This window comes from Gloeocapsopsis crepidinum LEGE 06123, from assembly GCF_015207655.1.
Classification (GTDB): Bacteria; Cyanobacteriota; Cyanobacteriia; order Cyanobacteriales; family Chroococcidiopsidaceae; genus Gloeocapsopsis; species Gloeocapsopsis crepidinum.
Genome location: NZ_JADEWN010000058.1, coordinates 1 through 41605 on the forward strand (window position 1 = coordinate 1; position 41605 = coordinate 41605).

Annotated in this window: 34 protein-coding genes and 1 pseudogene; 14 read left to right on the forward strand and 21 right to left on the reverse strand. The window is 41.5% G+C overall.

What is annotated here, in order from left to right; translation table 11 throughout:
• Positions 1 to 121: 121 nt before the first annotated feature.
• The gene (locus IQ230_RS19690; protein WP_193933956.1) at positions 122 to 838 is read left to right on the forward strand and encodes an AraC family transcriptional regulator; all 717 of its coding nucleotides are present in this window, start codon (positions 122 to 124) and stop codon (positions 836 to 838) included.
• 183 nt (positions 839 to 1021) lie between these two features.
• A complete protein-coding gene (locus IQ230_RS19695; protein ID WP_193933957.1) occupies positions 1022 to 1513 on the forward strand; it encodes a hypothetical protein in 492 nt (163 codons plus the stop codon).
• 55 nt (positions 1514 to 1568) lie between these two features.
• Here IQ230_RS19695 and IQ230_RS19700 read toward each other — a convergent pair whose 3' ends face one another.
• From IQ230_RS19700 to IQ230_RS19710, 3 genes are all read right to left on the reverse strand, one after another.
• Positions 1569 to 1862 (reverse strand): TMEM165/GDT1 family protein, encoded by a 294-nt coding sequence (locus IQ230_RS19700; protein WP_193933958.1) that lies wholly within the window; start codon positions 1860 to 1862, stop codon positions 1569 to 1571.
• Entirely contained in the window at positions 1862 to 2173 is a 312-nt protein-coding gene (locus IQ230_RS19705) for a TMEM165/GDT1 family protein (RefSeq protein ID WP_289501507.1), read from the reverse strand. The genes IQ230_RS19700 and IQ230_RS19705 overlap by 1 nt, the downstream gene beginning before the upstream one ends.
• Positions 2174 to 2348: 175 nt before the next feature.
• Positions 2349 to 2699: a YkgJ family cysteine cluster protein gene (locus tag IQ230_RS19710; RefSeq protein ID WP_193933959.1), complete on the reverse strand. Its 351-nt coding sequence runs from the start codon at positions 2697 to 2699 to the stop codon at positions 2349 to 2351.
• Between the two features lie 292 nt (positions 2700 to 2991).
• Between IQ230_RS19710 and psb30 the strand changes: the two genes are divergently transcribed.
• A complete protein-coding gene (gene psb30, locus IQ230_RS19715; protein WP_015189210.1) occupies positions 2992 to 3132 on the forward strand; it encodes a photosystem II reaction center protein Ycf12/Psb30 in 141 nt (46 codons plus the stop codon).
• 224 nt (positions 3133 to 3356) lie between these two features.
• On the opposite strand, the gene IQ230_RS19720 is transcribed toward psb30, so the two are convergent.
• From IQ230_RS19720 to cysH, 6 genes are all read right to left on the reverse strand, one after another.
• Entirely contained in the window at positions 3357 to 3983 is a 627-nt protein-coding gene (locus IQ230_RS19720; protein ID WP_322742493.1) for a sugar O-acetyltransferase, read from the reverse strand.
• On the reverse strand, positions 3980 to 6082 hold the full coding sequence (recJ, locus tag IQ230_RS19725) for a single-stranded-DNA-specific exonuclease RecJ (RefSeq protein ID WP_193933960.1): 2103 nt from the start codon (positions 6080 to 6082) through the stop codon (positions 3980 to 3982). Before recJ ends, IQ230_RS19720 begins: the two co-directional genes overlap by 4 nt.
• A 388-nt stretch (positions 6083 to 6470) precedes the next feature.
• A complete protein-coding gene (locus IQ230_RS19730) occupies positions 6471 to 8720 on the reverse strand; it encodes a two-component system response regulator (RefSeq protein ID WP_193933961.1) in 2250 nt (749 codons plus the stop codon).
• Positions 8717 to 11479, reverse strand: coding sequence for an ATP-binding protein (locus IQ230_RS19735; RefSeq protein WP_193933962.1), 2763 nt, complete (start codon positions 11477 to 11479; stop codon positions 8717 to 8719). The genes IQ230_RS19730 and IQ230_RS19735 overlap by 4 nt, the downstream gene beginning before the upstream one ends.
• A gap of 552 nt (positions 11480 to 12031) precedes the next feature.
• The gene (sbcD, locus tag IQ230_RS19740; protein ID WP_193933963.1) at positions 12032 to 13336 is read right to left on the reverse strand and encodes an exonuclease subunit SbcD; all 1305 of its coding nucleotides are present in this window, start codon (positions 13334 to 13336) and stop codon (positions 12032 to 12034) included.
• Positions 13337 to 13500: 164 nt separating this feature from the next.
• Entirely contained in the window at positions 13501 to 14226 is a 726-nt protein-coding gene (cysH, locus tag IQ230_RS19745) for a phosphoadenosine phosphosulfate reductase (RefSeq protein WP_193933964.1), read from the reverse strand.
• A gap of 113 nt (positions 14227 to 14339) precedes the next feature.
• On the opposite strand from cysH, the gene IQ230_RS19750 reads away from it, so the two are divergent.
• The 3 genes from IQ230_RS19750 (at position 14340) to IQ230_RS19760 (ending at position 17772) form a co-directional block, all read left to right on the forward strand.
• Complete coding sequence (locus IQ230_RS19750) at positions 14340 to 14612, forward strand: glutaredoxin family protein (protein ID WP_193933965.1); 273 nt, start codon at positions 14340 to 14342, stop codon at positions 14610 to 14612.
• A gap of 172 nt (positions 14613 to 14784) precedes the next feature.
• Positions 14785 to 16281: a UDP-N-acetylmuramoyl-L-alanyl-D-glutamate--2,6-diaminopimelate ligase gene (locus IQ230_RS19755; protein ID WP_193933966.1), complete on the forward strand. Its 1497-nt coding sequence runs from the start codon at positions 14785 to 14787 to the stop codon at positions 16279 to 16281.
• An 84-nt stretch (positions 16282 to 16365) separates the two neighbouring features.
• Positions 16366 to 17772, forward strand: coding sequence for a DICT sensory domain-containing protein (locus IQ230_RS19760; protein WP_193933967.1), 1407 nt, complete (start codon positions 16366 to 16368; stop codon positions 17770 to 17772).
• A gap of 134 nt (positions 17773 to 17906) precedes the next feature.
• On the opposite strand, the gene IQ230_RS19765 is transcribed toward IQ230_RS19760, so the two are convergent.
• Positions 17907 to 18458 (reverse strand): DUF2087 domain-containing protein, encoded by a 552-nt coding sequence (locus tag IQ230_RS19765; RefSeq protein ID WP_228055163.1) that lies wholly within the window; start codon positions 18456 to 18458, stop codon positions 17907 to 17909.
• Between the two features lie 60 nt (positions 18459 to 18518).
• Entirely contained in the window at positions 18519 to 19997 is a 1479-nt protein-coding gene (locus tag IQ230_RS19770; protein ID WP_193933969.1) for a sensor histidine kinase, read from the reverse strand.
• Positions 19998 to 20644: 647 nt separating this feature from the next.
• On the opposite strand from IQ230_RS19770, the gene IQ230_RS19775 reads away from it, so the two are divergent.
• Positions 20645 to 21328, forward strand: coding sequence for a general stress protein (locus IQ230_RS19775; RefSeq protein WP_193933970.1), 684 nt, complete (start codon positions 20645 to 20647; stop codon positions 21326 to 21328).
• On the opposite strand, the gene bioF is transcribed toward IQ230_RS19775, so the two are convergent.
• Positions 21303 to 22508, reverse strand: coding sequence for an 8-amino-7-oxononanoate synthase (gene bioF, locus IQ230_RS19780; protein WP_193933971.1), 1206 nt, complete (start codon positions 22506 to 22508; stop codon positions 21303 to 21305). The genes IQ230_RS19775 and bioF overlap by 26 nt on opposite strands.
• A gap of 169 nt (positions 22509 to 22677) precedes the next feature.
• Here bioF and IQ230_RS19785 point away from each other — a divergent pair, with 169 nt between their 5' ends.
• The 3 genes from IQ230_RS19785 to IQ230_RS19795 all read left to right on the forward strand — a co-directional run bounded on the left by IQ230_RS19785 (position 22678) and on the right by IQ230_RS19795 (position 27116).
• On the forward strand, positions 22678 to 23661 hold the full coding sequence (locus IQ230_RS19785; protein WP_193933972.1) for an ABC transporter ATP-binding protein: 984 nt from the start codon (positions 22678 to 22680) through the stop codon (positions 23659 to 23661).
• Positions 23658 to 24446, forward strand: a complete 789-nt coding sequence (locus IQ230_RS19790; protein WP_193933973.1) for an ABC transporter permease — start codon at positions 23658 to 23660, stop codon at positions 24444 to 24446. Before IQ230_RS19785 ends, IQ230_RS19790 begins: the two co-directional genes overlap by 4 nt.
• Before the next feature lie 579 nt (positions 24447 to 25025).
• Positions 25026 to 27116: a PhoX family protein gene (locus IQ230_RS19795; RefSeq protein WP_228055164.1), complete on the forward strand. Its 2091-nt coding sequence runs from the start codon at positions 25026 to 25028 to the stop codon at positions 27114 to 27116.
• A gap of 186 nt (positions 27117 to 27302) precedes the next feature.
• Here the strand turns inward: IQ230_RS19795 and IQ230_RS27505 are convergent, their stop codons facing one another.
• On the reverse strand, positions 27303 to 27425 hold the full coding sequence (locus IQ230_RS27505) for a hypothetical protein (RefSeq protein ID WP_265576242.1): 123 nt from the start codon (positions 27423 to 27425) through the stop codon (positions 27303 to 27305).
• Between IQ230_RS27505 and IQ230_RS19800 the strand changes: the two genes are divergently transcribed.
• A complete protein-coding gene (locus IQ230_RS19800) occupies positions 27424 to 28074 on the forward strand; it encodes a Uma2 family endonuclease (protein ID WP_193933974.1) in 651 nt (216 codons plus the stop codon). The genes IQ230_RS27505 and IQ230_RS19800 overlap by 2 nt on opposite strands.
• Before the next feature lie 329 nt (positions 28075 to 28403).
• Here the strand turns inward: IQ230_RS19800 and blaOXA are convergent, their stop codons facing one another.
• The 4 genes and pseudogenes from blaOXA to IQ230_RS19815 form a co-directional block, all read right to left on the reverse strand.
• Positions 28404 to 29177 carry a class D beta-lactamase gene (blaOXA, locus tag IQ230_RS19805; RefSeq protein WP_228055165.1) on the reverse strand — a complete coding sequence of 258 codons (774 nt, stop codon included), beginning with the start codon at positions 29175 to 29177 and terminating at the stop codon, positions 28404 to 28406.
• Between the two features lie 483 nt (positions 29178 to 29660).
• A pseudogene (locus IQ230_RS27510) lies at positions 29661 to 29807 on the reverse strand (ornithine cyclodeaminase family domain); the annotation flags it as partial.
• 44 nt (positions 29808 to 29851) lie between these two features.
• Complete coding sequence (locus tag IQ230_RS19810) at positions 29852 to 30190, reverse strand: HepT-like ribonuclease domain-containing protein (protein WP_193933976.1); 339 nt, start codon at positions 30188 to 30190, stop codon at positions 29852 to 29854.
• Entirely contained in the window at positions 30162 to 30494 is a 333-nt protein-coding gene (locus IQ230_RS19815; protein ID WP_193933977.1) for a nucleotidyltransferase family protein, read from the reverse strand. Before IQ230_RS19815 ends, IQ230_RS19810 begins: the two co-directional genes overlap by 29 nt.
• 169 nt (positions 30495 to 30663) lie before the next feature.
• On the opposite strand from IQ230_RS19815, the gene IQ230_RS19820 reads away from it, so the two are divergent.
• Together IQ230_RS19820 and IQ230_RS19825 are read left to right on the forward strand one after the other, a co-directional pair.
• Positions 30664 to 30894, forward strand: coding sequence for a DUF433 domain-containing protein (locus IQ230_RS19820; protein WP_193933978.1), 231 nt, complete (start codon positions 30664 to 30666; stop codon positions 30892 to 30894).
• Positions 30891 to 31223: a DUF5615 family PIN-like protein gene (locus IQ230_RS19825; protein WP_193933979.1), complete on the forward strand. Its 333-nt coding sequence runs from the start codon at positions 30891 to 30893 to the stop codon at positions 31221 to 31223. Before IQ230_RS19820 ends, IQ230_RS19825 begins: the two co-directional genes overlap by 4 nt.
• Before the next feature lie 224 nt (positions 31224 to 31447).
• Here IQ230_RS19825 and IQ230_RS19830 read toward each other — a convergent pair whose 3' ends face one another.
• From IQ230_RS19830 to IQ230_RS19840, 3 genes are all read right to left on the reverse strand, one after another.
• Positions 31448 to 32440, reverse strand: coding sequence for an alpha/beta fold hydrolase (locus IQ230_RS19830; RefSeq protein WP_228055166.1), 993 nt, complete (start codon positions 32438 to 32440; stop codon positions 31448 to 31450).
• A 368-nt stretch (positions 32441 to 32808) separates the two neighbouring features.
• Positions 32809 to 34923, reverse strand: a complete 2115-nt coding sequence (gene argZ, locus IQ230_RS19835) for a bifunctional arginine dihydrolase/ornithine cyclodeaminase (protein ID WP_193933980.1) — start codon at positions 34921 to 34923, stop codon at positions 32809 to 32811.
• 273 nt (positions 34924 to 35196) lie between these two features.
• Complete coding sequence (locus IQ230_RS19840) at positions 35197 to 38427, reverse strand: beta strand repeat-containing protein (protein WP_193933981.1); 3231 nt, start codon at positions 38425 to 38427, stop codon at positions 35197 to 35199.
• Positions 38428 to 39126: 699 nt separating this feature from the next.
• On the opposite strand from IQ230_RS19840, the gene IQ230_RS19845 reads away from it, so the two are divergent.
• On the forward strand, positions 39127 to 40944 hold the full coding sequence (locus tag IQ230_RS19845; RefSeq protein WP_193933982.1) for an aspartate kinase: 1818 nt from the start codon (positions 39127 to 39129) through the stop codon (positions 40942 to 40944).
• Between the two features lie 20 nt (positions 40945 to 40964).
• On the opposite strand, the gene IQ230_RS19850 is transcribed toward IQ230_RS19845, so the two are convergent.
• Positions 40965 to 41573 carry a transposase gene (locus tag IQ230_RS19850; protein ID WP_193933983.1) on the reverse strand — a complete coding sequence of 203 codons (609 nt, stop codon included), beginning with the start codon at positions 41571 to 41573 and terminating at the stop codon, positions 40965 to 40967.
• Positions 41574 to 41605 lie beyond the last annotated feature (32 nt).

A 41605-nucleotide genomic window follows, 5' to 3' on the forward strand; every position in this document is an offset into this window, starting at 1 on the left:
AAATCGCACTCCAAACTATATTTCCACAATTGGTGCTGTTACTTCTTTTACTAGACATTGAACGCCTGAGAGATTTGGCATTTAGTCAAGGAATTGACATTCAAATTTCCAGGTGCAAGATATGAGTCATCGCATTTTTCAAACTGTGGGCGATCGCCGTTACGTCGGACTTTACAGCAAAGGCGATATTTCGATTACACCTGCGGGGCTTCCGGCGGCGTACCATACCGAAGGTGAAGATCGCTATTTACAGATTCAGTTAAAACCACAGTTCTTGCAAAAAGTTGCTGCTGAAGCAATTGAAACTGATATCTCGCGCTTAGAACTTGTCACAGAATTTCGCGTACGCGATCCGCAAATTGAGCAAACGCTAATGATGCTACGCGCTGAATTACATAAAGGCGGCGGTTGGGCAGGGCAGCTTTATGTTGAGTCGCTGGCGAATGTCTTAGCAGTGCATTTACTACGCCAATATTCTACGATGCAACCGCGTGTAGCTTTGTATGAAGGTGGGTTAGGCGATCGCCATTTATTTCAAATAACGGAATACATCAATGCACATCTAGAAGAAGATATTAAACTGGCTGATCTTGCAGAATTAGTAGGAATTAGTCAATTCCACTTCAGCCGTTTATTCAAACAATCGATGAAGGTTTCGCCACATCAATATTTACTTCAGCAGCGCGTTGAACGTGCTAAACAGTTACTCAAAACAACAAAATATTCTGTTGTTGAAATTGCTTTACAATGCGGTTTCAATAGCCACAGTCATCTGAGTAAACAATTTCGCCAGCTAACAGGGATGACACCTAAAGCTTATAGGTTATATATCTCCTAATTGCTGCATAATTTTTGATGAAATTAATGATTGCAGACAGTTTTTAATATTTCTTATTTAAATTTTTGTAAATAAGTAACAATAACTTTTTCTTTCATCTCCAAAGTTTTAAAAGATATTTCACATTTGCACCATGATAAATTCGTTAAGCTAAAAATATAAAAGTAAATCAACGCAATTATTATGACTGTTTCTAGTATTCAATTAAAGCGTTCGCCTTGGCAGAACGTTGCAATCTTAACTCTAGGATTCTGGCTGAGTAGCAGCATAATCTTAGACTGGGTAATTATGCCCAGTTTATATATTTCTGGAATGATGACTCAAGCTGGATTTACGACAGCGGGTTACTTGATTTTCTGGAATTATAATCGCATCGAATTACTAGCAGCAGCTTTAGTGGTAACAAGTGTTTTAGTTCTAAACAAAACACAACTTGCTGGAGATAATTGGCGACGAGGGACAACTGTTTTAGCTTTACTCTTACTGGCTGTACCTTTGCTAGCTACTTACGTCTTGACTCCACAAATGTCTGCGACAGGTGTGCAATTGAATTTATTTGAGTCAGCCACCGAAGTTCCTAGCACGATGAATCTGCTACACGCAGGTTACTGGGTATTAGAAGCTGTGAAATTTGTTGCTGGTGGTACTCTGTTGTTTTGGGGCATCCGCAGATAGGTTGAATTAAATTATGATGCGTGCAAAAAAGCTCCTTACCTAAAGTAGGGAGCTTTTAATTTTCTTCATGTTGGGATGCATCAGGATTACACCACAAGCGAATCGCAAGGAACGCGAATCCTATAGCGGCGATCGCTTTAGTTGTTTTTACAGGTAATAGTTCTGCTGCCCATCCACCGGCTAAAGCACCGAGTAAGCTTGTTAAGAGTAATGCTGCGGCTGTCCCTAAAAATACCATACGGGGAAACTGAGAACGTCCGCTAAGGGCGATCGCTGCTAATTGGCTTTTGTCACCGAGTTCGGATAAAAATACCGTGATAAAACTTAGCCCTAGCAAATTCCAATCCATTATTGCACGACATCCCAAAGCAACATCATTGAAATTAGAAGTAAACTAACACTTGCTAGTTTTTCTACTGTTCGGGGAGCAATTCGAGTTGCAATCCAGCACCCTAAAAGAACCCCTAACAAACTTGTTGTTACCATTGCGATCGCCGCACCTCCAAAGACAATCCAGGGAGATTGAGATTCAGCACTCATCAAGAGTGTGGATAGCTGAGTTTTATCGCCAAACTCAGCAAAAAATATTGTAACGAAGGTTGTTGCGAATACTGTCCGTGAAGATTGCCCAAAAGCTGAAGGCTGTTGTGACTCAGTTATTGTATCGGTATTTTCAAAGGCGATTGCAATATGTTCAGATTTAAGTTCAGCTTCAAGTAACTGGGTAGGCAAATCAGTTTTCACAGGTATTCAAAACGTCGCAGCGCTTTCATATTTTTTTCATTTTCTCTGATCTTTGTTACAAAAATCAACCCTTTGGAAGGAATGCGAAAAATTAATCTTTAATAGCTCGCTCAAAACGCAACATTTCAAGGCTGCGATCGCCGTAAACACCACTAATTTGCTGCTGACAGCAATCAATAGCAAAATCGCTTAATTCTTCAGGAAGGATACCGTACATCTTTTGAAAAATCGCGGGTTCTACTCGACAAAAGCGCGGGCGTTCTGGGTAAATGCGGCATTCGCGGGTAACGCGATCGTAGTTGATACACCAGCCGTCCTCACCTACCATACTGAAATAGAGTTCTAGTTCTTCAGGTGATAAATAATCTTCAATATCTGGACGCTCTGCTGGATCGAGATTACAGCAGGCTCCACATTGCTTTACACATCGCCAGGTAGCCATAATTCAAATTTGGGCTATGATTTTTCTTGCACTTCGAGTTTAACGGTTTTAACCGATAGGCAAGTGTAGTAGAGGTCAGAGGTTAGGTGTAGAAGATAGTTGAAGCAATGGTTCCAGGTTCCTTATCTAACATCCTAGCCACATCGATTATTGCTGTAGTATGAGAAAGGAGCAATGATTGTTTATTGTTTTTTATAGATTTATTAAGTTAGTTAAATTGAGTCATTGCCATCCAGGTAAGATCTAGTGCGGAGCTTTATCTGAGTACTCGGTTAGGTAATGGGAGGAAATAATGGACGTTGTATCTGGAATTTTTGAGGGACTCAGCACTTTTCAGTGGGAAACCTTTTTTCAGCTAGTTAGTGTTGCACTGATCATGCTTGCTGGTCCAATTATCATCTTTATTTTGGCAGCACGCGGCGGCAATATGTAGAAAGACGCTGTATGTATAGGGAACAGTGAGGATAGAGAAATGAACAAGGGCGATCGCCCTCTTATATCCTCACTCAGTTATTCAAAATTTGAGATAGTAAGCTCCAATACTGGATACCTAGTCATAACTGCTTGTCTGGTCAATTTCAGTTGCCAAGAAGAGATAGCGGTACTGTAAATAGCGAAAACCACAACTGCTCTACTATGTTGTGATAGTGTCTAACTCTATAAGTTTCTAATGATTCTACAAGGATTTCCTGCCGCAACGACATTAGCAGGAATATCCTTCGTGACAATGCTTCCTGCGCCAATTGTGGTGTTGTTCCCAATTGTTATTCCTGGACAAATAATTGCTCCACCGCCGATCCAAACATCATCGCCAATTGCGATCGGCGCAGCCATCTCTAAACCGGATCTTCTCATTTCAGCATCGAGTGGATGATATGCTGTGTAAATTTGTACTTTAGGAGCAAGCAACACATTGTTGCCAATATAAACTTTATTACAATCTAAAATCATGCAATCGTAATTGATATACAAATTTTCCTTGGCGTAGATATGGCAACCATAATCGCAACGAAAAGGTGGCTTAACCTCAAAAACTTGACCGACTGAACCAAAAAGTTTTTGAACAATCCCGCGCCGGAGTTCGCTCTCATCAGGAAGTGATAGATTGAAAGTATGTAAGAGATTTTGTGCTTTTTTGTACATACTTTCAAGCTCAGGATCGATTGCAATATATGGCTCATTTGCCAGCATTCTCTCCCGCGCTGTCTTATTCATCTTTCGATACTTTTCTTTAATAAATACTGCTGATATATTGTCGTGCAGCATAACAATAGCATAAGTCACTTGGGTAACTGATTTAAAGCAGTATACGCGGCGATGACTAACTGATGAAAATGCGATCGCGTGATATCAACTTGTTGAGCATTTTCTCGTTTAGTGCCTAAAAATCCTGTAGAATCTCCTTGAGCGATCGCCAATATTTGACCCTGATCGTTTTTAATTCGCAGTTCAGCCGTTGAACTATTAGTAAATATGCCACAGATATAACGGCGTTGATTATAATAAAATTCTGCAAAGTTGCGGCGATGCTCAAGCGAGGACACCTCGCCTGAAGCCGCAACTTCTTTTGAAGATTTTGATTCTATTTTAGAGGGTTGTGTCGGCAAGCGCACACCAACTAATTCGAGTTCAATTGTTGTGTTACCATTCCAGGTATTTTCGCGCAAGCAGTAGGCAATATCAATTCGTGGTGGTAGTGGAAAATAATCACGCGCCTTTCTCCAGGCGATCGCATTCACCTGAAATCGCTGTGAGTTTTCGTTTTGTGCTAGTTTCAGCTTGATATGTCCCTTACCGACAATGCGCTGTTCGATCACCTCAACATTTGCTGTCCAAAATAAGGGATTAGGATTATCAATACCGCAAGGATGAAGAGCATCTAGTTGCTTGTAGAGTTGACGATCAATCTGACTGAAGTGTGCTTGTGCATCAATCTTAATTAATGGTTTGAGGTGTTCAATTTGCAAGCATTGATGGGCAAATTCCCGCAAGCGCGCTCGCAGTGCGGCTAAGTTTTCCGCAGGTAAAGAAAAGCCCCCAGCCGCTTTGTGTCCGCCAAATTTACCTAATAAGTCCTGACAAAATTCTAAAGCAGCAAAAACATGAAATTCAGGAATTCCCCGTGCAGAACCGCGAATATGATGTTCATCTTCATACGTGCCAATAAACACAGGAACGCCGTAGCGTTCGACTAAACGCGATGCAACTATCCCAATGACACCATGATGCCAATCGGCTTGCACAACGACTAAAACACGTTCTTGCAGTAAATCGATTTGGTTTTGTTCAATGTAGGCGATCGCTTCTTGTTCAATTTGTTCGCATAGTTGTTGACGATGCTGGTTAATTTGTTCGCACTGCATGGCACGTTCTAGTGCGAGTCCCATATCGTCTGTTGTCAGTAGATCGATGACAATTTGCGGATCGGCAATGCGTCCTACAGCATTAATTCTCGGACCAAGACGAAAACCGATATCATCAGGCTTGAGAGATTTGGCATTAACGCTAGTACCATTGTTGTTACTTTGTACGCCCGCAACTTGAATTAAAGCTTGCACTCCCGCTAGTTGAGATTGAGGAAGCAATCGCAATCCCCGCTTTACCCAACGACGATTCACGCCTGTTAACGGGGCAAGATCTGCAATTGTCCCTAAAGTAAATAGTTCAAGCAAAGGTTTAACTAATCCTGCAATTTGCCCTAACTTTTGTGCTAGCGAAACAGCCAGAATGTAAGCAACTCCTACTCCTGCAAGTCCGCGATAAGGAGAAGATTCTGGGATGAGTTTGGGGTTAAGAATAGCGTTAGCTGGCGGTAGTTGTTGCGGGATGTCGTGATGGTCGGTGATAATGACTGTCAGACCAAGTTCTCTAGCTTTAGCGATCGCATCAAAAGCGGAAATTCCATTATCGACGGTGAGAATTAACTCGATGCCTTCACGCTTGAATTCTTCAACAATGCGCTGATTAATACCGTAGCCCTCGTGCATCCGGCTAGGAATTGCATAATCAACGTTTGCACCCAACCATCTTAGCGATCGCAGTAATAATGCGGTACTCGTCATGCCATCAGCGTCGTAGTCGCCGCAAATTGCAATTTTTTTGTCATGTGCGATCGCAGTGTTTAGCAACTCGACACTTAATGCTAGGTCAGGAAATTCCTCCACTGGTGAAGGAAGAACTTGGGATTCTGGTTCTAAAAATGCTTGTGCTTGTTCTAGCGTCTCAACTCCGCGATTGATTAATAATTGACCTATAATGGGTGATGTTTGAGCAACTTCAGCTAGCTTTTGCGCGAATTCTGCTGCTGCTGAATAAATTTGCCAACGCTGACTTGGAAGGCGTTGTGGACGATGAGATAATTCTGGAGTAGAATGCTCTAACACACTTACCCAATGCGCAACTAGCCAAATATTTTAACTCTTAGTCGCTGTAGTTTGAAATATATTTTTTAACGTAGACGCAAAGCGGTGAGCAGCGCGTTGGGCGGGCAACGCCCGACTTGAAGCGACTGCGAACCCGAAGGGCATGCCGTAGGCTACCACTCCAGATGCAGATAACACGGAGGAAAGAGTTAAAGGGGGATTCTCCTAAATTGTATCAAAACTGGTTAGTGATAACAAAAATGGTCAGTAAAAGTTACTAGTGACTAGTGACTAGTAACTAACCACTAATAACAGCATAACGATACCAATATTCTGGTTATTTAACCGGAAATGATATTATTAAAGAGTGCGTAAAGCAAAGCAATTATAAAGTAATTAAAGCAGCTACTTAGAAGGGCTGATTTAGCTCAGTAAAATCTAACCATTGAGGATTAGTAGTCATTAAGGCTGTAGCAGAAGCACAATTTAAAGGTCTAGAGAAAAGATAACCTTGACCAAATTCACAGCCTAATGTGCGTAATATTGTAAGTTGCTCGGTTGTTTCTGCGCCTTCTGCAACTACATCCATTCCTAAGGTATGAGCTAAGGTAGTAATTGTCCGAATGATTTCGTAGTTTTCGGCATTTGAATGCATACCACTTACAAAAGAGCGATCTATTTTTAAGATATTTATGGGAAAACGATGTAGATAGCTCAAAGATGAGTAACCTTGACCAAAATCATCAATGCTTAACTGAATTCGTTTTGCTCTAATTTCTAATAGTGCATGAATTGTTTCTTGAGCATATTCAATCAGTGTACTTTCAGTCATTTCTAGTTGTAAATAACTGCCGTCTAAGCCAGTTTCTGCTAAAATTTGCTCAATTTGCTCAAGAAAATTTGGTTCTCTAATTTGTTTTCCAGCAATATTTACACTCATTTTAAGTGGCATCAAATGCGGAAATTGTACTTGCCAAGCGCGTAATTGGCGACAAGCGGCTCGTAATACCCATTCACCGATAGGCACAATTAAGCCAATATCTTCCGCAACGGGAATAAATTCTGTAGGAGAAATCAAACCTCGCTGGGGATGTCGCCAGCGGATTAAAGCTTCAAAACCTTTGAGTTTACCTGTTGCCAAGGAAACAATGGGCTGGTAGTGTAGGCAAAATTCCTGGCGTTCGAGTGCTTGGCGCAGATCGCTTTCTAGCTGTAAAAGTTCTAGAGTTTGTTGGTACATTGCCTGGTCAAAAATTGCATACCGTGCCTTGCCTTGTTCTTTTGCTTGATACATGGCAATATCAGCATCTCGTAGCAAATCTTGGGCTTGCGTACAGTTGGGAGAATTGAGGACAATTCCGATACTGGCACTACAAAAGATAGTATGGTTTTCTAGTGTCAATGGTGATACAAGTTGCGTTTGAAGTCGCTCAGCAATTTTAATTGCATCAGTAATATCTTTAATACCGTCGAGTAAAATAGTGAATTCATCACCACCGAAACGCGCAATCGTGTCTGTGGAACGGATACTTTGTTCTAAAAGACATGCGATCGCACAAAGTAATTGATCGCCGATCGCATGACCCAGACTATCATTGACAATTTTAAAACGGTCTAAATCGATAAATAAAACAGCAAATAAATAATCCTTATGACGCTTGGCTCGACTTAAAGCACTTTCAAGACGTTCCATAAATAAAGTACGATTAGGTAAACCTGTCAGAGCATCATGCAGCGCGTCATAGATGAGTTGCTCCTCGGCACGTTTGCGTTGCGTAATGTCGTAGATAATGCCATCGATGCGTACGGCGGTGCGACCTCGATCGTAAATAATATAAGTGCGATCGCTCAACCAGCGGACTTCACCATCAGGACGCAAGATTCTGTATTCAATTTCTACACTGCCATGTTCGATGAGCATTTGGCGTGATTTTTGATATCTAGCGCGATCGTCAGGATGAATCACTTCTTGATATAACTCTGGGCAATCTAAAAATTCTGCAGGTGGGCGACCATAAACCTTTTGTACTGCTGGGTTAAGATAAATTAACTTTCCAGTTTCTGGAGCAAATGACCAAACAACATCTTCAAGGGAATTGAGAATACTTTCTAGGCGTTCTTCACTTGCTTGCAGCGATTTTTGTGCTAGCTTACGTTCTGCAATTTCTCTTCTTAATTGGCGATTAGTTGCTTCTAGTTCTGCAGTACGCTCTTGAATTCGCTCTTCTAATTGAGCATTTAACTGTGAAATTTCTGCTTTGGCGGCTTGGAGTGCCAATTGACTTTTAACGCGAGATAAAACTTCAGCAATTTCAAACGGCTTCATGATGTAATCGACACCACCAACCTCAAAAGCTTTCACTTTACCAACAAGATCGTCTGAAGCACTTAAAAAAATGACTGGAATATCACGTGTTAATTGCGATGCTTTCAGCTGACGACACACTTCGTAACCATCCAAATCAGGCATTTTGACATCAAGTAAAATGAGATCGGGTGGTGCAGTTTTAGCTCCCATCAATGCCATTGCACCGTTTTTTGCACAACGAACTTGATATCCTTCTCCAGACAAGGTTTTGGATAAAACCAAAAGATTTTCTGGGACATCGTCAACGATTAAAATTGTGCGTGAATCGGTACTAAATTGATGGTTATTCATAATGATGACGAGGATTGAGCTAAGTCAATAAGCTGGTCAAAATCAAAGTTTTTTACTTTCTGTTGTAAAGCTTGCGCCAGAAAATTATGTTCGCTGGGAATTTGATCGATCAACTGTAATAATGCTTCAGCGTCGAGTTTAGCTGCTGCATGATGTAATTCGGCAATCCATCTAGGAGACATCACGTTTAAGCTGTCAGTTTTTAATACATTGCGTTGTGTTGCTTCTTTTCGGTTAGCCAGTCGTCGGTTAATTTGGTAGCGATAACGCACGCCGAGATGTTGTGTGAGTTTTTGCCAGATTGCGTGTTCTCGAACAGGCTTACGCAGAATATCGTCGCCACCTGCAGCTAAGATCGTATCTTCTTCTAAAGTGCTAGCAGTTAAAGCAATAATTGTAACTTGATGAGTAGGATGCGATTTGATTTGTTTAATTGCTTCATAGCCTGAAACAATAGGCATTCGGATATCCATCCAGATCAAGTGCGGTTGCCAGCTTTGGCTGAGTGCGATCGCTTCTTGACCATTTTCAGCTTCACGCACCTCGAATCCCACATTAGTCAACATTTGCTTGAGTATGCGGCGATGTGCTAAATGATCGTCAGCAACTAAAATCCGATACGTTGGCTGTCCTGGTGCTAAGCCAATCACCCGCCGAATTGTTGATTGTTGCGATGCAGCATAGTCTGCTAGTTCTAAGCGAATATTAAACTGAAAGCTACTGCCTTTTCCTAATTGACTATTGACTGTAAGTTCTCCTCCCATGAGTTGGACAAAATTTTGAGCGATCGCTAAACCTAGCCCTGTTCCTTGTTCAGATTTGCGTCCGGTTTCGGTTTGAACAAAAGGTTCAAATAAAATTGCTAGTTCATGTGGCGCAATTCCTAGCCCTGTATCTTTAACCTCAAAGTACACTGTTTTAAATGCCGGAGAACCTTTTGATATTTCCTTTAATGCTTGTACGCGTATAGTTACATAACCTTCCTGTGTAAATTTAATTGCATTACTTAAAAGATTAATTAAAATTTGCCGTAGTTTAACTTCATCAGAGTAAACAAATCGAGGAACTGCTGCAGTACGCTCAACTTTTAGCTGCAAACCTTTCGATTGAGCTTTAAACTGAAACATTTCTTCAATGCTATTAAGTAATGTGTAAAGATCGAATTTTTTCTTGTTCAGTACACTGCAACCTGCCTCAATTTTAGACATATCGAGAACATCGTTAATGAGTGTGAGTAAATGCTCTCCACTACGACCAATAATTCTCAAATTTTCTTTCTGTTCAGTGGTGATTGATGCGTCTTGATGCATCAATTTTGTAAAACCAAGAATTGCATTTAGTGGCGTTCGCAATTCATGACTCATTTTAGCTAAAAACTCACCTTTAGCTTGGCTAGCTGCCTCAGCTGCTTGTTTTGCTGTCTTAAGTTCTGCAGTACGTTGTTCAACTCTTATTTCTAGTTGTTCTAAAGATTCTTTAATCTGCAATGCCATGCGATTAAATGACTGTGATAAAACATCAAGTTCTTTGACTCCTTCAATTTTTACACTTTGGTCTAAGTTACCATTTGCGATCGCTTTAGAGGCTGTGCTTAGTTTTTGAATCGGTCGCATAATCCATTGCGAAGTTAGCGTTCCCACAATGATGGCGACGAATAAAGCTAATGAACACAGAACAATTGTCATTTGAGTATTTGTATCGATCTGTGCCATGAAGTCAGATTCGGGGACAACAATAACCACTAACCAATCCAACCCAAGATTGTCATACCAAGGAGATACATGAACAAAATGACGTTGATGGTGACATTGAATGTTCAGCTTTTGACTTTGCTTAATTTTGGCAAAACCACCAAATTCATCGTAGATATACTTAGCAATTACTTGCATCAATGCATCTTGGCTTTGCAAAACATTTATTCTTTGTGCTTTACCTTGGAAAACAGTAAGTGGTTTTTCTTGACTTGAACTTGCAATTAATAAACCATTACGTTCAATAATGAAAATTTTTCCAGAGGGACTAATATCTATACTGGCTAAGAATTTACTAATTTTGGTTAGCAGAAAATCTGCCCCAATGACACCAAGTAATCGATTATTCTTGTCGTAAAGTGGACGACTTGCAGTAATTAAAAGATGTTCTGCAGGGTCTTCCCAGGTATATACCGGAGTCCATATTGGTTTTCCTGCTTTGATTGCGTCGGCGTACCAAGCTTCTGCTAAAGGTTGGTAGTTTTCGTAAACTCTTAAAACTGCCGTGCGGTTTCCTTGACTATCAGTAGCGTAAGTATATGCTTTTCGTTGAGTATTTACTGAAAGTTCGTCGATTGTAATGCCCTCACCATCCAAATATCGCCCAGATGCTACAAGTTCACCTGTTGTTAATGCATAGCCAATGTAGCTAACATCGAATACTTGCATTTGTTTCCAAAAGTATTGTCCTGCATCTTCAAAGCGATATACATCTAATATTCCTAGTTGAATTGCATCGACATTTAGCTGGTTGATTTGATGTGGTGTGGCTAAGTAGCTATCAAGGTGTTGATCTACAAGTTTGTCAACTTTATCCATTAATTGATCTGCAAGTTCGTTGACGGCTTGTTGTCCATTACGTAGCGAAATGTATCCCACTATTGCTACAGCAACAAAAATTTGCAGCACGAATGGCACAATTAGCAGCTTGTGTAGTCCGATACCCTCGCTTTTATAAACATCATTATTGGCGATTTTCAGATATTGACGTAACTCCAACCACCTCATACAATTTAATTTTTAATTTTTTGGAATTAATGAGCCTAAGCAAATTATGATATCTCAATCTAGCAATTAATTTACTATAAGTATTCAGTAATTTTTGTTATAGAATACATTAATTCTTAGATATTTATTTGCATATGATTTCAAAAAAATAAGAATCAATACGAGTTTATACTGAAGTCGAATTTGAACTTATTTGCTACGTCCTTTATAATTTGATATAAATACTTTCTACTACTCTACTTATAAAAGCTGCACACTAGTAAAACATCCGTGATTGTACGGAAAAGCTATAAAGTCTCTTCTTTCAATATCCTTTTTGATTGAATAACTCAACGAGCATAAATCGCAGATGCCCGCCAACTCCCTGCGGGGCTACCCAAGCAAATTGTATCTTTGGACACTGAAATAATTTATCTTTTATCAGTAAGTCCACGGAGGTGGAAAGAGTTTGTTTAGCTGCGAATAAATTTGCAATTCAAATTCATCTAGGAGATTTGTTAATTCAATCGTAGTAATCAACTAGAATTAATACTTGCTACGAGTCAACTATAACTAAAGTAAACGTAGTTGTCCTTCAAGCTGTTCTCCCGAAGCTTGATTTGGCTCAAGTGTATCCAGATCAAAGTCTGACCATTCAGTTTCGGCTGACATTAATTTTTGTGCAGCTTCTAACATTGAAGCTGAGAGATCTTTGAGATCTTCTCTGTTATTTAGATAAGTTTTTAAGGCTTCCATAGGGTCAATACTACTACTTGCACCTAGTTCGGGTATGCGTGGGCGTGCAAGTTGGCTAATAAGTTCGGGTTGAATTGTGTAAGTATGTGCTGTGCTTAAAGTACGATGCAACAATGCTGTATCTATTTGATCTAATTGGTCAGAACGCAGCTTATAAATAAGGCGTACAACAGCATCATCGATATTTTTTTTGGCGATCACCTTCAATATTTTCTCTTGCGGATCAGCCACATTCGACACATCAACTTCAATTGTGCAGAACGTACGCACAGGTAAAGGACAAAATTCCCAGTGCACCTTACCGCGTTCGAGTTCCACCATCACATAGCCTTTGTCTTCTTTTTCCTCACTAAAATCTACCCGTTCAATACTTCCTGGATAAATAATCGGCGGATCATTCGATTTATTCAGATTTTGGTGGCGGTGGACGTGTCCTAAGGCAACATAATCAAAACAGGGACGCGTAAGTAATGACAGCGGAACAGTAAAGCCTTTCCCGACTGCTAAAAAGCGTTCTGCACCGTAAGAAGCATTATCAACCATCAAATGTCCTAATAACACTGTTGGCACTTCTGGATTCAGGTTGCGGATTTCGCCTTCGAGGGCAACTCGCAGACGATCAATGAGTAATTGATTGACTTCAGCTAAAGACAGTCCTTCAGTTTCGGGGCGCGTCAGCAGTGTAGAACGAGTTAGCCAAGGTAGCGAGATAATTTGAATTGGACCGTTATGGGTTTGGATATGGTGTGTCGTTAGGCGATCGCCGACAACAAATCCTGGTACTCCCAAAGTCCGATAAATACACAAACTTGCCCCACCTTGTCCTTGTGAATGCTGATCGTGATTGCCAACTAACAATACTGTAGGAACTTGCGCGTCTACTAAGCGGCGAAACTGACTTGCAAATTTTTCTTGCACAAAAGGTGGCGGCGTTGCATCAGGAAAAGCATCGCCACCAAACACAACAAGGTCAACAGGTTCAGATAAAGCACGGTCAATGCAGCGCGAAAGTGTCTTGACAAAATCCTCCAAACGCGTGTTGGTTCCGGTTTGAGGGTCAATGCGTCCGTGGGAAAAGCTACTTCCCATGTGGATATCGGATAAATGGAGGATTTTGAGCATGAGTTTTGAGTTTTGAATGTAGAGAGAAAGAGTGGTAGATTTGAGTGTTGAATTTTGTTAGCGTAGCGGTGCGTTGGCACGTTTTGAGTTGAATCTTCGTAATTCAGAACTCAATACTAAGAACTCATAACTCCTCTTCTTTAAGTCCCTGACCTCTGTTTAGACTAAATATGAATTCCGCATTCAGTTTTACCTGTACCGCGCCAGCGTCCGGCACGTTCATCTTCGCCTTCAGCGACGGGGGTAGTAATTGGTTCATCACCAATACTGGGATAACCTTGATCGTGGAGTGGGTTGTAGATCACACCATGTTGGAAGACATAATTCCAGGAATCTTTACGAGTCCAACTTGCTAAAGGATTGACTTTAAGACGCTGTTGAGCATCTATTTCAAATACTGGCATATAGGCACGGGTAACGGCTTGATCGCGACGCCGTCCTGTAATCCACGCAACCGCGTTCAGTTCATCTAAACTACGCTGCAGTGGTTCAATTTTTGTGAGGTGGTGAAATTTCTCAATATCTTTATCCCATAAGGCTGCACCATATTTAGCGGCAAAAGCTTCGCGCGTCTCTACGTCAGGAGTTTTGTAGATTCTCAAGTCAAGGTTGTAAATCTCTTTAGCTTTGGCAACTAATTCTAACGATTGAGGAAAATGATGCAATGTGTCGAGGAAAATCACTGGAACTGGTCGTTCAAGGTCGCGGTAGAAAATATCAGTGATTACCATATCATCAACATTAAAAGCACTCGTTTGCACCAGTCCTTCTAAAATATGCTCAACGCACCAAGCTAAAATTTCTCTGGGATGAGCAGTATCAAATCTCTGGTTAAGTTGCTCTAAATCAAAATTATCAATTTGGATGCGAGATTCAATGGAAAAGCTCATGTCGATTATTTTGTTATTTCTCTTACATCCAGAATATCTAAATTTTGTGTCGGTGAAAGCTTTTTAGTTTTTTTGCGCTCAGCTTTGATTTTTTATGAAGTGGTATTTCTAAAATGCGATTAATCTTATACAGTAAGCCAGGTTGCCATTTATGTGAGGGATTGCAAGAAAAATTGGCACAAATTCACTCATTCAGCTTTGATTTAGAAGTTCGGGATATCACAACCCGTGCAGATTGGTTTCAAGCCTATCAGTACGAAATACCAGTCATCTGTAGAGACAATAATGGTAGAGAAGAGCAACTTCCTCGTCCTTCTCCTCGCGCTACAGTGTCACAGTTGGAGCAATTGTTACAGAAATATCTTAAAACTCATGGTTCAGAGTAAGAGATGTGTGTTTACAGTAGAGGTCAAGGGTCAGAGGACGCTGGCGCAGACCTTCGGTTCAGGAGTCAGAGATAGAAACTAAAAGTTAGTTGGAGCAACATCTCTGAGCCTTTGTGAATGTCCTAAGTATACTGACGCTCATTTAGGTTTTTGTTGTGAGGAGTATGATGCCATGAAATTGCGTGAATTGTTAATAAATATTGCAAGTCTTAAAGAAGTTCCCCAGCATCCAGCAATGGATAGGGAAGTTACTGGATTAAAAACGAATTCCCATGCTTGTCAACCTGGAGATTTATTTATTGGGATGCCAGGGACGCGAGTCGATGGAGGTGAATTTTGGGAAAGTGCGATCGCTTCCGGTGCGATCGCGGCTTTAATTTCTGCAGATATAGCAAAACCAGTCACAAGCGATGCTTGCATTGTTGCTGCAACTGATATGATTCAAGCGTGTGCCCAAGCCGCAGCAGCTTTCTATGGCTACCCAGCAAAACAGCTAAAACTTGTGGGTGTCACGGGTACGAATGGCAAAACGACAACAACACATTTAATTGAATATTTTCTTGCACAAGCACAGTTTCTCACCGCCTTAATGGGAACTCTCTACACGCGATGGCAAGGTTATGAGCAAACTGCAACGCACACAACACCATTTGCAGTAGAACTTCAACAGCAATTAGCCGCAGCCCGCGATGCTGGTTGTCAGTGGGGAGTCATGGAAGTGAGTTCTCATGCTTTAGCACAAGGAAGAGTAGAAGGTTGTTTTTTTGAAGTTGGGGTGTTTACAAACTTAACGCAAGACCACCTTGATTTTCACAAGGATATGGAAGATTATTTTGCTGCCAAAGCACTGTTATTTAGCCCCGACTATCTCCAAGGACGCGCAGTCATTAATGCAGACGATCCTTACGGGCAAAGGCTAATGGCGCAAATCCCCGTTCAACAACTATGGCGCTACAGCGTCCACAATGGGGAAGAGGCTGATTTTTGGACAAGCGATCTAAACTATGAACCAACAGGTGTCAGTGGAACGCTGCATACACCCAAAGGAAACATTGCCTTTCATTCGCCCTTAGTAGGCGAGTACAATCTCTCAAATATGTTGGCGGCTGTTGCTGCGGCATTACATCTCGGTGTAGATTTAGGCTTGATTGCGCAAGCTTTACCAAAATTTACCGAAGTTCCAGGACGGATGGAACGAGTGCAGATTGATTCTGAGCAAGATATTAGTGTAATTGTTGATTATGCGCATACACCCGATAGCTTAGAAAATTTACTCAAAGCATCAAGACCGTTTATTCCTGGCAAAATGATTTGCGTATTTGGTTGTGGCGGCGATCGCGATCGCACCAAGCGTCCAAAAATGGGAGCTATTGCAGCGCAACTTGCAGATATTGCCGTTGTGACTTCTGATAACCCGCGTACCGAAGAACCCGAACGCATTTTGCAAGATGTTTTAGCCGGAATTCCTGAAACAGTACATCCTCAAGTTATTTGCGATCGCGCCAGTGCAATTCGCACAGCAATCCTGCAAGCGCAACCTGGAGATGGTGTTTTAATTGCAGGTAAAGGTCACGAAGACTATCAAATTTTAGGAACTGAGAAAATTCACTTTGACGATCGCGAACAAGCAAGGTCTGCCTTAAATGAGAGACGAACAAAAAGAACTTAAGTATGGGTGTAACTCAAAACTCATAACTCATAACTCCCAATTACCCATTACCTATTCTCTACTTCTAACCTTTATCTAATTGCTATGGATTCGCTTTATAAGTCTATCCTTAATTTACAGCAACCTCCACAACTTTTGGCTGTTAGTCCGGCTACTTTACTTTCACTGGTGAGGGCTGTTATTGATGCTTTAATTGAAAATCAAATTTCAGCAACACTGTGGCTTAAGCTACCGCCAGGAGAGATTTGGCAAGCAGAAATTCAGCGTTACTACAACCAAGTACAACTTCCACGGACAACTTACATTATTGTTCCTCAAGATCGCAGTAACTTAGATGCAGAGAAATATAAATTTCCTAGCATTCCGATTCAACTAAAGTTTAATAACCAGTTGCGTCGTGAATATTTTCTTATGGTTACATCTCCAAGTTTTTGTAGCCTGATTTTTGCTTATCGACTAGGACCAAAACAACGGCAAAATAAAGCTAAAGAAAACACACTTGGTAAAAGTACTGCACCATTAACCTCAGTAACAATCCGCAAAAGACCTCCGTTGGTGGCACTTTATTCGTTTGAGGGACACATCGTTCAACCGATACTAAATAATCTCAAACTTGCCGGTGGAGATGAGGTACATACAACAGTAGAAGTTGTGCCAGCTATCCCTGAATCGTCATTTTTAAATCAAATTTTAACTAAACAAATTCATTACCAAGAACAAATCCGCAGTCGAACTAAATTTCGTCGCAACCAAGCACTCAATAAAGCTGTTCGGACAAAAAAGCAAAGTAGTTTTTCTGTCAGAGATGACTTCTTAAGTGAATTATGTCAAGAACTCCGAACACCTCTAGCACATATGAAAATGGCACTCAGTTTACTAAATTCTCCACAACTTAAACCAGCACAAAAACAAAGGTATTTGCAAGTACTGAGTACAGAATGCGATCGCCAAAACTCGCTAATTAATGGTCTATTAGACTTAATTCAACTCGATCGCGCAGTGCAAACGCCATTAGAATCAGTGCGCTTGAGTGAGATTGTTCCTGGGGTTGTTAGTACATACCAGCCGTTGGCAACTGAAAAAGGAATTATGCTGGCTTACACTGTACCAGAAGATTTACCGCCAGTTTCTTGTGTTAATGCTTGGTTGAAACAAATTGTGATTAACTTGTTGCACAATAGTATCAAATTTACTCCTACTAATGGTCAAGTTTGGGTGCGATCGCGTCTCCAAAACGATTTTGTCCAACTTGAATTTCGCGATACAGGTATTGGTATTGCACCAAGCGAAATTCCTAAGATATTCGATCGATTCTATCGCATCCGTCCCGCTGCCGGAGAAGATGTAAGTGGTGCAGGGCTAGGTTTAACGATTGTGCAGCAACTTCTTTTACGCTGTGGTGGTTCTATCTCAGTCAAAAGTCGCTTAGGAGAAGGTTCAACCTTTAACGTCCTTTTACCTGTGGATACTGCTGAGAGGTCAGGAACTTAAAGAAGAGGAGTTATGAGTTCTTAGTATTGAGTTTTGAATTACGAAGATTCAACTCAAAACGTGCTAACGCACCGCTACGCTAACAAAATTAAACACTCAACTCTACCACTCTTTCACTAGCCACTAATCACTATTCACTCATTCAAGACACGCCAATAAGTGCCACTTTCTCGCTGCATCAATTGGTAGCCAATCAGTTCTCGACGTAGTGTAGCGCAGTCTTCGTGGTGGTGTTTGAGGATTGTATTCACTTTAATTTCAGGGTACTTAACTCCGAATTCAAATTGATTTGCTAACCACTTAAGAATGACAACGCGTTTTTTGCGACTAGCTGGAATTTCCTTGAGTCGTCCATCAACGAGGAAGTTTTGCAATACCTTGCGTTCCCATGCTTCGCCTTCAATGTTTTCAGCCAGCGAAGCCATCTGTTTTGGTGAAAAAATCTCTTTGCTAATTCCTTGCAATGCTTCACCGTCTAGCTGATACAAGTGGGTATTTCCTTCAGGATGCATCTTTACTAAATTCAATTCTTTAAGTTTATTGAGATGATGCGATACCGTTGGTTCTTTTAATTGCAATAGTGTTGCTAATTCTTCAACACTGCATTCCCGACTCGCTAAAATTCCCAGAATCTTCAATCGACTTTCATTAGCTAACACTTTAAAGAAGCGTAGCAGCGATTGCATCGCGTCCTGTTCCATACCTTCCACTAATTAGACCTGCATCTAATTAGAATTAGATCAATACTAGCTACAGTATTCGGTTTGCTTGACATCTAAAGGCAAGAAAATCGTCAAGACTTCACCTTCGTGGGGACGTTGCCGCACAATGAGTTTGCCACCAATAGCTTGAAATAACTGTTTAGTAGCTGTCATATTTAAACTAATGTTGCCAGTTTCAGGTTGAAATGTGAGTAATTGACCAAGCGACTTGCGGATCGGCGGTACGGTATATTGTTCTCCTTTATTTTCTTCGAGTTGAGATTTTGGCAGTAATTGCAACTTTAATTGATCTCCCGCTGGAATAACTTGTACTTGGATGTGACTGCCTGGTGGTAAGCTGCGGGTAAAGTTTTCAATTAACCCTGTCAAGACTTGATCCAACATTTTCGGATCGCTAACTACGGTTGGTAGCTGTTGCGGTAAAACAACATCCAAAGTTAAATTACGCCGACTGGCTTGTTTTTGCCAACGCGGAACACTCTGCTGTAAGACCTGCGTTAATGACATTGCTGTTAAATAAGTACCTGAGTGCTTGGCAGTACATTTTTCTAGTTCTGCTGCACGGAATAAAAGCTCCATGCGGTCAATTTGTTCGGTACACTCATGGTCAATGATTTCCAATCGTTTAATTGCATCAGTTGCTAAATCGCGGCGCTTAAGTAGTAAGCGAGTCAATGTTCGGATTGTCGTTAAGGGTGTCCGTACCTCGTGCGCGAAGGCTTGAAGTAATTCCACATCTACGCGAGGTGTTGCGTGACTTAGTTCTAAATTATTATTTTGTGTACAATTACGAATTTCTTCGTGGGGGAGTTCTGGTATGTGCTGCAACAGCAAGCGGCTAAAGTGCATTACTGTTCGGTAATCTGGCGCTACTGGATAATATTGCTGAATAAGTTCATCTAGATGCAATACCGATTCAGAAGTTGTGAGTGCAGCTCTTGCTCTCAAAGCGTACCATGCCTGTTCCACGACTTCTGGTTCAAAGGAAAATAAAAATACTGGTACACCATAAGCATTTTCTGCGAGAACCATCGCCAAGCTAAATTGTGCAGTTAAAACAAGACAGAACTGTTCTCGTGCCAGTGGATCTCCAGAAATCAACGGTAACAAAACTCCTTGTTCTCTAGCTACTTGTGAGTTTTTTTGTACTGCAGTATTTAAACTTGATGGAAGTAGTTGATGCTGCCAGGAATCTGCCGTAAAAGTCCAAGAAGGTAATGTGTTAACGAGTTGAGGATTGCTAATAACTGGTACGGGACCTGCCAATATTACTCCTTGAGTAGATAACTGGCAATTCTCATCAACGGTATGTTTAAGGTAGATTTGTTGCAGTAGGTTCTCCAATGCGGCGATCGCAACTCGCCATTGCTGCGCTGTCACATCTACTGCAGTGCTTCCTTCATGACTTGCAGACAATAAGCATGAATGACTACCATAGCCGTCGTGTTGTGTGTCATTACTGGCTAGTATCTCACTCAGTGTTGGTATTATCCATTTGCGCACCAGTACTCACCCCTTCAACTCATAATTTTTAGTAGTGCTTCAATCTTGATGTCAATACATAAGATATCGGGATTTGGTCATCAATGACAGTCGTAGAACCGAACCCATAAGTCGCAATTTCCGTTGAGGGTAGCTGTATCTTTTCTTTAAGAGTTGAATAGTAAGCTTGAGCCAGCTTTAATTGCATTCATAAAATACACAGTAGCTATCACACTTCGATTGAAGTTATCAGATCTTTTAGAGAACGAACTACAAAGTATACAAAGAGAAAACATAAAAAGAGATGTAAATAAATGTTTTAGTATTTTTTGATGTGATTTTAAATATTTATCTAAAAAATATTAATTGGTTTTGATGTGTTTTTGATGGTATATCATTCTTAAATTATAGATAACAATTATTGTTCTCTGCGTTTAGCTATTTTTTAGAAGTAAGTTTTACAAGTCAGATATAATTACAATAATAGTTTTTAAAAACTTTTCTGCAATCATTAAAACTTAAGCATTGATAATATAAAATTTCATCTATATTAGTTTTTCGTATGTTCGTGTTATTTCCCTAGGTTGATGCTATTTGTTTAATTAAACTGCTAAAAAATTAGGTGTTAGACAAGAAAATATTTGAAAACATAAGTAGGGCAGTAACAAATGGTTAATGACATAAAAAGACGTGCAATTGGTGTGTTTTCTAGCTATTTAGATGCAGAACAAGCAATCAGTGAACTGCGCGATCGCGGTTTTTCAATGGACAAAATTTCTATTATTGCCCGCGACGAAGCAACTCAAGACGAAATCGCAGGAATTGACGTTAACGACACTTTTGATAACAAAGCAGGAGAAGGTGCAACAGCTGGAGCGCTGACAGGTGGGGTATTAGGAGGAATTACGGGATTACTCGTTGGTTTGGGTAGTCTTGTCGTACCTGGTGTAGGTCCAGTATTATTTGCAGGAGAAGTCGCTTCAGCATTAACTGCAGCACTTGCTGGTGGCGCAGTTGGTACAGTTACGGGCGGTTTACTTGGTGCATTGCTTGGCTTGGGTATTCCTGAAGAAAGAGCAAAAATTTATAATCAACGAGTGGCGAGTGGTGGTTATTTAGTCATTGTCGATGGCACAACACAAGACATCATTAATGCCGAATCAATTTTGATGAATCGCGGTATTCAAGAGTTTGGCATTTATGAAATTCCTGCAACTACTGGCATTCAAACTTCTATTGCAGATGCAACAAATGAAGTAACTCATAGCACAGAATATAGTGAGCCTAGTACAAGTAATATTACTAATAACGATCCCAATGTTGTCATTATCGATCGCCGCGAACAGATTTAGATGAAGTGGTAGAAACTATTTTGATGGCACTCAAAACATCCACAAGCTGCTCGATCTGAGCAACTGTATGAGTTGCCATCAAGGAAATCCGAATCCGGCTTGTTGGTACTGTCGGAGGACGAATCGCAGGAGCAAAAATACCAGCATCTTGCAAGTGACGAGCAGCAATTAAAGCATCAGCAGCAGTTGGTAATAATAAGCAAAGAATTGCCGAGTCAGAAGGTAATAATTTTAAGTGTGATAGTTGATGTATCAGTAATTTAAAATTGTCAATATTGCGCCATAACTGTTGACGCCGTTCGGGTTCTTGCTGAATAATTTGGATTGCTGTTAAAGCTGCTGCGGTATCTGCAGGTGACAGCGCAGTTGTGTATATCCAACTAGGGGCGCGATTGCGTAAGAAATCAATTAAAGTTTTGGTTCCAGCAACATAGCCGCCTAAACTCCCCAAAGCTTTACTTAATGTTCCAACCTGAATGAGTTGACGCTGCGAACAGTCGAAGTGTTCTACACATCCAGCACCGCATTTCCCCAATACGCCAGTAGCATGAGCTTCATCAACTAACAGCATACAGTTGTAATAGTCAGCTAAATCGAGTAGCCCTGATAAAGGGCATAAATCACCATCCATACTAAAAACACTATCAGTTACAATCAGACAGCGACGATAGCAATCGCGTTGTTGCTCAAGATGAGTTTGTAGTGATACTAAATCGCAATGCGGATATTCAATCACAGTAGCGCCGCTAAGAATTGCCCCATTTTTCAACGATGAGTGATTACATTGATCCGATAAAATCAGATCGCGCTGACCAACTATTGCCGAAACAGTGCCCAGATTTGCCAGATAACCGGAACTAAAGACTAAAGCATCTTCAGTTTGCTTGAGGGATGCGATCGCATATTCTAACTCGCGGTGTAATTCGCGGTGTCCGCTGAGGAGTCGAGAACCTGTACTACCTGTACCATATTTTTGTGTAGCAGTGATTGCGGCTTGGATCAAGCGATCGTCACTGGATAATCCGAGGTAATCATTACTGGCAAAATTAATCAGCGATCGCCCATTCATTTGCACCATCGCCCCTGTATGTCCTTGAATTGTCTGCACAGTGCGATACCAATCAGCTTTGTGAATAGTTGCGAGAGATTGTTCGATCCAGTTATAAGCGTCACTCGGCATTCTCATTAAGATTTTTATTACTATTGTTCATGGAGAGCAATTTATTAAAACTTTGTCCATTAACTAATCAACCAATCAACCGCAGGCAAGATGCCTGCGCCACTAATCACTACTAACCAGCCACTAGTCACTCTCACCCCTCACCTCTCACCCCTCGCCCCTAAATTATATGCCCATCATTTCGGCTGAAAATCTTAGTAAAGTTTATCCTGTAGCCGTTAAAGAAGCTGGACTGAAAGGAACAATACAACACTTTTTCCGCCGTACTTATCGCATGGTAGAAGCAGTGAAACAAGTCTCCTTTGATATAGAACCAGGAGAAGTTGTCGGTTTTTTAGGCGCAAATGGTGCAGGAAAAACCACTACCTTAAAAATGCTGACAGGTTTAATTCATCCTTCGGCGGGGCGCGTGCGAGTTGCTGGCTACATTCCGTTTCAGCGTAAATCAGGTTTTTTAAAACAAATCACGCTTGTGATGGGACAAAAGCAACAATTAATTTGGGATTTACCTGCATTAGATACTTTAAAGATCAATGCTGCCGTCTACAACATCTCGGATAAAGAGTATCGTCAGCGTGTCGGCGAACTTACTGAAATGCTTTCACTTCAAGGTAAGTTAAACCAGCCAGTACGCAAGCTGTCGCTTGGGGAACGCATGAAAGCTGAACTGATGGCTGCATTACTCCATCAACCGCAAGTCCTCTTTTTAGACGAACCAACGCTAGGGCTTGATGTCAATGCTCAAGTGGGAGTACGCGAATTTTTACGAGAGTATAACAAGCGATATGATGCCACAATTTTATTAACAAGTCACTATATGGCAGATATTAGTGCATTGTGCAAACGCGTGCTAGTTATCCACCAAGGACTATTGATTTACGATGGCAGCTTAGAAGGACTCATCGATCAATTTGCTCCCTATCGCGAAGTGCAAGTAGAACTCGCACATCCTTTACCGGAAGTGAAGTTGATGCATTACGGTGAAATTAAATCGATAGAAGGACAATCTGCCCGTTTTTTAGTACAACGCGAAGCTTTAACTCGTACTGTTGCACAAATTCTGGCAGAGTTGGAGGTGATTGACTTAACTGTCACCGATCCACCAGTAGAAGAAGTGATTGGTCGTGTCTTCAGTGCCGGTGGCGTGTTATGAATTCAATTATGAAAAAAGCGAGAGTTTTGCTGACAGCATATTATGCATATATGCTCGAATACCGCGCAGAGTTATTTCTGTGGGCTTTGTCTGGTAGCTTGCCACTTATTTTAATGGGAGTATGGACGCAAGCTGCTCAAAGTGGGCAATTTGGGTTAACTGCAGAAGATTTTGCCCGTTACTTTCTCACTGTGTTTATTGTGAGACAGTTTACTGTTGTTTGGGTAATTTATGAATTTGAGAAAGAAGTTGTCGAAGGAAAACTTTCACCACGTTTATTACAACCCATTGATCCTGTCTGGCATCATGTTGCCTCGCATCTTTCGGAAAGATTAGCACGTCTTCCATTTGCTTTGGGATTGGTAGGATTGTTTTTTATTCTTTACCCTCAAGCCGTTTGGATACCGAGTTTGAATCACATCTTATTGTTTGCGATCGCAGTCATCTTTGCTTTTATTCTAAGATTTTTGATTCAATACACATTTGCACTCTTCGCATTTTGGACTGAAAGAGCTAATGCAATTGAAAACTTTTGGTTCTTATTTTATCTATTTTTTTCAGGTTTGATTGCTCCCTTAGACGTGTTTCCAGAAAATATTCGCAACGTCTTGCTTTGGACTCCTTTTCCGTATTTAATTGATTTTCCTGCCTCAATACTAATTGGCTTGCCTGTCAATATATTACAGGGTATGTTAGTAACACTTAGTTGGATTGCCTTATTTTTCATTATTAATCGCTGGCTATGGCGACGAGGATTAAAACAATATTCAGGAATGGGTGCTTAATAATTGCCTTTTTAACAACGTCACATTCTTGATTTTAAAGTTTAATAACTATCTTTTATACATTTCAAACTAGCTATTTGCATTAAACTTTAAGGTACAACTATCTCAGTTAATTCCCGAAATTTCGAGTGTTTTTTTTGCTTAATTTGCTTACATAACTTGTTAAAAAAGCCTGGATAACATATGCATATAAGTTTATTTATGCACTATTTTATTAAGGCTAAGGATAAGGCAGTAAAATTGTTATTTTTTGCTATTAGCATGCTGTAATTAAGGAATCTTTAAATAACAAATAGTGTTAACTGTAGCATTAACTAAGTCTTAATCTTGTAGGGGTATTGTATTTAGCTGTAATAACGTGAGTTTACAAGGTCGTAGGACTTACGCAAAAACTCTCTAAAACTCTTATTTCTTTATGTTCTAGTGTTCAGCAACCCCTACGGGGAATGCATCCTATCCGACGGGAAGGCTATGCCAATGTGGTTCTTTTTTCATACTGTGTGTAAGTCCTGACTATAACTCCACTCATGCTCACATCGGCTCGGCAATAGGGCAAGCAATACAAGAGGAGAACTTAACATGAGTAGCAAACGCAGCCTACGGCAGAAGTATTCTCGCATTGCTAGAGAAGGGATATATGAGGAGAATACGCGCTATACCCAGCAGTTTGACAGGGATGGCGAACCGATCTGTAATCGTTCCAACAATCCTTGCTTTTCATCGATTTTGAACTCTCGCTTACAGCGTCGTCAAGTATTAAGAGGTACGCTTGCAGCAGCTATAACATCCATGTTTGCTGGATCAATCCTGAATGGGTTAAAAGCTCGCCCTGCAAACGCCAGTACTCCCATGTTGGGGTTTAAAGCAGTTCCTATCAGCGAAGCCGATTCCATAGTGGTTCCACAAGGCTACACCGCCCGCGTTCTGATACCTTGGGGAGAACCTATTAGCGGTAGTTTTCCCAGCTATAGTCTCAAGAATACTGGGGCAGAACAGGGAATGCAGGTGGGACAGCACCATGACGGTATGCATTTTTTCCCCATTGAAGGTAAGTCACCTTACGAAGGTAGCTCCATCGATGGACTCTTAGTCGTCAACCACGAGTATGTCGAGCCACGTTATACCCATGCAGCAGCGGTAGGGCAAGCATTAGGCCCTGATGATTTCCCCATGAAAGAAGACGGCACTCGTGACACTGATCAAGTGCTCAAGGAAATGAATGGACATGGAGTGAGTATTACCCGAATATCTCGCCAGTCTGGTGGTAGCTGGAAGGTAGTGCGCGATCCGCGTAACCGCCGCATTACAGCCTTGACTCCAATGGAAATTCGAGGACCTGTGCGAGGATCTGATTTAATTAAAACGAAGTATAGCCCAGATGGGACAAGAACTCGCGGCACAATCAATAACTGTGCCCACGGTGTTACCCCTTGGAATACCTATCTCACCTGTGAAGAAAACTGGGCTAGATATTTTCTCAACAATGATGAAGACGTCCCTCGCGATCATGAGCGTTACGGAGTTTCTACGGATGGCACTTCACGCTATGGCTGGGAATTGGCAGATAACAAAGCAGATGAGTATATTCGCTTTGGTGCTTCTGCAAGTGGTGCTAGTGCAACTGAGGACTATCGCAACGAGCCGAACACGTTTGGCTGGGTAGTAGAAATTGATCCTTTCAATCCAAAGAGTACTCCGGTAAAACACACTTACCTTGGACGGTTTGCCCATGAGGGAGTTGTATTTCAGCCACCTGTAGAAGGTCAGCCCATTGTTTGCTATTCCGGTGATGATGCTCGGTTTGAGTACATTTACAAATACGTGTCAGCACAGCCCTATAATCAGGCAACAGCAAGCGGGGCTTTATTAGACGACGGAACGCTCTATGTGGCTCGGTTTAATGAAGACGGTACAGGGAAGTGGCTCGCCCTGAAGTTTGGCGAGAACGGACTCACTCCTGAAAATGGCTTCCAGGATCAGGCAGATGTTCTAGTTAATACGCGCACAGCTGCTGATTTTGTATGTGCAACTAAGATGGATCGTCCTGAGTGGGGCGCAATTGATCCTCGCAATGGAAACGTTTACTTTACACTAACCAACAACTCCAATCGCGAACCCGATCAAGTGGATGTTGCCAACCCTCGTCCTAAAAACGATTGGGGACACATTATTCGCTGGAGTGAATCTGGCAAAAACCCAACTGCTACATCGTTCAAATGGGATATATTTGTGCTGTCTGGACCAGAAGATGACAGCCGCAAGCTATCTGGTCGTCCTCTCAATGCAGATAACATCTTCGCGAATCCGGATGGACTGTGGTTTGATGCTGACGCTCGCCTTTGGATTCAGACTGACATTGGTGAAAGTTCTCAAAATCAGGGTGAGTTTGCTCAGTTTGGCAACAACCAAATGTTGGCGGCTGATACGGATACTGGTGAAATTCGCCGCTTCTTGACTGGACCAATCGGTCAAGAAATTACGGGTGTGGTTACAACCCCTGACCAGCGTACAATGTTTATCAACGTTCAGCATCCAGGAGCAACCACTTCCGAAGAAGAATTCGCGGCAGGTAAAATCAACTCACGCTGGCCCAACAAAAACCCAGAAATCTATCCTCGTTCAGCGACGGTGGTTATCACTAAAGATGACGGTGGCGTCATCGGAACTTAGCGATCTGTCAATTGTTAATTGTGGGGCGTTCTGCAATTAAGGATTAAATTTAAGTGATTTTTGAGGGATTATTGATCCCTCAAAAGTTATTGGAAAACCACCAGCCCTGAGAATACGTACCTTTGAGCAAATTCTAGCCAGACCTACATTGTTCGCACAAATGTTTTAGAAAGAAAGAAATCAACGTTAGTAACAACACCAACTGATGCTACCGAAGTGCGATCGCACAATTTTGTTACTAGGCTGAGTTACACCAGCGCGATCGCCAAAGGCATTATCGAGTGGTTTAGTCGTATCAGGGGTAAGCATGGTTACAACACAAGCATTAGCCGAACAAAGAGTTGTTCTTAAAAATATTAGTTGGCAAACATTTACAGCCATGCTGAATGAAATGGGCGAGAAGCGCAAAGTACGTTTGGCTTATATTGATGGAATATTAGAAATTATGACTCCACTAGGAGAGCATGAAAATACAAATAGGTTTATTGACGATCTAATTCGAGTATTAGCTGATGAACTCAATCTTAATCTCAAAAAGTTTGGTTCACTAACTCTCAAGCACGAAAATATGAGACGTGGAGCCGAACCGGACTCGTGTTATTACATTTCCAATGAATCGCGTGTGAGGAATAAACGTCATATTGAGCTAACTATTGATCCACCTCCCGACTTGGTAGTAGAAATTGACATTACTAGTAGCTCAATTGATAAACTTTCGATTTATGCTGCTGTGGGTGTTCCAGAAATTTGGCGTTATGATGGGCGATCGCTTCAGGTTTTCATATTATCTCAACCCAATTCGATCTACACCCCAACACAACAGAGTTCTACTTTTCCGCTTCTCGATCTGAACATGGTTCCGCAACTAATTGAACAAAGTCTCATTGATGGTGAAACCCAGACTTTGCGTTCTTTCCGTGCATGGATACAACAGCAATTAAATAAAGCTTCTAACTAAGTCTAAGTGCATTCGCACAAATATCCCCTCAAGTTGACTTGCAAGGAAGTCTTGATATTGCGGCGGTACACCTGGATCTAAGCTTCTGTTCTTAACAACTATCACTCCGCGTCATCAGTTTTCACACTAAAGTGTTCTGTTTTAAGAATTTCTTCGTAGCAAAGGTGAACACTGCTTACCCAATAATTGCCGGACTAATCAGCCGACGTCTGTAACAAAACTTAGAAGAGTGCGATCGCCTGACTCTACCACCAATCTTAGGTTAACGTTCCTGCTCGCCGGACAATCCGGTGCAGCGGAATTGTTGTGCTGCATTATAAGCGAGTTAATTACAGCACTGCTAAATCTTTAAAGCAGCGACGTGTCAACTCTAGTCGGGCGGCTGGATCTTTCTCGTTCCGAATATCGATGTTAGTGGCAAAAAAGTAAACATTCTCTCCTTTCTCCAAGTAACCGACATACCATCCAATTTTTGGTGTCACATCATCTGCAACACCGACCCAACCTGTCTTACCAGTGATTGTATAGTCTGGCGTTTTCTCCATAATCATGATGTCTTTGACAATAGACAGCGATCGCTCAGAAAAAGGTAAATCGTTTTTGTATAAGCGACGAAGAAACTGAATTTGCTCTTGAGGTGTAATTCGCAACTCTCCCTGTAACCAAAACTTATCAATATCATCGCTATTACCAATCTTTTGGTTGCCGTATCCTACTTGGTTCACCCATTGTTGCATTCGTTCATATCCTACTCGGCGGGCTAGAACTTGATAAAACCAGATAGCAGAAAGCTTGATTGCCTCTCTCATATTCAAATCTCGGTTCCATTCAGGAAATCTCGAAATTCCATCCCACGTAAGAACGGCGATTTCATCCGAAATGACTCTGGTTTCCAGTGAAATCAGGGAGTTGAGAATTTTGAATGTTGATGCAGGTAAAAAGGCTGTTGTATTGCGTTGTGGATTATGTTGAAAAACACGATCATTGTTCGAGTCGTAGATCATAATTGAACCCTCAACGCCCAAATCTTGAAAGTGTCGTCCAAAATTAATATTTTGAGCGACGTTTACGACGGGCGAAGTCTCAATTGCTGATTGTGTCATAGTTGATGCTAGTTGCATTGTTTGAAATAGGGTAAAAACAATGCAACTTAACGCAACAAGAGCAATACTTGTAAAACGAACTACTCGGTTCATGACCCTCCGCAAGATAGTGAGTTCATAGGCAGCCTTGAACTACACTGACTAACTTTTGGGTTTCGGAACCTGAGATGTAATAAATATTTAAGTTTTGAACGAAAGCAGATAAGCTCTAAATCACTGTCTCAATTGCTATTTTTGCAGCACAACTATTAGTTAGACAGAAAATTTTTGTTTATGCATTCTATACGACTACCAAGCAGAAACTTTGCATATATGTACACTCTGCTTTTAAACTCACATTCAAGTTTACTTTTATGTTTTAATTATTGACTAACCAAGTTAGAAATGGTAGTTGTGTTGATTAAAACTGAACAACTAGACTGCTATAAACAACTTATGATTTAAATAAAAAAGGTGAGCATCGCCCACCTTATAAAATGTCGATTAAACCATTTGTGCTACGTGGTACGGACTTGTTAATCGATCTAGTTGTTGCAACAACAAACTAAGGAATAAGCTAACATCGGTAGCAACACCAACTGATTCTACGGAACCGCGATCGCTCAATTTTGTCACCACCGCAGAGTTAACGCCTGGGTTGTACTACTGCGATCGCTTACATTACTTATCTCGCTTCAACTTTCAGGAAAAAATCTTAGCTTCAATTCTGCTATCAGCGTCGGGATCTCGGTTTTAATAGCATCCCAAACAATGTTGAGGTTTACATCATCATATTCGTGAACCAATCGATTTCGCATTCCATTAATTTCTTGCCACGAAATGTTTGGCAAGGTTTGACGAGTGGTTTGAGAAACTCGTCTTGCGGCTTCGGCAATTACCAATAACCGCCGAATGACTGCATCTTGTAACTGTACATTTTCAATGAACTCATCTTTCGAGCATAAGGCTGTATAATTCATGATGAGTTCTGCTGATTGCAACATATCAAGCAGGAATTGAAGATCCCGTTGCATAAATCACCTGGGCTGAGGAAAGGATTTCATGACGGCGTAAGTAGTTACGACTAGTTTCAATTCCTTGACGAGTGATGAGGTCAATTTCTCTGCGGAAAATAGTTTTCAACTCTGCTTCCATTTGGTCTAGACTACCGAAAGTGGGGTGAGCCTCTGGGTGAAATTGCACCATTACATCAATGTCACTGTCGGGGCGAAAGTCATCACGCAGAACCGAACCAAATAGGGCAAACTCGATAATTTGCCAGCGATCGCAAAATTCAGCAATTTTTTCGATTGGCAGTTCTATCGCTGTCAGTGTCATGTTAGTTTCATCTCCAGGGCTTCTAGTTGCTGACTCATCCAGGCTGTACTTAAATGATCAAGCTTAACGGTGGCAAACAGCCTTTCAGTTCCGATTAAAACTAGCTGCCGTCTGTTGCAGCAATGTGTTAGCCTGCTTTAGACTTAAGCATATGCAAGCAGTCTATCTTATGAGCTATCGCGATATCATCACAATAGAACCAGATAAGCGTGGCGGCAAACCCTGCATTCGTGGAATGCGGATTACGGTTTACGATGTTCTAGGCTGGCTAGCTGCTGGGATGTCTATTGCTGAGATCATTGACGACTTCCCAGAGTTGACGGAAACAGATATCAGGGCGTGTCTAGAATTTGCGGCTGATCGAGAGCATCGTCTAGTTGCTTCGGTGAGTGCTACTTGAAACTGCTGTTTGACCAAAACCTAAGCCGAAAGTTGGTCAATCTCTTGGTCGATATTTTCCCTGAATCTAGCCATGTGCAGTTTCATGGATTGGCGCAGAAGACAGATACCGAGATTTGGGAGTTTGCCAAGCTAAACGATTTTTGTATTGTGACTCAGGATGTAGACTTTGCTGAAAGAAGTCGGCTTCATGGTTCTCCGCCTAAAGTAGTGTGGCTACGATGTGGAAATGCACCAACTAGAGAAATTGAAGCTTTGATTCGTGCGGGTGATGAAGCAATTCAAGAACTTCTTAATAACTCCGAACTACACTGCCTTGAGTTGTACTAGCCTTTTGTAAAGAGAACATCAGTAACAATATCAAGTAAGTTTACTGAAGTGCGATCGCTCAATTTTGTCACCACTGCTAAGTTATTAGTTATGAACTTTTGGCTCTTACAGATAACTATCGATGGTTGGCTCCAGTAAGGAATATGTGACGCTGCGCTTTTGAATATCAACAGGTAATCAGGCTACCGTCTCCACTAATGGCGTGCCTCAATCGAAGCATAACTTTAGACGCTCTCAATCAACCGTTGGACTGCACTAATAACCAACTCAGGTTGATCTAGTTGCACAAGATGTCCACTATTTTCTGCAATGATATGTTGGCTATTTGACGATAGTTTGGTCAAGTCTAACTGAAGCGATGACCATTGCTGAAATCTTTCGTCACTCATCTTTGAATTTTTAGAACCCTGGCTCAACACAATTAAAGGTAGGCTGCCCAGTGATGTAACTGATTGAACTTCCTCAAAGCTCTTTTTTATATTGGCAAGTTCACTGGATGCGGTTGCCCAATAGTCGGGACGGTAACAGAAGGATTTATAGGTATCAAATAAGGTTTGTACTGCCAGCGGATATTTTTGAATTTCTCGCTTAATGTCCTCAAGAATTGGTAACAGATTCATCTCCCCGATTAATCGCAGCACTCCAACTTGACTGACAACCCTCAAAACCTGATAAAGCCAAGACTGCATTTTTATGCGTCTCCACATTTCGGATGTCATCTGATTTTCATGGGAAGAATCGACTAACACTAATCCGACCACATCTTCTGGATATTGACTTGCATACAGCCGCATATTGACTCCACCCAATGAGTGACCAACTAAAATGTAGGGAGGATTAATTCCAGCCTTAGTCAAAAGTGAATGTAATTCATCAACGCTCTGCTGACTGGTGCGGGAGATCCTGGGATTGGGATCGCTCCAACCCAACCCTGCTCGATCATAAGTGCAAACACGGGTAAATTTAGCAATTTCAGATGGAACCAAGCCCCATGTAATTGAGGAAGCACCACCACCAGCATCCATAACAACCGTTGGTGTACCTTGCCCAACACAGTTGAGATGTAGACAAAATCCCCCAATATCCACAAGTTCACCCTGTGGAGGATGTCTGCGTCGATCCAAGGCTTCACTCACTGCTTGATAGAAAATCCCTGTAAGTAATGAGATTGCGGTAATACTTAGAGTAAGCATAGCCAAATTTGCCGTAATTGTCATAGCAAAATTTATAGATTCATACTGCTGCATTCAAGGTTATCTTTGCTGCCAATTAGTTTGCGCCATAACTATTTATTAGACAGAAACTTTCTATCTATCCTATATGGGATAAAAAGCAAAAACTTTCTGGATATTATGATCAATAGTTATACTATCAAGAACCTTTTCCGATATCATATGTGGCAAACAGTCCTAAAAAACTGTGCTTCTAAACTCGCTTTGAAATTTACTTTAATGATGGTCTTCTAGCTGGTAACAGTCCGAAATAAAAATAGTGTTTGTGTTGATTAAAACTTATGAAACTGGACTGCTATAAAGTTTTAATTTAAATAAAAAAGGTGAGCATTGCCCACCTTATAAAATGTCGATTAAACCATTTGAGCTACATGATATGGACTTGTTAATCGATCTAATTGTTGCAACAACAAGCTGAGGAACAAGCCGACATCAGTAACAACACCAACTGATTCTACAGAACCGCGATCGCTTAACTTTGTCACTACCGCCGGATTAATATCAACACACACCATCTTCACGCCTGCGGGTGTCATATTACCAACACCAATAGAATGCAACATTGAAGACAGCATTAAAATCATATCTGCGCCTTCTAGTAACTGCGCATATTCTTGTTGTGCTTTAATTAAATCCATTTGGGTATCGGGTAATGGTCCATCATCGCGGATTGAACCTGCAAGCGAAAATGGTACACCTGCACGTACGCACTCGTACATCACACCACTATTTAATGCACCTTGCTCGACAGCTTTGGCAATATTGCCGTAACGACGAATCATGTTGATCACTTTCAAATGATGGCGGTGTCCGCCTCTTACTGCAACTCCGCGTTGCATATCGACACCCAAAGAAGTCCCCATCATGTTTTGTTCCATGTCGTGAACAGCGATCGCATTCCCACCGAGTAATGCTTGCACGTAGCCTTCACGAATCAATCTTGAAAGATGTTCGCCACCACCTGTATGAATCACCACAGGACCTGCTGTAACAACAACTTTACCACCTTGATCGCGGATTTTACGCAGTTCCCACGCAACTTGCTCAACAACTAATTCAACACGGCGTTCGCTAGAAACTCCTGCCGACATAAAGCTGAATTCTTGCGCGTTGCGTTGTTCGCGTGATTCGGTTTTGCGGATGGTACGGATACCTTGAACATCAACAACGACGTGTTCGTCTACTTCTAAGTCACGTAGCAGTTTGCATCTTGCTAACATACCATCAGCGGTTTGCTTAATTGCGATCGCCCCATCCATTCGTTGATTTTGTACTCTTATCCACTCACCATTGATCCGTACTTCGGTAGGATAAATCGTGGTGACGTAAAAGTCGTCTGGTGCAACTCCAGCTTGCAATACAGGCTCTAATTTAGCATCGCGCTCATCTTGGGGAAGATCGACTGCACCCAAATCAATCAGTTGCGATAGAATGCTTTCCATCACATCATGCGAAGGTGCAGAAACTTTCACCTCTGCGGTTGAGGTACTTTGTCGCTGTTCTCCCAAATTGAACTTGAGTACCTGAAAGCTACCGCTATTTTCAACAATTAAATCTAAAGCGCGGTTAATTAAACCAGTATCAAGTAAATGTCCTTCCAAGCGAATTGTCCGACTTTCTACCGACGCATTAGCCGTGACTTCGCTGCGCACAGGTTCAGTAACTCGCAATGTCAAGCACTTTGCTGCACCACCTGCTTTGAGGAATTCTGTTAGTGGTGTTTCAATGACTTGGAATCCAGCTTTGGCGAGACGTTGTTTGAGATTGTCACTCGCCTTATTCATAATCACAACCGAGTCAATATTGACGGCGTTACACGCAAAATTCACTGCATCAGCTTCAGCGATCGCAATTCGCTTTTCGGGTGCGACACGCATTTCAATCATGCGGTTGGAATACGAATCAAACGCAGGTGGATAGTACAGCAAATAACCACCAGAAAGCGGACAAAAACACGTATCCAAGTGATAAAAGCGCTCATCCATCAACCGCAATGATATCACTTCGATATCAAGCCACTTGGCAATATAAGGATGCGAGTCAAGTTCCGAACGGAAGCCGTAACCCGCCCACAACCAACGACCTTCGCGATCCAGTAATGCATCCCCTGCGCCTTCAAATGGTAAGTCTTTTGGCAATTCATACACAGTATAGCCTTGCGACTCAAACCATTGTTTAAAGTACGGTTCCTCTCCCTGACGTTCTTTGTGGTAGAAACGACTGAGAACAACGTTATCTCCTAACACAAGTCCCGCATTAGCCGTAAATACCATGTCAGGGACACCCTTTTGGGGTTGTACGAGGTCTACAATTGCATGGTCTTTGATAACATGATGCAGTTTTTGCCACTGATCGACAGCGCGATCGCGTGAAGACTTATGGATATTTCCTTCCATCCAAGGATTAATGACATAGTCTACGTCATAGTGGTCAGGAGGACACATGAGGAAGCGGATCGAAGAAGTCATAAAGTAATATCAGTGTGAATAAATTCCCAAGCTTCTATTGGATACAGACTTTTGCTGCCCCAATTCTGTAGAACTTGCTACGATTTTGCCTCGCATACGACACAGAGGCTAGATCACCATTCTATACCCAGGGCAACTTGATATAACATTAATGGGTCGTGGTGAGTGACTAGTGGCTAGTGATTAGAAAAACAACTTGCACCCAACAATCAAATCGATACGCTAGTAATGGGCAACCAATTACCTGTTACCCATTACCAATTCTCCAAAAATTTAGCTAAGGATGCGTGTAATCTCAGTATCTACTAACAGCGTTGTGGTTCCGGAAGTATAGCGATCGTAAACTTGACCTTCTAGCATTGTTGTTCCGTTGAGTAACCATCCTTGCTGTGTAGACGTGATGCGATCGCCTGCATTCCCTTTGACAATTAACTGATTTGTCGTATCCGATAAGTTTAGCAAGTTTAAGCGAGTTAACTTAAGGCTATTATTACCCGTACCCGTTAAGTCAATAATTTCAATTCCAGAGATTCGGTTACTAGGAAGCGTTGTCAAATCCATAGTTAGATTACTGATTTCAATTGCTAAGGTATCCGTACCGCTACCTCCATCCATACGACGGTTCCGAGGACCAAAAATCAGCACATCGTCACCTGCACCACCATAAAGGACATCGCTACCTCGACCACCACGTAAAGTATCATTGCCCAGCCCACCAATCAAGATATCGTCGCTATTTGTACCAATGAGTAAATCATCACCAGGTGTACCAAGACGGTTGACTTTGTTGCTGAAATCACGACCATAGATGACGTAGCTTTGTCCAGTTTCACGATTATTGAGATTAAAAGGAGAACCTAGTATTAAGTCAGCAAAGCCATCTCCGTTGACATCTCCAGCACTACTAACAGAATAACCTGAGAGATCGCCTGCGCTAATACCATTAATCTGAAAACCATTCGTGCCATCGAGTGTTGCTAAGTCAAAATTGGCTTCAAAGCCAGAAGCTTTACCAAACACGACATAGCTTTCGCCAGCATAACTTTGTCCACTAGGATCAGCATTAGGATTACTAACAATCAAGTCATCAAAACCATCACCATTAACATCTCCAGCACTACTTACACCAAACCCAGCATCATTAATCCTAAAGCCATTTGTACCATCGAGATTTGCCAGATTTAAGCTTGGCTCAAAACCTGAAGCATTACCAAATACTACGTAGCTAGAGTTAGTACCAGCAGAACCAACAATCAAATCAGCAAAACCATCACCGTTGACATCTCCAGCACTACTAACAGAAAAACCTGAGCGATCGCCTGCATTAATACCATTAATCTGAAATCCATTTGTACCATCAATTGTCCCTAGGTCAAAATTTGCTTCAAAGCCAGAAGCCCTACCAAATACTACATAGCTTTGCCCATTAGGATTACCAACAATTAAGTCATCAAAACCATCACCATTGACATCTCCAGCATTACTTACCGCAAATCCAGCACCATTAATCCTAAAGCCATTGGTGCCATCGAGTGTTGCTAAGTCAAAATTTGCCTCAAACCCAGAAGCATTACCAAATACTACATAGCTAGAGTTCGTACCAGGAGAACCAACGATTAAATCAGCCAAGCCATCACCATTGACATCTCCTGCGTTACTCACTGAAAAGCCTGAGCGATCAGATGGATTCGTGCTATTAATTGCAAAGCCATTTGTGCCATCGAGATTTGCCAGATTGAGACTTGGCTCAAAACCCGAAGCCTTACCAAATACTACATAGCTTCGACTAGCACCCTCGAAACCATAATTATCTCCCTCAAATACCCCAAGTATTATGTCATCAAAACCATCACCATTGATGTCTCCTGCACTGCTGACTGAGACGCTTGTTCTCTGTGCCCTAACGCCATCAATCCGAAAACCATTTGCACCATCGAGATTAGCAAGATCCAAATTAGCACCGAAACCCGAAGCACTGCCAAACACCACATAGCCTCTTTCTGATGTGGGGACGATCCGAGCATACTTAGATTCTCCAATAATTACATCATCGAAGCCATCGCCATTAATATCTCCCGCACTACTAACAGAAATACCAGTGTTGCTACTCGTACCAGTATCAATGCTATTCAGCGTAGAGCCATCAGTACCATCGAGTAATAATAGTTGAATCTCACCAATAGTAGATTGAAAATAATTACCATCCAAGCTCAAATCAGAGCTACCTTGTATAATGGCAATCAATTCATTTGGTTCACCAGTTTTCCTGAGAAAGACACCTATACCAGATGGTAAATTACCAGAGGTAGAAGCTAGAAGATAGTTATTTTTGTTACTATTAAGCTTGATGATATCTTCAGCGGGGTTAAAGTCAGTGATGAGAGCATAACTGCTGTAGCCAGGAGTTAATTCATTGCCATCATCGTAAAATTCTCTGCCATTAGCACCTATAAAAAAGGTATCTGCACCTGTACCGCCAGTAAGTACATCACGTTGACTTACACCGCCACTACTACCAGCTAGGGTATCGTTGCCTGCGCCACCAATAAGGGTATCGTTACCTGCTAATCCTCTCAGAATGTTGTTTTGAGAATTACCAATAATAGTGTTGTTCTGGTTGTTTCCTGTACCATTGATGACAAAAAATTCTTCTACTAATATTAAGTTTTCTACGTTATCACTTAGTGTGACACTAACTGAAGATCGTACTGTATCTATTCCAGCATTAGCAGCTTCTATAATTTCAACTGAACTGTCATTAATAATATAAGTATCATCGCCTTGACCACCGTATAAGCGATGTCCACCACCACTAGCGTCTAGTGTATCGTTGCCATTACCACCATATAAAACATCTTGTTCGTCTCTGAAACTACCACTAAAAGCAAATAGTAGATCGTTACCGTTACCACCGTACAAAGTATCAGAACCGCCACCAGTTAAAAGACCAAAATAGTTAACTGGAAAACCACCATTCAAGGTGTCATCGCCATCCCCACCATACAGAATATCGTTTCCACTATAAGTGTAGTAAACCTCAGAAAAAGTGAAATCGCCATAAAGAATATCGTTGCCATCACCGCCATAGAGAGTATCATCAGCAGCATCACCCACAAGTTGGTTATTAGCTGCATTACCCCTAATAACGTTATTCAGGTCATTACCTATACCATTAATTGCTCTAGTTCCAGTCAGCGTAAGATTCTCTACATTGTTGCCTAACGTATAACTGACAGAAGATCTGACGAGATCTATACCAGCATTCTCAGCTTCTACAACTATGTCGCCAGGGTTATTGATAATGTAAACATCATTGCCAGGTCCTCCAACTAAGGAGTCAATGCCCGCGCCACCATTAAGAGTATCGTTGCCTCGTCCACCATAAAGCGTATCATTACCACCCAACCCAAGCAATAAATCGTTTCCTGCTAAACCGAAAATTGTGTCAGCAAACCGAGTTCCAACTAACGTATCGTTACCTGGAGTTCCGATAATAGTAGCCATAATATTTTTTGCCTCTGCATATTTGGGAAAAATGCTCATATCGGCATCAAAAAAATGCTTGATACCGATGCTGTTGTACAAACAAGCCGCAGTCTTAAAGTCTTTGGTCTTAGAAGAAATTATCTCCTCTAACAAAATAGATTAAGTCAAAATATATTACGGTAGTGTAAAGTTTCAGTAAACCAAAGTTGCACTGAGAGCCATTGTATAAAGCTCTGACTAAATACTAATCACGATTAACTCCATAAATTTTACGGTCAACTTGAAAGTTACGTATAATAATTGACACAACAGATTCTCCGACAATGGTTATTAAAAAATGAAAAATCAAACATATCTAATACTTTGACTTGAAAGAAAAAAGTAAATTTTATTAATAATGTGTTAAATGTAATTACTTATCTAAACTCATGGAGAAAAGCAATATTAATTAATAATAAAACAACTTAACTGCTTATTCAAAGATTTAGGCATTGATAGCAGATGAGGTGCATTGTGAGTAGTGAATAGTAAATCATATCTCTAGACAGATGTGCTGAGGAAAAACTAAAACACAAAATGTAAACGCAGCGTGCGATCGCCCCCATTGAGTCTGGTAAGTTAGTTAAGCTGGTTAACGTAAGAGCCGCTTTGTGTTCAACATGAAGGAGAGCTTTAGTTATTCACACTTTCGCTAGGCAGGATAAATGGAATAGAACTATGGCACTAATTGTCCAGAAATACGGTGGTACCTCGGTCGGTTCAGTTGAGCGGATTCAAGCAGTTGCTCAGCGCGTAATGCAAACAGTGCAAGCAGGAAACTCACTTGTTGTTGTTGTTTCTGCAATGGGTAAAACTACCGATGGTCTGGTCAAATTAGCCAATGCTATTTCCTCTAACCCTTGTCGCCGTGAAATGGATATGCTGCTGTCTACAGGCGAACAAGTATCAATTGCTCTCCTCAGTATGGCATTGCAAGAGTTTGGACAACCTGCTGTTTCTCTGACTGGCGCACAAGTGGGAATTGTAACTGAAGCAGAACACACTCGCGCTCGGATTTTACAAATTAGTTCTCAGCGAATTGAAAAGCATCTTAAAGATCGCAAAGTCGTTGTTGTTGCTGGATTTCAAGGCATTAGTAGTACTACAGACTGGGAAATTACGACTTTAGGACGTGGCGGTTCAGATACTTCTGCTGTTGCTTTAGCAGCAGCACTCAAAGCCAATTGTTGTGAAATCTACACTGATGTTCCAGGAATTTTAACGACAGATCCGCGCATCGTGCCAGAAGCACAACTGATGACTGAAATTACCAGTGATGAAATGCTAGAACTCGCCAGCTTGGGTGCAAAAGTTCTACATCCGCGTGCAGTAGAAATTGCCCGCAATTACGGTGTTGAATTAGTCGTACGCTCAAGTTGGAGCGATGAACCTGGAACAAAAGTGATTTCTCCACAACCTCAGTCGCGATCGCTTGTTGGCTTAGAAATTACCAAGCCAGTAGATGGCGTAGAATACGACACCAATCAAGCAAAAGTTGCTTTACTGCGCGTCCCCGATCGCCCTGGTGTTGCAGCACGCTTATTTGGAGAAATTGCCAGACAAAATTTAGATGTTGATTTGATTATTCAATCAATTCACGAAAGTAACACCAATGACATCGCATTTACGGTAACAACACCGATTCTCAAACGTGCAGAAGCTGTAGCACAAGCGATTGCTCCAGTTTTGCGATCGCATAGCGCTTCTCAAGAAGAAGCGGAAGTCATGGTGCAACAACAAATTGCCAAAGTCAGCATCGTCGGTGCAGGTATGATCGGGCGTCCTGGTGTTGCGGCTCAAATGTTTGCTACGCTCTCAGATGCAGGAATCAACATTCAGATGATTTCTACCTCTGAAGTCAAAGTTAGCTGTGTCATTGATGCAGAAGATTGCGATCGCGCCATTGATGTTTTATGTCGCACTTTTGAAGTTAATAGACAGGAAGCACTGGGCAAAAACGAACATCTACCCATTCAAAATCAAAAAGCACCTCCTGTGCGAGGTGTTGCTTTAGCTCTTAAGCAAGCACGACTTGCAATTCGCCAAGTCCACGATCGCCCAGGAACAGCAGCTAAGTTGTTTGGACTTTTAGCGCAACATAACATCAGTGTAGATATGATTATTCAGTCACAGCGTTGTCGTGTTGTTGATGGTATCCCGAAACGCGATATAGCCTTTACTGTGGCACAAATTGATGCCGAAGAAGCCCGTCGAGTGTTAGCAGAAGCTGCGGCAGAGTTTGGTTGGGGTGAAGTTGTTGTTGATAGTGCGATCGCTAAAGTTAGTATTGTTGGTGCAGGCATGATAGGACAACCAGGTGTTGCTGCACGGATGTTTGAAGCACTAGCTCAACACAAAATAAATATTCAAATGATTACCACATCAGAAATTAAAATCAGCTGTGTTGTAGCACAAGAACAAGGCATTCTTGCTTTAAAAGCAATTCATACAGCTTTTGAACTAGGAAGCGGTCAACAAATTCAAGTGCCAGCGTAATCATACAGCCTATTGCAGTTTTATGAGGCACAGTAGCAACAGTGAGTAAACCAGTTTTTCAAATGCACGGGATTAATTAAATCGAGTGCAGTGGCAATGAGAAGATCAACCCTGAATGCAGTAGTTGGGGAAAAGGAGCGCAAAAAAGCTTTTAATTGTGACCACCAAAGTTCAATTGGATTAAAGTCAGGAGAATAAGGTGACAGGTATTGAATAGTTGCGCCCACTGATTGAATTAAAGACTCAATTTGTTTGAGTTTATGTGCTGGAAGATTGTCCATAACAACCACAGCACCCTGCCACAGTTGAGGCAGTAAACACTTTTCAATAAACACTTGAAAGGCTTGACCATCCATTGAACCATTCAAGGTCATTACAGCTAAAACTCGTTTTGTGCTAATTGCGCCAATGACGGTGACTTTCGACCCGCGATAAAATGGTTGCTCATCATACACTCGAGTTCCACAAAAGCTTCGGGCATGAGTTCGTGTTAACCCCAGCAGTACACCCATTTCATCGATGAAAACTAATACTAAACCGCGTTCTAAAGAACAATTCTCAGATGAGGGAAGTAGGTCATGGAAGACAGCTTTGCAGGAGCTAGCATTAACTCCTGCAAGCCTTGGCAAAGGACATCTGTAACAGCATCAAGTGAGTCGAA

Bases quoted from the DNA above. Each gene is read 5' to 3' on its own strand.
- IQ230_RS19820 (WP_193933978.1), top strand. From the start codon at position 30,664: ATGAGCTATCGCGATATCATCACAATAGAACCAGATAAGCGTGGCGGC.
- IQ230_RS19755 (WP_193933966.1), top strand. From the start codon at position 14,785: ATGAAATTGCGTGAATTGTTAATAAATATTGCAAGTCTTAAAGAAGTT.
- IQ230_RS27505 (WP_265576242.1), bottom strand. From the start codon at position 27,425: ATGCTTACCCCTGATACGACTAAACCACTCGATAATGCCTTTGGCGAT.
- IQ230_RS19810 (WP_193933976.1), bottom strand. From the start codon at position 30,190: ATGCAACGGGATCTTCAATTCCTGCTTGATATGTTGCAATCAGCAGAA.
- IQ230_RS19815 (WP_193933977.1), bottom strand. From the start codon at position 30,494: ATGACACTGACAGCGATAGAACTGCCAATCGAAAAAATTGCTGAATTT.
- IQ230_RS19840 (WP_193933981.1), bottom strand. From the start codon at position 38,427: ATGGCTACTATTATCGGAACTCCAGGTAACGATACGTTAGTTGGAACT.
- IQ230_RS19690 (WP_193933956.1), top strand. From the start codon at position 122: ATGAGTCATCGCATTTTTCAAACTGTGGGCGATCGCCGTTACGTCGGA.
- IQ230_RS19795 (WP_228055164.1), top strand. From the start codon at position 25,026: ATGAGTAGCAAACGCAGCCTACGGCAGAAGTATTCTCGCATTGCTAGA.
- IQ230_RS19765 (WP_228055163.1), bottom strand. From the start codon at position 18,458: ATGCAATCGCTGCTACGCTTCTTTAAAGTGTTAGCTAATGAAAGTCGA.
- IQ230_RS19800 (WP_193933974.1), top strand. From the start codon at position 27,424: ATGGTTACAACACAAGCATTAGCCGAACAAAGAGTTGTTCTTAAAAAT.
- bioF (WP_193933971.1), bottom strand. From the start codon at position 22,508: ATGCCGAGTGACGCTTATAACTGGATCGAACAATCTCTCGCAACTATT.
- IQ230_RS19730 (WP_193933961.1), bottom strand. From the start codon at position 8,720: ATGAATAACCATCAATTTAGTACCGATTCACGCACAATTTTAATCGTT.
- IQ230_RS19785 (WP_193933972.1), top strand. From the start codon at position 22,678: ATGCCCATCATTTCGGCTGAAAATCTTAGTAAAGTTTATCCTGTAGCC.
- blaOXA (WP_228055165.1), bottom strand. From the start codon at position 29,177: ATGACACAATCAGCAATTGAGACTTCGCCCGTCGTAAACGTCGCTCAA.
- IQ230_RS19845 (WP_193933982.1), top strand. From the start codon at position 39,127: ATGGCACTAATTGTCCAGAAATACGGTGGTACCTCGGTCGGTTCAGTT.
- IQ230_RS19760 (WP_193933967.1), top strand. From the start codon at position 16,366: ATGGATTCGCTTTATAAGTCTATCCTTAATTTACAGCAACCTCCACAA.
- IQ230_RS19750 (WP_193933965.1), top strand. From the start codon at position 14,340: ATGCGATTAATCTTATACAGTAAGCCAGGTTGCCATTTATGTGAGGGA.
- argZ (WP_193933980.1), bottom strand. From the start codon at position 34,923: ATGACTTCTTCGATCCGCTTCCTCATGTGTCCTCCTGACCACTATGAC.
- IQ230_RS19700 (WP_193933958.1), bottom strand. From the start codon at position 1,862: ATGGATTGGAATTTGCTAGGGCTAAGTTTTATCACGGTATTTTTATCC.
- cysH (WP_193933964.1), bottom strand. From the start codon at position 14,226: ATGAGCTTTTCCATTGAATCTCGCATCCAAATTGATAATTTTGATTTA.
- IQ230_RS19710 (WP_193933959.1), bottom strand. From the start codon at position 2,699: ATGGCTACCTGGCGATGTGTAAAGCAATGTGGAGCCTGCTGTAATCTC.
- IQ230_RS19735 (WP_193933962.1), bottom strand. From the start codon at position 11,479: ATGAGGTGGTTGGAGTTACGTCAATATCTGAAAATCGCCAATAATGAT.
- psb30 (WP_015189210.1), top strand. From the start codon at position 2,992: ATGGACGTTGTATCTGGAATTTTTGAGGGACTCAGCACTTTTCAGTGG.
- sbcD (WP_193933963.1), bottom strand. From the start codon at position 13,336: ATGCTCAAAATCCTCCATTTATCCGATATCCACATGGGAAGTAGCTTT.
- IQ230_RS19775 (WP_193933970.1), top strand. From the start codon at position 20,645: ATGGTTAATGACATAAAAAGACGTGCAATTGGTGTGTTTTCTAGCTAT.
- IQ230_RS19695 (WP_193933957.1), top strand. From the start codon at position 1,022: ATGACTGTTTCTAGTATTCAATTAAAGCGTTCGCCTTGGCAGAACGTT.
- IQ230_RS19790 (WP_193933973.1), top strand. From the start codon at position 23,658: ATGAATTCAATTATGAAAAAAGCGAGAGTTTTGCTGACAGCATATTAT.
- IQ230_RS19830 (WP_228055166.1), bottom strand. From the start codon at position 32,440: ATGACAATTACGGCAAATTTGGCTATGCTTACTCTAAGTATTACCGCA.